General features: G+C 31.4%; 45 protein-coding genes and 2 other annotated features (1 of these 47 running past the window's edge). Of the genes, 40 read left to right on the plus strand and 5 right to left on the minus strand.

The annotated features are described in order from the left end of the window. The first annotated feature begins 278 nt into the window (after positions 1-278). The 18 genes from ortA to KQI38_RS02605 all read left to right on the plus strand — a co-directional run bounded on the left by ortA (position 279) and on the right by KQI38_RS02605 (position 24955). Positions 279-584 carry a 2-amino-4-oxopentanoate thiolase subunit OrtA gene (ortA, locus tag KQI38_RS02520; RefSeq protein ID WP_094900779.1) on the plus strand — a complete coding sequence of 102 codons (306 nt, stop codon included), beginning with the start codon at positions 279-281 and terminating at the stop codon, positions 582-584. 2 nt (positions 585-586) lie between these two features. Continuing rightward, positions 587-2005 carry a 2-amino-4-oxopentanoate thiolase subunit OrtB gene (gene ortB, locus KQI38_RS02525; RefSeq protein WP_216555237.1) on the plus strand — a complete coding sequence of 473 codons (1419 nt, stop codon included), beginning with the start codon at positions 587-589 and terminating at the stop codon, positions 2003-2005. A 14-nt stretch (positions 2006-2019) separates the two neighbouring features. After that, on the plus strand, positions 2020-2385 hold the full coding sequence (locus tag KQI38_RS02530) for an ornithine aminomutase subunit alpha (protein WP_216555239.1): 366 nt from the start codon (positions 2020-2022) through the stop codon (positions 2383-2385). Further along, entirely contained in the window at positions 2385-4601 is a 2217-nt protein-coding gene (gene oraE / locus KQI38_RS02535; protein WP_216555255.1) for a D-ornithine 4,5-aminomutase subunit OraE, read from the plus strand. Before KQI38_RS02530 ends, oraE begins: the two co-directional genes overlap by 1 nt. Beyond that, positions 4591-5955: a GlmL-related ornithine degradation protein gene (locus KQI38_RS02540; protein ID WP_216555257.1), complete on the plus strand. Its 1365-nt coding sequence runs from the start codon at positions 4591-4593 to the stop codon at positions 5953-5955. Before oraE ends, KQI38_RS02540 begins: the two co-directional genes overlap by 11 nt. 3 nt (positions 5956-5958) lie before the next feature. Further along, a complete protein-coding gene (orr, locus tag KQI38_RS02545) occupies positions 5959-7023 on the plus strand; it encodes an ornithine racemase Orr (RefSeq protein WP_216555268.1) in 1065 nt (354 codons plus the stop codon). Positions 7024-7228: 205 nt separating this feature from the next. Continuing rightward, positions 7229-7984: an IclR family transcriptional regulator gene (locus tag KQI38_RS02550; protein WP_216555270.1), complete on the plus strand. Its 756-nt coding sequence runs from the start codon at positions 7229-7231 to the stop codon at positions 7982-7984. A gap of 71 nt (positions 7985-8055) precedes the next feature. Next, positions 8056-9465 carry a YfcC family protein gene (locus KQI38_RS02555; RefSeq protein WP_216555280.1) on the plus strand — a complete coding sequence of 470 codons (1410 nt, stop codon included), beginning with the start codon at positions 8056-8058 and terminating at the stop codon, positions 9463-9465. A 23-nt stretch (positions 9466-9488) separates the two neighbouring features. After that, positions 9489-10679: a M20 family metallopeptidase gene (locus KQI38_RS02560; protein WP_216555284.1), complete on the plus strand. Its 1191-nt coding sequence runs from the start codon at positions 9489-9491 to the stop codon at positions 10677-10679. A gap of 59 nt (positions 10680-10738) precedes the next feature. Beyond that, positions 10739-12238, plus strand: coding sequence for a succinate CoA transferase (locus tag KQI38_RS02565; protein ID WP_216555294.1), 1500 nt, complete (start codon positions 10739-10741; stop codon positions 12236-12238). Between the two features lie 28 nt (positions 12239-12266). Then, complete coding sequence (locus KQI38_RS02570; RefSeq protein WP_216555297.1) at positions 12267-13634, plus strand: N-acyl-D-amino-acid deacylase family protein; 1368 nt, start codon at positions 12267-12269, stop codon at positions 13632-13634. Between the two features lie 17 nt (positions 13635-13651). Continuing rightward, a complete protein-coding gene (locus tag KQI38_RS02575) occupies positions 13652-14818 on the plus strand; it encodes a M20 family metallopeptidase (RefSeq protein ID WP_216555299.1) in 1167 nt (388 codons plus the stop codon). Between the two features lie 336 nt (positions 14819-15154). Beyond that, complete coding sequence (locus tag KQI38_RS02580; protein WP_094900801.1) at positions 15155-16558, plus strand: amino acid permease; 1404 nt, start codon at positions 15155-15157, stop codon at positions 16556-16558. 17 nt (positions 16559-16575) lie between these two features. Next, on the plus strand, positions 16576-18234 hold the full coding sequence (locus tag KQI38_RS02585) for a M20/M25/M40 family metallo-hydrolase (RefSeq protein WP_216555302.1): 1659 nt from the start codon (positions 16576-16578) through the stop codon (positions 18232-18234). Positions 18235-18783: 549 nt separating this feature from the next. Beyond that, positions 18784-20106, plus strand: coding sequence for a replication-associated recombination protein A (locus KQI38_RS02590; RefSeq protein WP_216555317.1), 1323 nt, complete (start codon positions 18784-18786; stop codon positions 20104-20106). A gap of 55 nt (positions 20107-20161) precedes the next feature. Continuing rightward, entirely contained in the window at positions 20162-21499 is a 1338-nt protein-coding gene (locus KQI38_RS02595; RefSeq protein ID WP_216555323.1) for a sigma-54 interaction domain-containing protein, read from the plus strand. Between the two features lie 366 nt (positions 21500-21865). Beyond that, positions 21866-23236, plus strand: a complete 1371-nt coding sequence (locus KQI38_RS02600; protein WP_216555327.1) for an alanine/glycine:cation symporter family protein — start codon at positions 21866-21868, stop codon at positions 23234-23236. 60 nt (positions 23237-23296) lie between these two features. Continuing rightward, positions 23297-24955 carry a M20/M25/M40 family metallo-hydrolase gene (locus tag KQI38_RS02605; protein WP_216555330.1) on the plus strand — a complete coding sequence of 553 codons (1659 nt, stop codon included), beginning with the start codon at positions 23297-23299 and terminating at the stop codon, positions 24953-24955. Positions 24956-25073: 118 nt separating this feature from the next. Here KQI38_RS02605 and KQI38_RS02610 read toward each other — a convergent pair whose 3' ends face one another. Then, positions 25074-26045 (minus strand): alpha/beta hydrolase, encoded by a 972-nt coding sequence (locus KQI38_RS02610; RefSeq protein ID WP_216555332.1) that lies wholly within the window; start codon positions 26043-26045, stop codon positions 25074-25076. 336 nt (positions 26046-26381) lie between these two features. After that, positions 26382-26614: a binding site (T-box leader), on the plus strand. Between the two features lie 150 nt (positions 26615-26764). On the opposite strand from KQI38_RS02610, the gene asnS reads away from it, so the two are divergent. The 6 genes from asnS to leuS all read left to right on the plus strand — a co-directional run bounded on the left by asnS (position 26765) and on the right by leuS (position 34476). After that, positions 26765-28153, plus strand: a complete 1389-nt coding sequence (asnS, locus tag KQI38_RS02615; RefSeq protein WP_216555334.1) for an asparagine--tRNA ligase — start codon at positions 26765-26767, stop codon at positions 28151-28153. A 399-nt stretch (positions 28154-28552) separates the two neighbouring features. Then, positions 28553-29050 carry a hypothetical protein gene (locus KQI38_RS02620; RefSeq protein WP_216555336.1) on the plus strand — a complete coding sequence of 166 codons (498 nt, stop codon included), beginning with the start codon at positions 28553-28555 and terminating at the stop codon, positions 29048-29050. Positions 29051-29078: 28 nt separating this feature from the next. Continuing rightward, positions 29079-30224, plus strand: coding sequence for a DUF3885 domain-containing protein (locus tag KQI38_RS02625; protein WP_216555339.1), 1146 nt, complete (start codon positions 29079-29081; stop codon positions 30222-30224). After that, positions 30214-30609, plus strand: a complete 396-nt coding sequence (locus tag KQI38_RS02630; RefSeq protein WP_216555349.1) for a hypothetical protein — start codon at positions 30214-30216, stop codon at positions 30607-30609. The genes KQI38_RS02625 and KQI38_RS02630 overlap by 11 nt, the downstream gene beginning before the upstream one ends. A gap of 139 nt (positions 30610-30748) precedes the next feature. Then, positions 30749-31294, plus strand: coding sequence for an SF0329 family protein (locus KQI38_RS02635; RefSeq protein WP_216555359.1), 546 nt, complete (start codon positions 30749-30751; stop codon positions 31292-31294). Between the two features lie 437 nt (positions 31295-31731). Further along, positions 31732-31937, plus strand: a binding site (T-box leader). A gap of 127 nt (positions 31938-32064) precedes the next feature. Then, on the plus strand, positions 32065-34476 hold the full coding sequence (gene leuS, locus KQI38_RS02640) for a leucine--tRNA ligase (RefSeq protein ID WP_216555368.1): 2412 nt from the start codon (positions 32065-32067) through the stop codon (positions 34474-34476). A gap of 112 nt (positions 34477-34588) precedes the next feature. Here the strand turns inward: leuS and KQI38_RS02645 are convergent, their stop codons facing one another. From KQI38_RS02645 to KQI38_RS02655, 3 genes are all read right to left on the minus strand, one after another. Next, positions 34589-35296 (minus strand): YetF domain-containing protein, encoded by a 708-nt coding sequence (locus KQI38_RS02645; protein ID WP_216555370.1) that lies wholly within the window; start codon positions 35294-35296, stop codon positions 34589-34591. 18 nt (positions 35297-35314) lie between these two features. Continuing rightward, positions 35315-36013, minus strand: coding sequence for a DUF421 domain-containing protein (locus tag KQI38_RS02650; protein ID WP_216555372.1), 699 nt, complete (start codon positions 36011-36013; stop codon positions 35315-35317). 117 nt (positions 36014-36130) lie between these two features. Beyond that, positions 36131-36340, minus strand: a complete 210-nt coding sequence (locus KQI38_RS02655; protein ID WP_094900179.1) for a DUF1657 domain-containing protein — start codon at positions 36338-36340, stop codon at positions 36131-36133. Positions 36341-36527: 187 nt separating this feature from the next. On the opposite strand from KQI38_RS02655, the gene splB reads away from it, so the two are divergent. From splB to KQI38_RS02735, 16 genes are all read left to right on the plus strand, one after another. Then, positions 36528-37538 carry a spore photoproduct lyase gene (splB, locus tag KQI38_RS02660; RefSeq protein WP_216555375.1) on the plus strand — a complete coding sequence of 337 codons (1011 nt, stop codon included), beginning with the start codon at positions 36528-36530 and terminating at the stop codon, positions 37536-37538. A gap of 236 nt (positions 37539-37774) precedes the next feature. Then, a complete protein-coding gene (locus KQI38_RS02665) occupies positions 37775-39025 on the plus strand; it encodes a DEAD/DEAH box helicase (RefSeq protein WP_216555378.1) in 1251 nt (416 codons plus the stop codon). A gap of 162 nt (positions 39026-39187) precedes the next feature. Then, a complete protein-coding gene (locus KQI38_RS02670; protein ID WP_216555381.1) occupies positions 39188-39421 on the plus strand; it encodes a hypothetical protein in 234 nt (77 codons plus the stop codon). A 156-nt stretch (positions 39422-39577) separates the two neighbouring features. Beyond that, positions 39578-40171 (plus strand): helix-turn-helix domain-containing protein, encoded by a 594-nt coding sequence (locus KQI38_RS02675; protein ID WP_216555392.1) that lies wholly within the window; start codon positions 39578-39580, stop codon positions 40169-40171. Positions 40172-40188: 17 nt separating this feature from the next. Next, a complete protein-coding gene (locus KQI38_RS02680) occupies positions 40189-41847 on the plus strand; it encodes a class I SAM-dependent DNA methyltransferase (protein ID WP_216555396.1) in 1659 nt (552 codons plus the stop codon). A 92-nt stretch (positions 41848-41939) separates the two neighbouring features. Beyond that, positions 41940-43184: a restriction endonuclease subunit S gene (locus tag KQI38_RS22555; RefSeq protein ID WP_216555399.1), complete on the plus strand. Its 1245-nt coding sequence runs from the start codon at positions 41940-41942 to the stop codon at positions 43182-43184. Next, the gene (locus KQI38_RS02690; RefSeq protein ID WP_216555413.1) at positions 43181-43384 is read left to right on the plus strand and encodes a hypothetical protein; all 204 of its coding nucleotides are present in this window, start codon (positions 43181-43183) and stop codon (positions 43382-43384) included. The genes KQI38_RS22555 and KQI38_RS02690 overlap by 4 nt, the downstream gene beginning before the upstream one ends. A gap of 76 nt (positions 43385-43460) precedes the next feature. Beyond that, a complete protein-coding gene (locus tag KQI38_RS02695) occupies positions 43461-46700 on the plus strand; it encodes a type I restriction endonuclease subunit R (protein ID WP_216555422.1) in 3240 nt (1079 codons plus the stop codon). 22 nt (positions 46701-46722) lie between these two features. Continuing rightward, entirely contained in the window at positions 46723-48753 is a 2031-nt protein-coding gene (locus KQI38_RS02700; protein ID WP_216555426.1) for a GmrSD restriction endonuclease domain-containing protein, read from the plus strand. 112 nt (positions 48754-48865) lie between these two features. Further along, complete coding sequence (locus tag KQI38_RS02705; RefSeq protein ID WP_216555428.1) at positions 48866-49246, plus strand: hypothetical protein; 381 nt, start codon at positions 48866-48868, stop codon at positions 49244-49246. Positions 49247-49623: 377 nt separating this feature from the next. After that, on the plus strand, positions 49624-50523 hold the full coding sequence (locus tag KQI38_RS02710) for a hypothetical protein (RefSeq protein ID WP_216555430.1): 900 nt from the start codon (positions 49624-49626) through the stop codon (positions 50521-50523). Next, on the plus strand, positions 50523-51086 hold the full coding sequence (locus tag KQI38_RS02715) for a hypothetical protein (RefSeq protein WP_216555432.1): 564 nt from the start codon (positions 50523-50525) through the stop codon (positions 51084-51086). Before KQI38_RS02710 ends, KQI38_RS02715 begins: the two co-directional genes overlap by 1 nt. 149 nt (positions 51087-51235) lie before the next feature. Further along, positions 51236-52474, plus strand: coding sequence for a MerR family transcriptional regulator (locus KQI38_RS02720; protein WP_216555440.1), 1239 nt, complete (start codon positions 51236-51238; stop codon positions 52472-52474). Between the two features lie 118 nt (positions 52475-52592). Beyond that, entirely contained in the window at positions 52593-54389 is a 1797-nt protein-coding gene (locus KQI38_RS02725) for an FAD-dependent oxidoreductase (RefSeq protein WP_094900191.1), read from the plus strand. A 205-nt stretch (positions 54390-54594) separates the two neighbouring features. Beyond that, the gene (locus tag KQI38_RS02730) at positions 54595-55422 is read left to right on the plus strand and encodes a DegV family protein (RefSeq protein ID WP_094900192.1); all 828 of its coding nucleotides are present in this window, start codon (positions 54595-54597) and stop codon (positions 55420-55422) included. A gap of 98 nt (positions 55423-55520) precedes the next feature. Further along, a complete protein-coding gene (locus KQI38_RS02735) occupies positions 55521-56477 on the plus strand; it encodes an L-threonine 3-dehydrogenase (protein ID WP_094900193.1) in 957 nt (318 codons plus the stop codon). Positions 56478-56526: 49 nt separating this feature from the next. Here the strand turns inward: KQI38_RS02735 and KQI38_RS02740 are convergent, their stop codons facing one another. Continuing rightward, positions 56527-57671, minus strand: the final stretch of a protein-coding gene (locus KQI38_RS02740; protein ID WP_216555443.1) for a DUF4183 domain-containing protein. Its footprint extends 1930 nt past the window's final position; 1145 of the gene's 3075 nt are visible here — the last part of the coding sequence; the start codon falls outside the window, past its right edge; its stop codon occupies positions 56527-56529.

A 57671-nucleotide genomic window follows, 5' to 3' on the forward strand; every position in this document is an offset into this window, starting at 1 on the left:
GCTCTTTGTCCTACTTCTAATACTATATTATGAATTCTTACCCAATCACCACGTTTTGCATCCATTTATATCCCTCCATTTAATCAATTCTCAATGCACAGTTCACAATTAACAATTAAAACATTACCTTAGATTACTCATTAACCTTGTAAAAAAGACAGGAGAAACACCCATACTCTTTTGGGGGAATATCTCCTTATCTTTTAATTGTTAATTGTTCTTCGTTAATTGTTAATTGTGAACTGTGCATTGAGAATTGATTAAATGGAGGGATATAAATGGATGCAAAACGTGGTGATTGGGTAAGAATTCATAATATAGTATTAGAAGTAGGACAAAGAGCAACAAGTATTCCAGAAGATACACAAAATGTACCATTAGAGATGTGGGTTAAAGGATTTTTATTAGACGAAAGTGCAAATATTGGTGATAAAGTAAAAGTAGAAACTTATATCGGAAGAACAGTAGAAGGAAATTTATTAGAAGTTAATCCATATTACAAACATGACTTTGGAAAATGTGTTCCTGAACTTTTATATATAGGTCGTCAAGCAAGAGAATTATTGGCAAAGGATGGTGAATAATAATGACTAGAGATATGAGTTATGATGCTGTTATGGCAAGAAGACCAGAGATAATGAAAAAAGCAGTTGGTATAGATTATGAAATATTTGAGTCAGGTAGTATAGCCTTTGACTATGAAAAGATGATGAGAGAAACAGGCTATAGTTTACAAGAGATTGAGGAAATTCAAGGGAGAACAGGAGTAGGTAATACTCCAGTATTTGAACTTAGAAATTTAACAGAATTAGCTAGAAAATTTGCACCAAAGGGAAAGGGAGCAAGAATATTTGTTAAAGACGAGGCAGGAAATCCTTCTGGCAGCTTTAAAGCAAGAAGAGCAGCTACAGCATGTTATCATGCAAAAAAATTAGGGTATAAAGGCGTTATAGCGGCTACATCAGGTAATTATGGTGCTGCAGTAGCATCTCAAGCTGCAATGCAAGGTTTAAAATGTATCATAGTTCAAGAATGTTATGATTCTAGAGGAGTAGGTCAGCCAGAGATAATCGAAAAAGCTAGGGCATGTGAAGCTTATGGTGCGGAAGTAGTTCAACTAACAGTAGGACCAGAGCTATTCTATACATTTCTGGTATTATTAGAAGAAACTGGTTATTTTAATGCTTCTTTATATTCTCCATTTGGTATAGCTGGAGTTGAAACTCTAGGATATGAACTATCTATGGAATTTAGAGAAAGAGAAGGAAAAGATCCAGATGTAGTAGTTATTACAAATGCTGGCGGAGGAAACCTAACTGGTACTGCTAGAGGATTGATCAAAGCAGGAGCAACAAATACTCAAATAGTAGGTGCAAGTGTTAGTTTACAAGGACTTCATATGGCTTCAGATACACAATTTAATAAAAAATCATTTACAACAGGACATACAGGATTTGGTATACCCTTTGCTACTTGGCCAGATAGATCTGATGTTCCAAGATCAGCAGCTAGACCTCTAAGATATATTGACAGATATGTTACTATGAACCAAGGTACAGTATTTTATATGACAGAACTATTAGCCCAATTAGAGGGACTTGAGAGAGGACCAGCAGGAAACACTGCATTATCAGCTGCTTTTAAACTAGCGCAAGAAATGGATGAAGACCAAATAATAGTAGTACAAGAAACAGAATATACAGGAGCAGGTAAACATATTAATCCTCAACTTACATTCGCTAAGGAAAATGGAATAGAAGTAATAATAGGTGATCCAGCTGATGAGATACCTGGAAAGAATATAATACTTCCAAAAGACCCATCCTATATTAAGTTACAAGAATTAGACTTGAATAAAACTAGAAGATCCTATATAAGAAATGCAGCAGATCATGTTAAAGCAACTAAAGCAACTAAAGAAGATATAGATTTCCTTGTTGAAGACACTAGATCAAATGCTGAATTTGTCAAATCTGTGTTAGATGAATTAGGAATAAGCTATTAATAGGAGGTTGAAAAATGAGTAGAGCAGATGATTTTCAAGATAGAAGAAAACATTTAGCTAATTTAACAGAAGAAGAATTGGAAGCTAGGTTTTGGGAATTAGCTGGAAAAATAGTTGATCCAATAGTTGAGTTAGCTAGAAAAAATACATCTCCATCTATTGAAAGATCCGTATTACTAAGAATGGGTTTTTCAAGTATAGAAGCCAAATCTATTGTTGATGGAGCAATTGATAGAGGGCTAATGGGTAAAGGTGTAGGACATATAGTTTACAAATTAGCTAAGGAAAAGAACATGGACATTAGAGAAGCAGGGCTTAAACTAGTTAATGGTGAAATGTGGGATGACGTAGTAGTTTTATTTAAAGGAGGTGCCAACTAATGGAATTAAAACCAAATAAAAAATTAGACATAGAATATATTTTAAAAGATATTGATAAATATAAACCTAGAAGAAGAGGCTGGCACTGGAGAGAAGGATCAGAAGAAAATAGACAAATAGGTAAATTTGAATATTATGATACATCTGAATCCTTAGAAAATAGTCAACCGTTACCAGCTGCAAAATATTTTGATAATATAGATCCACAGCCAAAGGCTGTAATCACAACAGAAATTGCATCAGGTAGATTTGAAGATGATATAAGACGTATGAGAATGGCTGCATGGCATGGAGCAGACCATATAATGGTTATTAGAACTGCAGGACAATCTCACTTTGAGAGTCTTATAGAAGGAACTCCTCAGGGAGTAGGTGGAATTCCTATTTCAAGAAAACAAGTTAGAGCTCAAAGAAAAGCTTTAGATTTTATAGAAGACGAAGTAGGAAGACCAATTAATTACCACTCCTATGTGTCTGGTGTAGCAGGTCCAGAAATTGCAGTAATGTTTGCTGAAGAAGGAGTAAATGGAGCTCATCAAGACCCTCAATATAATGTTCTTTATAGAAATATAAACATGATTAGATCCTTCGTTGATGCAGCAGAAGCGAAGAGGGTTATGGCTTGGGCAGATATAGCACAAATAGATGGTGCTCATAATGCAAATGCTACTGCAAGAGAAGCGTGGAAGGTAATGCCGGAGCTTATGGTACAACATGCTATAAACTCAATATTCTCTGTAAAAGTTGGAATGAAGAAAGAAAATATCTGTCTTTCAACAGTACCGCCAACAGCACCACCAGCACCATGTATGAGATTAGATTTACCTTATGCTGTAGCTTTAAGAGAATTTTTTAGAGAGTATAAGATGAGAGCACAAATGAATACAAAATATATGGAGTCTTCTCCTAGAGAAGCAACTGTAACCCATGTGCTTAACTTATTGATTTCTCAATTAACTAGAGCGGATATTCAATCTACAATCACTCCTGATGAGGGAAGAAATGTACCATGGCATATTTATAATATTGAAGCAGTAGACACGGCTAAACAAGCCTTTGCTGGTATGGATGGATTAGGAGCAATGGTTGAAATCAAGAGAGATAAAGGCGAGTTAGCAGATAAGGTTAGAGAGCTAAAAGAAAGAGCTATCCTATTCATGGAGGAAATCATTGAAGCTGGTGGATACTTTAACGCAGTAGAAGCTGGATTCTTCGTTGACTCCGGATATTATCCAGAAAGAAACAATGACGGTATAATTAGAAAAGCTGATGCAGGAGTAGGAGAAGGAACAGTATATGAAAGAGATGCTGATTATATGGCTCCAGTAACTGCACACTTTGGATATAATAACGTGGGCCAATATAATGAAAGTTTAGTAGATAATCCAGCTGCTCTAATCGGTGGAGGAACATTTGAAGATCCATCTAAGATTATATTTATAGACGAATTAGATGAAAACGATAATGTTAATGTAAGACTAGAAGAAGTTAAGGAACTTAGAACTACATCTAAGATTAAGCCTGAGATGGAATGGCTTGGAGATGGCATTGTCTTACAAACATTATTCTTACCTACTGACGAAAGAACAGCAGAATTTGCTGCTATTGAAATAGGCAAGAAAATGGGATTAGAAGATGTAGAGGTAATCCATAAAGAGATAATGCAAGAAGCTGAAGGAACTCGTATAGAGTTAAAAGGTAGAGTTGCATTTACTATAGATACTAAGGATTTAGTTATACCTCCAAAACCAAAGGTATTAACTGAAGAAGAAATCCGTGAAGATATTAAGGCTAAGCCAATGAAGATTGTAGCAGCAACCGTTGGCGAAGATGAACACTCCGTAGGTATTCGTGAAATCATCGATATTAAACATGGTGGAATAGAGAAATATGGTATTGAATGTCATATATTAGGTACGTCAATACCAGTTGAAAAATTAGTTGACGCAGCGATTGAATTAAATGCTGATGCAATTCTTTCATCAACTATTATTTCTCATGATGATATTCACTATAAGAATATGAAAAAGTTAAATGACTTATGTATAGAAAAAGGTATAAGAGATAAAATCATCCTTGCAGCTGGTGGAACTCAAGTATCTAATGAATTAGCTATTGAATCTGGTATGGACGCTGGATTTGGTAGAGGTACAAAAGGAGCTCATGTTGCTACATTCTTAGTTGAAAAGAGAAGAGCGATGAACAATGAAAATTGATCTATTAGTTGCAGAGATAGGTAGTACTACAACTGTAGTTAATGCATTTAATGATTTAGATACCTGCCCGAAATTTATCGGGCAGGGTCAATCTGCTACATCTGTATTAGAAGGTGATGTTAATATTGGACTAAAAGGGGCTATAGATGATTTAGCAAAAAATCTTGGTGAAGAATCTATAGACTATGATGAACTTATAGCGACCAGCTCTGCAGCTGGAGGTCTTAGAATGACAGTTCATGGATTGGTATATGATATGACTGTTAAAGCTGCTAAAGAGGCTGCATTAGGTGCAGGAGCTAATATTAAATTCATTACAGCTGGTAGGCTACGAAAGTCTGATCTAAGAAAGATAGAAGAAATAAAGCCTAATATCATCTTAATTGCAGGTGGAGTAGACTATGGTGAAAGAGATACAGCACTTTATAATTCAGAGCTTATTGCAGAATTGAATTTAAACATACCTGTTATATATGCAGGTAATATAGAAAATCATGAAGATGTAAAGGATGCTTTTGAAGGCAAACAAACAGAGCTTTATATAGTTGATAATGTTTATCCTAAGATTGATGAATTAAACGTAGAGCCTACGAGAAAGGTAATTCAAGAAGTCTTTGAAAAGCATATAATTCATGCACCAGGTATGGAGCGTGTAAGGGAAATGGTAACTGGTCCTATTATGCCAACACCAGGAGCAGTAATGGCTGCTTCTCAGCTTTTATACGATGACATTGGAGATTTAGTAACAATTGATGTAGGTGGAGCTACAACAGATGTTCATTCAGTTACAGAAGATAGTGATGAAATATCAAGAATTTTAATTAATCCAGAGCCTAAGGCTAAGAGAACCGTAGAGGGAGACCTTGGAGTTTATGTGAGCATGAAAAATGTAGTAGATATGGTAGGGAAAGAAGAATTAGTTAAGGAACTACAAATCACCATGGAAGAATTGGAAGATCTAATTGCTCATCATAAGCCAATTCCAGAGACAGATTTAGAAAAGCAGTTTGTAGAAAAGTTGACATTGCATGCAACTATTACAGCAGTGAGAAGGCATGCAGGAGGACTTAAGCATCTATATGGACCAAGTGGTAAGAAAACCATTGCAGAAGGTAAAGATTTAACCCAAGTAAAATATATAATTGGTACAGGTGGTGCACTAACACGGTTGCCTAATAGAAAAATGATACTTGGAGAAATTGCACTTTCCAATAAAGGAAATGATTTACTTCCAAATGCTGAGGCTGAAATATTAATAGATAATCATTATATAATGGCTTCACTTGGAGTAATGGCTAAGAAATATCCAGAAGAAGCATTAAGGCTATTAGAAAACAGTCTTAAGGGGGAATAAAATATGAGTTATCCCAAAATGACAGTTAATTTAGAAACTATAAAAAATAATGTAAGATCTGTAGTTGGATTATGTAACAGTCAAGGTATAAAAGTTGCAGGAGTAACAAAGGTTTTCTGTGGTAATCCTAGAATTGCTAAAGCATATATTGAAGGTGGAGTATCCTATCTAGCAGATTCTAGGATTGAAAATCTTATAAGATTAAAAGAATTAGACATACCAAAAATAATGTTAAGATTACCTATGAAATCCGAAGCAGAAAAAATAGTAGAGTATGCAGACATATCTCTTAACTCAGAATTAGATACTATTACTTCATTATCAGAAAAAGCTTTAGAGAAAGGGAAGATTCATAAAGTCATTTTAATGGTAGATTTAGGAGACTTAAGAGAAGGATATTACGATGAAAAATCTCTATTTAATTCTATAGAAAAGATGATAGAATTGAAAGGTGTTAAAATTATAGGTCTAGGTACTAATCTAACATGCTATGGTGGAGTAATACCAACTAAAGAGATTTTAAATAGATTAGCTAAATTAGAGAAACAAATAGAAGAAAAATATAATATAGAATTAGAAATCTTATCTGGAGGAAACTCAAGTACAGTTCATTTGCTACCAGATAATAAAATTGATAGATTAAATAATTTAAGACTAGGTGAATCTTTAGTACTTGGAACTGAATCAGCCTATGGAGAACAGATAGAAGGTACAAAAAATGATGCGTTTACCCTTCAAGTGGAGATTATTGAAGTAAAAGAAAAACCTTCATTGCCTACTGGAAAGATAGGAAGAGATGCCTTTGGAAATATACCAACTTTTATAGATAGGGGAGTTCGCAGAAGAATTCTTTGTGCTGTAGGAAAACAAGACGTTGACTTTGAAGCTCTTTATCCATTAGACGAAGGGATAATTATCCTTGGTGGTAGTTCGGATCATCTTATACTAGATGGATCAGATAGTGAGGTAGATTATAAAGTAGGAGATATTATAGAATTTAGAATGTCTTATGTTGGTATACTGAGAGGTATGACTTCCGAATATGTTGAAAAAGAGATAATTGAATAATTAAAAGAATAGAAATAAAAAGTCTTGAAAAAGTAATATTTTTTAAGACTTTTATTTTTATTTAAGTATTACTTAAATAAAAATAAAAAATATTGAAAAAATTCTAAAAAAAAGAAGGAATTTTAAAATTTTTGTCGAATATTATATATAATGTCAATAGAATAAACATATGTCAGCATAGCGGACAAAATTAAGGAGGAATAAAATGAAAGATAATTATTCATCAATTGATAAGGCTTTCCTAATTTTAGAAAATTTAGCCGTACCACCTTACGAAAAAACTGCTTTAGAAATAAGCGAGGAATTGAAAATACATAGAAGTACAGTACATAGGATACTTAATATTCTAATAGAAAATAAAATGGTTCATCAAAGTCCAAGCTCTAAAAAATATTCTATTGGACCGGGATCATATCATATAGGGGCTGCCTATTTATATAATCACACTAGTATGGAACAAATAAGGATAATATTGGAGGAGTTAGCTAAAGAAATAAAGCAATCAATAGGGTACGCAATCCTATTAGAAGATAGGATATTAAGTTTGTTCGAATTGGAAAGCTATCAACCTATTCAGATAGGATTTAAAGTGGGAACTTATTATCCAATACATTGTGGAGCTTATGGTAAATGTATTATGGCATATTATGAGCCCTATGATAGATTAGAGGAAATAGTTTATTCAAGCAATCTAGAAAAAAAAGGTCCAAATACTATTACTGATCCAAAACAATTATTACAAGAATATTCAAGTATAAGACAGCAAGGTTTCGCAATAAGTGATGAAGAAAATATGAAAGGCCTTGTAGGTATAGGAGTTCCAGTTAAGAATTTTAATGATAAAGTTACAGCATGCATAGCTGTAAAATATATTAAAGGTAATATTGTTGATGCGGAAAGAGATATGATTTTAGGAAAATTAATGCATTATGCAGACAGAATTAGCAAATTAAATTTATAAGGGAGGGAAAATTATACTATCTTGACTGCATCTTAGTAAAAAAATTGTGATAAAAAATAGGAGGGATTTTCATGGTAGAAAGTGTAAAAAAGAAAAAATTTAAAGTACCACATACCTATGTAATTCTTTTTTCAGTTATTATCATCATGTCAATATTGACTTATGTAATCCCAGCTGGAGAATTTGACAGAGTAAAGGAGGAGGCTACAGGAAGAACCTTGGTGAGTCCAGATTCATTTCATAATGTTGAACAAAATCCTATAAAACCTTTTGCATTAGTTCAGGCTGTGCCAAGAGGAATGGAGGATGCAGCACAAATAATTTTTTTCATATTCATTGTAGGTGGAGCATTTCAAATTATTACAGCAACTGGAACTATTGAGGCGGGTATAGGGAGATTAGCAAAAAAATTGGATGGTAAAGAGAATTTAATGATTCCAATATTTATGGTGATATTTGGCATTGGTGGGGCAACCTTTGGTATGGCCGAGGAAACTATAGTATTCGTACCTATAGGTATAGCTTTAGCTAGGGCCTTGGGATTTGATGCAATTACTGGAACAGCAATGATAACCTTAGGAGCCGCTTGTGGATTTAATTCAGGATTTATGAATCCTTTTAGTGTAGGTGTAGCTCAAGGTATTGCTGAATTACCTTTGTTTTCTGGAATCATTATGAGAATAATTATATTTGTGGTATTACTAATAATTACTGCTATTTATATAATTCGATATGCAGAAAAAGTTAAGAAGGATTCATCTAAAAGTGTAGTTGCAGAATTGGAGTTAGAAGAAAGAGGTAAAATAATAGATTTAAATAATGCCCCTACAATGAGAGTTCATCATAACATTATATTATTGACAGTTATTGCAGGATTTGCCGTAATAATTACTGGGGTATTTAAATTTGATTGGTATATCTTAGAAATTGGTTCTACATTTTTAGCAATAGGTGTTATAAGTGGACTAATTGGTGGATTAGGACCTAGTAAAATTGCTCAAGAATTCGTCGTAGGTGCAAAATCTATTGCATTTGGAGCACTAGTTGTAGGGGTAGCTCGTGGCATCTTAATAGTTATGAAAGATGGTTTAATAATAGATAGTATTGTATATGGTTTAGCTAAAGCAATTCAAATATTACCTAAGTCTATATCGGTTATTGGAATGTATATAGTTCAAGTAATAATTAACTTCTTCATTCCATCTGGTAGTGGTCAAGCTGCTGCAACTATGCCAATTATGGTTCCATTATCAGATTTATTAGGAATTACAAGACAGACAGCAGTTATGGCATTCCAATTTGGTGATGGATTTACCAATTCTATTATTCCTACTTCTGCAGCACTAATGGGATATTTATCTATGGGTAATATTCCTTATGAGAAATGGTTTAAGTTCATATGGCCTTTAATGTTAATCTGGATTGGAACTGGCATGGCGTTCTTAGTAATAGCTAATGGAATATCTTATGGGCCATTTTAACATAAAGATTGGAGGGGACTACATTGATAGATTATAAGAAATTTTTTTCTGAGGAAGAGTTAATAAAACTGACTCAGGAATTGGTAAGAATACCTAGCCATAAGGATGCGGAAAATCGTGAGAAGGAAGTTGCAGAATATATTTATAAATTTAGTAAAGAAAATGGCTTAGAAGTAGAATATCAAGAAGTAGACGGACTTAGGAAAAATGTTATAGTTAATCTAAAAGGCGAAGGAACTGGTAAAACGCTTATGTTCAATGGACATATGGATACTGTGCCCCCTTATAATATGATAATAGATCCCTATGGTGGAGAAGTTAAAGATGGCTTTATATGGGGAAGAGGAACTTCAGACATGAAGGGACCTATAGCTTCTATGTTAATAGCTATGCTTGCTATTAAGAGATCTCATAAATCTATGAAGGGCAATATTATTTTCACTGGTGTATTGGGTGAAGAAGAACAAAGCGAAGGTACTGAAGCTCTAGTAAAATCAAATATCAAGGCAGATGGTGCTATTGTAGGTGAACCATCTAATTATGAATATGCCATAGGACATAGAGGATTAGAATGGATAGAAATAAAAGTTAAAGGTAAGGCGGCACATGGTGGAGTTCCACATTTGGGAATTAATGCGATTTCTAAGACAGCAAAACTGATTCTAAGGATTGAAGAAAGGTTAATGCCTAAATTAGCAGAAAGAAATAATGAATATATGGGACCTTCAGTAATGAATTTTGGGAGAATTGAAGGAGGAAGTCAACCAAGTACAGTAGCAGATTGGTGTTCTATTAAGATTGATAGGCGATATATTCCAGGAGAAAGTGTAGATTCTGTATTTAAAGAGCTTGAAGATATAGTTTTAGAACTTAAAAAAGAGGATAAAGAATTTGATGCAGAGATAATAAGAATGGATAATAATTTCTTAACATTAGATCATCTCTATTTGATGACAGATCCTGAGGACCCTATAGTCGTTGCAACTAAAAATGCTTTGAGCCAAGTAATTGGCGAAAAACCCAATTTAACAAGAAGAAGAGGCTGGACAGATGCAGCACTACTATCAAACTTTGGAAATATTCCAACAGTAGTTACAGGACCTGGAGATATTTCTTATTCTCATACTAAGGATGAAAGAGTTCCTATAAAGCATTTAATAGACTATGTAGAGATTTATTGTAGAATAGCTGAAGATTTTTGTGAAATCCAATGATTTATAAATATTATAGGCAGAATAAAATTTCTGCCTATAATATATAGGAGGTTAATTCCATGATTAAAGATAGAATAAAAGGAAACTATCTAAGAAAAAAAATAATTAGTTCTGAAGAAGCTTCACTGCTTATTAAAGATGGGATGATCATAGGAACCAGTGGATTTACACCTTCAGGTTATCCGAAAGAAATTCCTTTAGCATTAGTTAAGAGGCTAGATGAAAGTAAGGAAAGAATTTCAATAACCTTAATTACAGGAGCTTCAGTGGGAGATGAGATAGATGGAGAATTTGCTAAAAGAGGTATTATTAGTAAGAGGATACCATATCAGACTAATGATTGCTGTAGAAATAGTATAAATAATGGAGAAATTAGTTTTGTTGATATTCATCTAAGTCATTTATCCCAATATATAAATTATGGCTTTTTAGGTAAAATTGATTTGGGGATTATTGAAGCTGTTGAAATTTCAGAAGAAGGATATATTATTCCATCTACTTCAGTTGGTATTACCCCAACAATAATTGAAAAAGCAGAAAAATTAATAATAGAAATAAATACTAGTCAGCCAAGAGAGTTGAGAGGAATTCATGATATATATCAAACAAAAAATCCACCATATAGAGAGCCAATACCTATAGTGAAAGCTTCTGATAGAATTGGAGAAAATTTTATACCTATAGATTTAAATAAGGTGGCAGCTATAGTCATAACTGATAAAAGAGATGATGTTAGGCCCTTTACATCTATTAATCAAAATAATATAAAAATGTCAGGATATCTAATAGATTTTTTAGAGGAGGAAATTAAAAGAGGAAGGATACCTAAAGAACTACTACCTTTTCAATCTGGAGTAGGATCCGTAGCTAATGCAGTTTTAGGAGGATTTAAGAATTCAAACTTAAAAAGTTTAAATTTCTATACAGAAGTAATACAAGACTCCATGTTGGAATTAATAGATTATGACAAGGTTAATATTGTTTCTGGCACTGCTATAACCCCATCTCCTGAGGGGTTAGAAAAATTCTATAAAAACTTAGATAAATATAGGAAAAAGATAGTTTTGAGACCACAGGAGATAAGCAATAATCCTGAAATAATTAGAAGATTGGGAGTTATTGCTTTAAATACAGCTATTGAGGCAGATATCTATGGTAATGTAAATTCTACACATATATTGGGGAGAAAGATGATGAATGGAATAGGTGGCTCTGGAGATTTTGCTAGAAATTCTTATATTTCTATTTTTTTCACTGAATCCACCGCAAAAAATGGTAATGTTTCTTCTATTGTACCCTGTGTTTCACATGTAGATCATACTGAACATGATGTAGATATAATAATAACAGAAGAAGGAGTGGCAGATTTAAGAGGATTATCGCCTAAAGAAAGGGCTTTAACAATAATAAAAAATTGTAGCAATAAACATTACAAGCCAATGCTTATGGATTATTATAAAACGATAACAAAGAACAATGCTTCTCATACCCCTAAAATACTAAAAGAAGTTTTTTCTTGGCATGAAAGATTTGAGAAAAACGGAACTATGAGAATTTAAAATCGCTAAGCCATGAGGAGGAAAGAATATGTATGATTTAATTATAAAAAATGGCACCTTAGTAGATTTTGACAAAAATGAGTTAACGGTTAAAGATATTGGAATTAAAGATAATAAAATTGCATCTATAGATAGTAGTGTCAATAGTGGAAGAAAAATAATAGATGCAAAGGATAAAATTGTATCTCCAGGGTTTATTGATATTCATATGCATGAGGAAAAAATTATAGATGGTGAAGATGGGGAAATTTACGATATAGCATATAAAATGCTTAAAATGGGTGTCACAACCTGTGTTGGAGGAAATTGTGGAAATAATAGACAAAGTATTGATGAATTTTTTAACTTTATAGATAGTAATGGAGCTCCCGTAAATTACATGATCTTTGCTGGTCACAATTATTATAGAAATAAACTTGGTATAGATAGATATAAGGAAGCAACTAGAGAACAAATAGAAAAAATGATAGATTTAATAAGAGAGGATATAGGAAAAAATGGTGCTGTAGGATTATCCTTTGGTATAGAATATTCTCCAGGAATATCCTTGGAAGAGATTCTAGAAATCTGTAATTCTACAAAAGAATATGATATTTTGATATCGGCACACTATAGAGCCGATGCTAAAAAAGGAATAGATTCTATAAAAGAGTTGATAATGATTTCTCAAGTCACGGGATTGCCTATGCAGATATCTCATCTCGGGAGCTGTACTGCTATGGGACAGATGAGAGAATCTTTAGATATCATAAAAGAAGCCGTAGATAGAGGAATAGATGTAAGGGCAGATTGTTATCCCTATGATGCCTTTAGTACTTTTATAGGGAGTTCAGTTTTTGATGATGGGTGTTTTGACAATTGGAACAAAAGCTATGACTCCATATTATTAACGGAAGAACCTTATAAAAATATCAGGTGTACAGAAGAAATATTTCATAAAGTGAGAAAAGAATATCCGAATATGTTGGCAGTAGCTTTTGTAATGAATGAAGATGAAGTTATTGAATCTTTGAAAGAATCTTTTGTCTATGTAGCTAGTGATGGTCTCTTGAATAAAGGACAAGGACATCCCAGAGCGGCTGGTACTTTTCCTAGAATAATTGGAAGATATGTTAGAGATGACAATAGGTTAGAGCTGATAGATCAATTGAAAAAGATGACTAAACTACCTGCTGAAAGACTAAAACTAGAACATAAAGGTGAGATAAAAGTAGGAATGGATGGAGATATTGTCATTTTTGACTATGATAAAATAATAGATTGTGCAACTTTTGACAATCCAACAGAATCTCCTTTAGGAATAGAGTATGTTATAATAAATGGCGAAATAGCTTTACAAAATAATGAGATATTACAAAATAGGCTAGGAAAAGTGATTAGGAGATTTCAAATATAAAATTAGGTGGGATTAATATGATAGAGAGAATTAATAGTATTACTTACGGTATATTAGATGATTTAAAGAAATTGAATGAGTATATTTACAATAACCCAGAATTAGGATATGGGGAGTTTAAATCTTCAAAGGCTCATATCAATCTTTTAAGAGAATATGGATTTCAGATAGAGGAAGAATATCTTGAAATAAAAACTGCATTTAAGGCTAGCTATGAAAGCAATAAAGAGGGGCCTACAATATGTTATTTATCTGAATATGATGCTTTGCCGGGAATCGGACATGGATGTGGTCATAATTTACTTGGAACTACTAATACAGGGGCAGCTGTAGTTTTAAGGCATTTATTAGATGAAATAGGAGGGAAGGTCATAGTTTTTGGAACTCCTGCAGAAGAAACCAGCGGAGCAAAGGTTACAATGGTAGAAAAAGGAGCATTTAAGGATATAGATATAGCTATGCTAGCTCATCCAGCACCTGTATATAATAAAAGTGGGACATCTTTAGCTTTGGAACCAATACAATTTAGCTTTAAAGGTAAAGCTTCACATGCTGCCTCAGACCCAGAAAAAGGTATTAATGCATTAGATGCCGTAATAATGACTTTTAATAGTATAAATGCTCTGAGGGAGCATATATTACCCTCTGCTAGAATTCATGGAGTGATAACTGAAGGTGGTAAAGCGGCAAATATAGTTCCAGACTTAGCTATTGCTCAATTCTATGTAAGAACTGAAACGAAAGCTTACTTACAAGAATTAGCGGAAAAAGTTAAGAACTGTGCTAGAGGTGCCGCATTAGCTACAGGAACTACTTTGGAAATATCTAATTATGAATTTATATATGATGATTTAGTAACTAATGAAAGTTTATCAAATGTATTTAGCGAAAATTTAAGGATTCAGGGGATAGAAAATCCTGATAATATGAAACTATCTTTTGGTTCTTTGGATATGGGAAATGTAAGCTATGTGTGTCCAGCTATTCATCCATACTTTGGCATATATGGTGATGAAAGTATTGCTGCCCATACTGAAGAATTTAGAGATGCCACTTTAACTGACAAAGCTTATGAGAATATGATTATTACAATTAATGCATTAGTAAAAACTGGAATCCAAGTTATTCAAGATAAAGATTTACTTGAAAGGATAAAAAAAGAATTTAGGAATTCTAAAAAATGAGAACTAGTAAATCTAGTTTTTATTTTTTTCTATAAATGAGAAACTTCATTGAAGATTAGCTTTCGATGTATACATAAAGGATAAAACATGCCTAATATAAGGAGTTGTGAGAAGTTATAGTATTAAATATTTATAATTATGGCTATTTTGAGCAAAATAATAAATGTATGAATAGTAAAGGATATTTTATAATAAAAAAAATTTTTTTATAAAATATCCCTTATTTTTTAAAACATGTACAAATGTTAGTATTTTAACACTTTAGAAGTTGGCATGAAATTTGCTATATATTATTATAGACTTTAATATAATACAAAATCTAAGGAGGCACAGTTAATGTCAAAAGAACCAAAAAAAGATGTAGAAGATATTTTAGAAAAGTCAGAAGGACTGCAACGCTCCATGAAAACACATCAAATAATGATGCTTGGTATTGGGGGAACCATTGGTACTGGATTGTTTCTAGGATCTGGTTATGTACTACAGCAAGCTGGACCAGGTGGTACATTAATAGCATACTTATTTGGCGCAATAATAATGTACCTGATGATGTTTTGTTTGGGCGAATTATTAGTTGAAATGCCCGTTGCAGGAACAGTACAGGCTTATGCAACAGAACTTATTAATCCAAGTATGGGATTTACTGTAGGATGGGTAAAATGGTTATCTTATGCTATTACTATACCATCACAACTAGTTGCATCATCAATAATTATGAAAAATATTTTTCCTAATGTTAATTCAATGATATGGATAATAGGTTTTACTATACTACTATTTATTATGAATGCAGTGCCTAGTGATAAATATGGAAAATCATCTTTTATATTTAGTAGTATAAAATTTATATTAATAGTTGTATTCTTAATATTAGGATTGGGAATGATTACTGGATTAGTAGGTAAAGAAGCAGTTGGATTTAGGAACTTCGTAAATGACGGAGGACTTTTCCCAAATGGTGCAAAAGCTGTAATTATGACAATGATGACAGCAGCATTTGCCTATGGCGGAGCTGATATTTTCGCTGCTGCTGCAAGTGAAAGTGAAAATCCAGAAAAAGACTTACCTCGTGCAATTCATGCTACAATCTGGGGTTTGATAATAGCTTATATTGCATCTTTAGTTGTTTTAATTGCAGTACTTCCTTGGAGAAGTGCAGACTTGGCTGGAAGTCCCTTTGCCTATGTTTTTAAATTAGCTGGTATCCAATCAGCAGAGCTGATAGTTAACGTTGTTGTATTAACATCAGCACTTTCATCGGCAAATGCGTTTATATATTCAAGTACAAGATCATTATGGTCAATGGGGAATTTTAATCAGGCACCGAAATTCGTCTCAAAAGTTAATGGTAAAAAGGTTCCTATGAATGCATTAATTGTTACAATGCTATTTGCTGTTGCTGCGGTTATATCAAGTATAGTAGCACCTGGAACTGTATATTTATTCTTAACTTCAATAATTGGAATCAGTAATATTTTCATTTATATATTATATGCAGTATGTTTATTCATATTTAGAAAGCAATACAAAGAAAAGGGCGGTAATATAGAGAATATAAAATTTAAAACACCATTCTATCCTGTAACGCCTGCACTACTGATAGCATTATGTATAATACTATTCATTGGTATGTTCTTTGATCCTACACAAAAATTAGCTTTAATTCTAGGCATTCCAACTTATGCAGCTTTTTATATAGGATCAACTTTATATAATAAATCCAAGAAACAAGGATTATAAAAATTAGGAGGTAAATTATGAATAAGGAAATTGCAGCAAGAATTGAGCAGATTGCAGTAGAATTAACAAATCAACTTAGTGTGGTTGAAACACCAGGGGAATTAGATTCAGTACAAAAAGTTTATGATATTTTTTCAGAAATGGACTATTATAAAGAAAATCCGGAGCATCTAAGATTTGTAGATGCGGTCAAGGATAAACTTGGCAGAAAATCTGTTTTAGCAATGCTAAAGGGAAAGAAAGGCAATAGTAAAAAAACTGTATTGATGATAGGTCATACAGATACAGTTGGTATCTCTGATTATGGCAGCTTAAAAGAATATGCAAATAAACCATATGAATTAACAGAGAAATTTAAAGAAATAGCATCTACGCTACCAGAGGAAGTTAGACGTGATCTTGAATCAGAAGATTATTTATTTGGTCGAGGACTTTTCGATATGAAAACTGGTGATGCTATTATAATGGCATTGATGGAAGAAATATCAAAGGATATAGAAAACTTTGAAGGTAATTTGATATATGCTGCTGTTTGCGATGAAGAAGGAAACTCAGGCGGTATGTTATCTGTAATACCTGAATTAGTAAAAATACAAGAACAAGAAGGTTTTGAATATCTAGCACTTTTAGATACAGACTATATGACATCTGAGTTTGAAGGTGATGAAAACAAATATGTATATATAGGAACAGTAGGAAAACTAATGCCATCATTCTATGTAGTAGGTAAAGAAACACATGTTGGTGAATCATTTAAGGGGATAGATCCAAACCAAATAGCTTCTTCTATTACAAATAGAATCAATCTGAATGCAGATTTTTGTGATGTGGCAGAAGGTGAAGTTTCACTTCCTCCAATTACTTTAAAACAAAGAGATTTAAAACCAGAATATTCAGTTCAAATAGCAAAAACAGCTACTTTGTTCTTCAACTATGCAACACATTGCAGCACACCAGATGAAGTACTAGTAAAAATGAAAGGTGCTGCTATAGAAGCTTTTCAATCAACTATTGATAATTTAAATATACAATATGAAAGATTTTGTAAATTAGCAGGAAGAGAATATAAAAAACTGCCATGGCAAGCAAGAGCATTAACTTATGAAGAACTATATACAAAAGTGAAATCAGAGATGGGAAATGAACTTGATGAAAGAATTGCAAAGCTTACAGAAGAAATGTTAAAAGATGAATCCATAGATCAAAGAGATTTTTCATTGAAATTAGTAGAAGAAGTTCATAGTCTATGGTCTGATAGAGAACCAGTTGTTATAGTATACTATACACCACCATACTATCCTCATATTTATGTAGAGGGAAGTGCACCAAAAGAAAAAGCATTGCTAGATGCAGTAGCAGATGCTGTGAGTACAACTGAATCAGATTATAAATTAGTTTATAAGAAATTCTTCCCATACATCTCAGATTTAAGTTATGGTGCAGCACCAAAAGATCCAAAAATCATAGCAGCATTGAAAGATAATATGCCTGGATTTGGAACTAAATATGATTTACCATTAGAAGATATGCAAAAATTAGACTTACCAGTATTAGACATAGGAGCTTTTGGTAAAGATGCTCATAAATTCACGGAAAGAATAGAGAAAAAATATTCTTTTGAAGTAGCACCAGTATTAGTATATAAAACTATTATGAATCTATTAAAAAATAATTAGATAAAGATAAATTGTAGTTGAAAAAAGTGAAGCCTCACTTAAGGTTGAGGGAAATGGAGAAGGGCACTATTAACACAGTGTCCTTCTAGCTGTTTAGGATTTATAATAGAAAAGTTCCATCTGACATGTAAACAAGAAGTTATAAAGATTGCTGTGAATTATAGTAAATTATAAATACTTACCTATATGAAAATTATAGTAATAGAAGACGATGAAGTAACTTTTGGGAATAGAAATATGATATAATAATAAGTAAAATAACTTTATGAAATAATCAAGTATTAAAAGTAAGATAAGAAAAGCTTTTGAAAGAATTGAAACATAAATTAAAGCTCATATGAAAACTTCAAAAAGATATAAGTTTTATATCTAACAAGAATATTGAGGAAGAATCAGTAAAATAATTTTTTATTTTTAGAATTAAAAATAAGTCATCTTAAATCGTATAGATATTGCTGAATCATTATATGCTAACTTTTACAAATTGACTAATTCAGTTAACTGCTATAGTATAATATTATATATAACTAAAATTAATTAGGTGATAATATGGATTTATTTACTTTAAGTATGGAAGAAAAATTGAAGAGAAATGCACCTTTAGCTGATAGAATGAGACCTGAGAAAATAGATGAATTTGTAGGACAAGAGCATATCTTAGGAGAGGGTAAATTTTTAAATAGAGCAATAAAGGCAGATAGAATTACTTCGATGATATTTTTCGGACCTCCTGGAACTGGTAAAACTACTCTAGCTATGATAATAGCTAATAGTACAAATATGATATTTGAAAAATTATCTGCTGTAACATCGGGAGTAAAGGATATTAGAGAAGTAATGGATAGAGCAGAAGAAAATTTAAAGCTATATAATAAAAGGACTATTCTTTTTGTAGATGAGATACATAGATTTAACAAATCTCAGCAAGATGCATTACTTCCCTTTGTAGAGAGAGGAATAATTATTTTAATAGGGGCTACTACAGAAAATCCTTATTTTGAGGTAAATAAAGCTTTATTATCTAGAGTCATGATTTTAAAGTTAGAATCATTGACTAGAGATAACTTAAAGAAACTTATAAATAATGCTTTATTTAATAATGACAAAGGATTAGGAGAATATAAGATAAATATAACGGAGGAAGCAATAGATTATTTAATTACCATAGCAGATGGGGATGGTAGAACTATACTTAACTCTCTTGAAATAGGAGTACTTTCAACACCGAGAGACGAGAGTGGAGTTATAAAAATAGATTTGGATACAATAAAAGAGTCTATTCAAATAAAGACAGCTAGATACGATAAAAATGGTGACGAGCATTATGATACTATTTCCGCATTTATTAAAAGTATGAGAGGTGGAGACGCCGATGCAACTTTGTATTGGCTAGCAAAGATGATTAATGCAGGAGAAGACCCTAAATTTATCGCAAGGCGTATAATCATATGTGCTTCAGAAGATGTAGGAAACGCTGATCCAAATGCATTGACTATTGCAGTATCAGCTTTCAATGCTGTAAATGTAATAGGTATGCCAGAAGGAAGAATACCACTAGCTCAAGCTGCAGTATATATAGCTACAGCTCCAAAGAGCAATGCAGCCTATGTTGGTATAGATAAGGCTTTAGAAGATATAAGAGCTAAAGAAATAGGTAAAGTTCCAATTCATTTAAGAGATGGTTCTTATCCAGGAGCTAAAAATTTAGGAAATGGTATAGGTTATAAATACCCTCATGATTATGAAGGAGCATTTATTTCGCAAGAATATTTACCTAAAGAACTTCTAGGTAAGAAATATTATGAGCCTACAGAAAATGGATATGAAAAAGAAATAAAGAACAGATTATTAGCTTATGGTAAAGAATTATAATAAATAGAATTATCAGTTATTTTTAAATTTATAAAAAATATTAGTGGGTGATAGTATGTTTGAACAATATGATTCTAAGAATGTAGTTATCGTAAATAACAAAGGCGAAATTATTTATTTTACTATGAATAATTTACCTGTTTATGATTTGATGTTGGAGAATACTATGGGAAGAAAGCTCACCTCTCTTTACAAGAATTTAGATAATAACAATAGTTCCATGATTGCTGCCATAAAAACTGGAAAATCCTTTATTAATTTAAAGCAAGGATTAAAAACTCAAAGAGATAATTTAATATATCAGGTTGGATCCACATATCCACTTATAGAGGATGGTAGGATAATAGGAGCAATTGAATTTGCAGATATTGTAAATGAGGATAATACTAGTATATGCAATAGACTTTATAAGCATGAAATATGCTATAAAGAAAATGGTACATGCTATACAATTGATGATATAATAACCCAAAACCCTAGAATGCTTGAAATTAAAGAAAAGATTCGTAGGGTATCAAAAACAGAGTCTACTGTTTTGATTCAAGGTAATACTGGTACAGGAAAGGAATTAGTAGCACACTCTATTCATAACTGTAGTAGCAGAAGATATGGTCCTTTTATCTCTCAGAATTGTGGGGCTATACCAGAAAATTTACTTGAGGGCATTTTATTTGGTACAGCAAAAGGAAGCTTTACATCTGCTGAAGATAAAGAAGGGCTTTTTGAACTAGCTAAAGGAGGAACTCTATTTTTAGATGAAATAAATTCATTAAGTCCCGTATCACAAGTGAAGCTTTTAAAAGCGATTGAAGAGAAAAGAATTAGGAGAATAGGAGGAACACAAGAAATACCTTTAGATATAAGGATTGTTGTAGCATTAAATGAAAGCCCAGAAAAACTTGTAAAAGAGGGTAGGATGAGGAACGACTTATATTATAGACTCTCAGTGGTTCAAATTATTTTACCTGATTTGATTGCTAGAAAAGATGATATTGAACTTTTATCTAATTATTATATAGAAAGATATAATCAAGAATTAGACTATAATGTAAAGCCAATTTCAGAAGAGTTACTTTCTGCATTTGAAGAATATCATTGGCCTGGAAATATTAGAGAACTTCGAAATATAATAGAGGGTAGTTTTAATACTATTATAAGAAATGAGATTACAATAAAAGATGTGCCAAGAAGAATTTTTGAAAGTAAAAATATTTCTGCTATAAAAGTTTTAGAGAGTTCTGGTTATGATTTAAAATCATATTTAGAAAATCACGAAAAAGATATTATTTTAGAAGCATATAAAACTCATCAGAATAATTTAAGCTTAACAGCTAAATCCCTAAAAATTTCAAAGCAATTATTAAAATACAAGATAGATAAATATATAAAATGATGTAATATGTCAGTATATGTGAATAATTCACATATAAAACGTAAAAGATATTTTACGGTAAAAGAAATTTTACCATAAAATATCTTTTTTATTTGATAAAAAAGTATCAAAATATACTGAAAATTATTCATATTCATAATTGACGTTATTGATATAAATTTTGCTCTAATAATAGATGTAGGAATTAAAATTATTTTAATGAGGAAACAAAAAAGGAAATCTTCCCATAAAAAACCTTTTTTATTTGATAAAAAAATATCAAAATATACTGAAAATTAACTATATTCATAATTGACTTTATTGGCATGAAATTTGCTATAATATATGGGTATAGAAATTAAATTTATTTTAAGGAGGAAGCAAAGAATGGATTCATTTGTAAACTTTATTGTCAACATCTCTAATTGGATTTGGGGAACGCCAATGCTTGTTATTTTATTTGGTGGCGGATTAATTCTTAGTTTTTCTTTAGGTTTTTTCCAATTTAAGTATTTTGGCTACATTTGTAAAGAAACATTCGGTAAGATGCTTAAAAAGCCTGAAAAAGGTGAAGGTACTGTATCACCTTTCCAAGCTGCTACTGCTGCTTTAGCTTCTACAATAGGTGCATCTAATATTGTTGGTGTACCTGTTGCTATAGCTTTTGGCGGACCCGGTGCAGTTTTTTGGATGTGGCTTACTGCTTTAATAGGTAGTGCCTCAAAATTTAGTGAGATTGTCTTAGGTATCAAGTATAGACAGAAAAATGAACTTGGAGAGTTTGTTGGTGGACCTCAATATTATTTAGATAAGGGGTTAAATATGCCATGGTTAGGTAAATTTTTTGCATTTTTCTTGATGCTTGAAATTGTTCCATCTGTAGCTACTCAAACTGTTTCAGTAGTACAAACAGCTGCGACTCTTAATATTCCAAACTGGGTTTCAGGAGCAGCAGTTGCTATTTTAGTAGGTATTGTTGTTTATGGTGGAATTCAAAGAATAGTTCAAGTTTCAGAAAAATTGGTTCCTTTTATGGCAGGACTTTATTTATTAGGTGCACTAGTGATTACTATTGTAAATATTGGTGAATTACCTTCTATTCTTGTTTTGATATTTAAACATGCATTTACTCCTATGGCTGCTGTTGGTGGATTCGGTGGTGCTGCTATATCACAAGCTATTAGTCGTGGAATTGCAAGAGGTACTTATTCTAACGAAGCTGGTATGGGTACTGCTCCTATAGCTCATGCTGCTGCAGTAACTGATCATCCAGTTCGTCAAGCATTCTGGGGTATATTTGAAATAATAGTTGATACTTTAATGGTTTGTTCTATGACAGCTATGGTTGTTTTAACATCTGGATTATGGAAGACTGTTCCTGCATCAGAAGCGGCTAGTATGCCTGCAAGAGCATTCCAAGCATTGCTGGGATATAATCTTGGTGGTGGAATTGTAACTTTAAGTATTACATTGTTTGTAATTTCAACGATTATAGTTATTGTATTTTATGGTGAAAAACAAGCTGAATATTTATTTGGAACAAAATTTGCCCAAGTAATGAAATTTGTTTACTTAGTAGCTATTTTCTTAGGTGCATATGGTGGTATTGAGTTCCTATATAGTTTCTTAGATATACTGCTAGCATCTATTATCATTCCTAATATGATAGGATTAGTATTGATGAGAAATCAAGTTAAGGAATTGAAGGATGATTTCTTTAACAATCCTGCTTTTTATCCAAAAGCTAAAGCAAAATAGATAGATTACAAGGATTGAATTATCTTCATGATTTTTAGTAAAATATTTTAGGAGGCACATATGAATAGTCAGATTGCAGCAAGAATTGAGCAGATAGCAGTAGAATTAACAAATCAACTTAGTGTGGTTGAAACACCAGGAGAATTAGATTCAGTACAAAAAGTTTATGATATTTTTTCAGAAATGGACTATTATAAAGAAAATCCGGAGCATCTAAGATTTGTAGATGCAGTCAAGGATAAACTTGGCAGAAAATCTGTTTTAGCAATGCTAAAGGGAAAGAAAGGCAATAGTAAAAAAACTGTATTGATGATAGGTCATACAGATACAGTTGGTATCTCTGATTATGGCAGCTTAAAAGAATATGCAAATAAACCATATGAATTAACAGAGAAATTTAAAGAAATAGCATCTACGCTACCAGAGGAAGTTAGACGTGATCTTGAATCAGGAGATTATTTATTTGGTCGAGGACTTTTCGATATGAAAACTGGTGATGCTATTATAATGGCATTGATGGAAGAAATATCAAAGGATATAGAAAACTTTGAAGGTAATTTGATATATGCTGCTGTTTGCGATGAAGAAGGAAACTCAGGCGGTATGTTATCTGTAATACCTGAATTAGTAAAAATACAAGAACAAGAAGGTTTTGAATATCTAGCACTTTTAGATACAGACTATATGACATCTGAGTTTGAAGGTGATGAAAACAAATATGTATATATAGGAACAGTAGGAAAACTAATGCCATCATTCTATGTAGTAGGTAAAGAAACACATGTTGGTGAATCATTTAAGGGGATAGATCCAAACCAAATAGCTTCTTCTATTACAAATAGAATCAATCTGAATGCAGATTTTTGTGATGTGGCAGAAGGTGAAGTTTCACTTCCTCCAATTACTTTAAAACAAAGAGATTTAAAACCAGAATATTCAGTTCAAATAGCAAAAACAGCTACTTTGTTCTTCAACTATGCAACACATTGCAGCACACCAGATGAAGTACTAGTAAAAATGAAAGGTGCTGCTATAGAAGCTTTTCAATCAACTATTGATAATTTAAATATACAATATGAAAGATTTTGTAAATTAGCAGGAAGAGAATATAAAAAACTGCCATGGCAAGCAAGAGCATTAACTTATGAAGAACTATATACAAAAGTGAAATCAGAGATGGGAAATGAACTTGATGAAAGAATTGCAAAGCTTACAGAAGAAATGTTAAAAGATGAATCCATAGATCAAAGAGATTTTTCATTGAAATTAGTAGAAGAAGTTCATAGTCTATGGTCTGATAGAGAACCAGTTGTTATAGTATACTATACACCACCATACTATCCTCATATTTATGTAGAGGGAAGTGCACCAAAAGAAAAAGCATTGCTAGATGCAGTAGCAGATGCTGTGAGTACAACTGAATCAGATTATAAATTAGTTTATAAGAAATTCTTCCCATACATCTCAGATTTAAGTTATGGTGCAGCACCAAAAGATCCAAAAATCATAGCAGCATTGAAAGATAATATGCCTGGATTTGGAACTAAATATGATTTACCATTAGAAGATATGCAAAAATTAGACTTACCAGTATTAGACATAGGAGCTTTTGGTAAAGATGCTCATAAATTCACAGAGAGAATAGAGAAGAAATATTCTTTTGAAGTAGCACCTGTATTAGTATATAAAACTATTATGAATCTATTAAAGAACGATTAAGTAATTGAGATTAGATGAAAAGTATATGAAATTGTCTGAAATAGACATATATAATAGGGAGTGTAGTTGCCGATTATGGTGACTACACTCCCTATTATATATGTCTATTTTTTTAATGTTAAGGAAAATTAGCGGAAAGAAAACTAAGGATAGTTTGACTAAATTCAATGTCTTGATTTGGCTTATCAAAGTATTGTTCGTAGCAAACGAAATGTTCATCGCCTTCGCGAATAAAGGTTGTAACATTAATGTTGTTCTTATTAGCTTTATTCAACAACTTTTCAAATTCTGAATATGGAACCTGAGTATCACCTGTTGAGTGCATCATGAGAATAGGGCGATTGCCTAATTTTTCAATACCATTTATGGGTGAGTATTTCAAAGCATCAAATCCAAAATGAAATCCCATATACATATTTATAAATGGAATATCTAAGATACCAATTGCTTTTGGCATGCCAAACATAGTCATATTATCTACAAACATATCAGGCCAAGAAGAAAATGCAGAAATTGAGATTACAGCATCAATTTCTGGAAGTTCGCCTGCTGCAATTATTACTGTGCCACCACCCATAGAAGTTCCCATTGTTACAATAGGTAAGTCTTTAGCATTGGTATCACTGGTGAGATAGTCCACACCAGCTTTTACGTCAAGCCATTCTGTCATGCCCAAACCTATTTCGTCACCTTCGCTTTCGCTTCGGGCACGCATTTCTATTAATAGAGAATCCCAATTATTATCGGATAGCATCTTGGAATATCCAAAGAAAGCTGTAACAGATGGATTCTGTATGCCAGATAAAATTATAACTGTGCCTTTTGAATTCTCCGAACGAGTATGCCATGCTGCAATAGATAGGGAATCATCGGTTGTAAGCGTAATCCTTTCAGATTGAATTCCAAAATCTATAGAAGAAAATTGTTCTTGTTTAAATCGCTGACCAAGAAACATTGGCATAACCATAAAAGGAATTGCTGCTAGAATTGCAGTAGATAGAAGAACAAAAACAATTGCAATTATGATAATGATTTTCTTTGTCTTAGATTTTTTTTGTCTTTTAGAGGTAATATTTAAATATATAGTCATCTCCTCCTTTTGAGTGTTAAACATCATTGTTTAACAATTTTTTAACAATTATATAATACATATATATAATAGTCAATAATTATTTTGTGAATAGTTTTAATTTAGTTCTATGATTGACTCCATGTATTGATTACATGAGAACTTGTGTGAAAAAGTATATTAGCTTATTCCCTGTAGTGCAAAAGATTTGAAAGCAGAAATTATAGGAAGTGGTATATATCTTCCGTATAAAACAAATAAATTTGGAAATTAATTTATAATAAAAAGGATATAATAAAAATGTTAGTTAAATTCATTGACAACACTAGGTAAAATAACTATAATTATATAAAAGTAAAGAAAACTTTGATAGGAAGAGTAGATATAAGAAGTAGTCAAAGGGAGCCTATGATAGTGAGACATAGGTACGAAGCTTATATTGAAGAACATCCTTGAGTTTCTAACCGAAATCTTAGGAGAGTAGGCTTAGACGGATTCACACCGTTACAGGTGAAACACATTATAATGTGTGTTAAAGTGGCTATTAGCAATTAGGGTGGTACCGCGGAAGATAAACTTTCGTCCTTTTGGATGAAGGTTTTTTTTATGTCCTAACTTAGCGAATGATAGTGAGCTTTAGTAGGTCAAACGCAACGAACGCCAAATTCATGCGAATGATAATGAGCAAATGAATTTGTGCAGTGAGACTGAGGGAAAGGATAAAAGAAAGGAGAAGAAAAATGAAAACTACAATTAAGAGTATTTACAATGATACGGATAAGCATTTAAATCAAGAAATTCAACTTGAAGGATGGATAAGAACTTCAAGAACATCAAAAACTTTTGGATTTATTGAATTAAATGATGGAACATTTTTTAAAAATATTCAAATAGTTTTTGAGGAAGGATTAGAGAATTTTAAAGAAATAGAAAAATTGCCTCTTAGTTCATCAATAATGGTGAAAGGTAAATTAGTACCAACGCCAGAGGCAAAACAACCGTTTGAGCTAAAGGCAAGTAGCATTGAAATTGAAGGATATTCGGCTTCTGATTATCCATTACAAAAGAAAAGACATACTTTTGAATATATGAGAACAATTGCACATTTGAGACCTAGATCTAATACTTTTAATGCTGTATTTAGAGTGAGATCAATACTTGCATATGCAATACACAAATTCTTCCAAGAAAGAGGATTTGTATATGTTCATACTCCAATTATTACAGCATCTGATGCCGAAGGTGCTGGTGAAATGTTTAGAGTATCAACCTTAAATTTCCAGAATATACCTATGACTGAAGATGAAAAAATTGATTTTTCTAAGGATTTCTTTGGCAAGGAAACTAATTTAACAGTATCCGGCCAATTAGCGGCAGAGGCTTTTGCACTTGCATATAAAGATGTTTATACATTTGGACCTACATTTAGGGCTGAAAACTCAAATACTGCAAGACATGCGGCAGAGTTTTGGATGATAGAGCCAGAGATTGCCTTTGCAGATATAAATGACAATATGCAATTAGCAGAAGATATGATGAAATATATAATCAAATATGTAATGGAAAATGCAAAAGAAGAAATGGAATTTTTCAATAGCTTTGTAGATAAAGGTTTAATTGAAAGACTTGAAAATGTAGCTAATTCAGATTTTGGTAGAATAACTTATACTGAGGCTATCGAACTACTAAAAAAATCAGGAGAAAAATTCCAATATCCAGTAGAGTGGGGTATGGATTTACAAACTGAACACGAAAGATATATATCAGAGCAAGTATTTAAAAAACCAGTATTTGTAGTAGATTATCCAAAGGAAATAAAAGCATTTTATATGAGGTTAAATGAAGATGGAAAAACGGTAGCTGCAATGGATCTTTTAGTACCAGGAGTAGGAGAGATAATAGGTGGATCTCAAAGAGAAGAAAGACTTGAAGTATTAGAACAAAAGGTAATAGACAATGGCATGGACCCGGCAGATTATTGGTGGTATCTAGAGTTAAGAAAATTTGGTGGAACTAAACATGCAGGATATGGTCTTGGATTTGAAAGAGCTGTTATGTATATAACGGGTATGTCAAATATAAGAGATGTTATACCATTCCCTAGAACAGTAAAATCTGCAGAATTTTAAAAAACAAGATCCTAGGAAAGAGTTAAATTCCTAGGGTCTTGTTTTTTAATACTTTAGGAAATTAATATAAGATATAGATAAATATACTTTAATTCACAAATTTACTCTTATTTAATATATTTTAAATTGGATTTACGTCTATCTATTATGTATTATATAATCCTCTTTTTATTATTTTATCACTAACTATTTTGGAGAATTATTTCCCAGATAAGAAAAATCATAATTTCCTTTAGAACTCTCTTGAAGGGAATATGATATAATAATGACAAGTATAGAAACCATTGATAATCTAATAGTTTGAAGCCTTATTATAAATATGGTTTTAATGTTTTTAGGTAAAATCATGTTAAACAAATTTTAATTATGAGTAATAAATAGAAAATGAGGTGATATGATTTGAGTTTAATACATTTATTAGCTTATGATTTTCCACTGCCAGAGGTGGAGATAAGACAGTTCAAAGAAGTTTTTGTTTCTGAAACTACAAAGGGCTTTTTACAAGGTTTTTCAGTAATAAATTGCTATTATTCAAAGGATGATGTGGAAATACCTAATTTAATTACTAGAAAGTATTGTCATGATATTGAGCTGACGGAAGAAGATTCCTGTATAGAAAATTTTAAGAATTATCTATTTAAATATATGAAACCTCATACTGAGATAGAGATATGGAGTATTTATCTTGGAGGTGATTATTCAAAGCATTATACCATAATGCCCAAATTAAGTAATATACCATTAGAGCATTTATTAACAGTTAATGATGAAATAGATTATTTTACAGAATATTATTTTAAACCTGTGAAAAAGGAGATAAAATTATCTATGATGAGCAAAGAAGATGTTTTATTCATTTTAGAAAATACAGGTGTTTGCCTTGTTGTTAAAAATTGAGGAACAATAAAAAGTAGGTGAATAGACATTGAACATTCAAGAAGAAGCAAAAGATATTTTGGAAAACATTTTAGAACAATATGGGGCAGAAGACAAGACTTTAAATAGACTAACTCACAAATATATGCTTCATATTGATAAGTTAAGTGAAAAATATCAGTATCTGGAAGATGGGAGCTTAAATAAAACATGTGTAGAAGAGTGTCTTCAGAAAGCTACAGAAATATATAGATTTATAAATTATAGTGATAATCTTTTAGTTGTTTATGATAATTTATTTGGACAAGAGAATGAAAGAGAGAAGGAGTTTTTAGAAAGTACTCTAACTCATATATCTAAATATGGTACATATAAGTTAAAATGGCAGTACCCCATATATAAGAATGATTTACCAATACATCAGGATAATGAAATCTATACCTGTATAAGGCATTTATATCGTGTGAAAGAAATAAATATACAGAAATTATTTAGAGAGATAATTTTATCAGATATAGGTGGAGAAATGGATTTTTGTTCTTCTATTTTTATTATAGATATTAACAGTGGATGTATTTTTCATCTGTATGATGATAGAGGAATTTATATTCTTGCCCTAAAAGAAGAATATCTTATTAATGTATGGAAGGAATTTCATGATAGTATTTTTACACTTGATTATCGAAATTTCAAAATAAAAGTAAACACACTTTATTGGATAGATGGAATCAAGGATGATCCTAATGACTTATGCCTTCATGGAGATATAATAGTTAATATAGGAGAAGAAGAAATATCTTATTCATGTGCTGTTAGTGTGGCAGCTTTTAGAATGTTAGAGACCTTGTTTAAAGACCATTTGCCAACTAAAGGGCAGCAGATGTTACCTTGTTGTGGCCATTTTATGATTCCTAATGAAACTCTAGATGAAGTAGAAATCTTAGGATGCGACAATGGAATTGATTGGACTGTTCTACATGAGGATGGAATGGTTAAGATTGTTACAGATAAAGGAAATACTGTATTTGTTTATTATTTCCAATACAAAGAGGAAATTTTGCGCTTTGCTGATATTGTGGAAAACTTTTATGAGAAGTCCTTACCTAAAAATATTCCAGAAGATGAGTTTGAAAGAAATGGATATATAGCATTTTGGAATGAATGGCATAGGAGAAGGGGCAAAAGTGAAAAATAATGTTATTAAACAATATGGGTTAGTACATGATAATAGGATTATTTCTTATATGATTGATTTTGAAAGACAGATTTTACAAATAAATACAAAGGGTTATGACGAAGAAGTAATTATTAGATTTCAAGGATTACTTGCTCATGCCTTTGAAAATGTTCTTTTGAATAATATTATTTTAGAAATTTCTCAAGTCACAATAGAATGTTTTTTATTAGAGGAAGCTAATAAGCTTTCAGAAGCCTTAAAATATGGGTTTCCAACAATTGAAGTAAGTAATATTAAGGAATTAGAGAGTTTCCTAAAAGAGAAGGAGTATAGGGTGTTTTATTTAACAGCATCCTTAGGGATGTGTGGATATATTATTGCGAAAGAGATTATTTTACTGTAAGTATCATGTACTTTATAATTAGAAGATAAGGACACTTTTAGCAGAAGAAATTCGATACTGAAGCTGTTATAGAGGAGATAATATTATAGGGACGATTAGATGTAGAATATTAAGAGAATTGATACGGGAGGATTATTGAATGGGTAATTCATGGAGTGGATTAAGACGAGAATTGGAGAATGATTATATATGTGAATCATTAAAGGGAAGAGTACAATATTTTATAACTCATTATCGTAAAGCACATGATGATTATGGAAGAATTGCCATAAGAGTTGATGGGAAGGAGGTTTTAAGAGGAAATCCCTTTAATTATTATGTAAAGGGTTATGTTTATAAAGAGAGGAAATTAAAAGAGGAGAAGGGAGTTCCAGTCAGAAAATGGACAGGAAAAGAAACTTTATATAATGAAGAAAATGAAGAGATTGAAGATATGGTAAATGAAATGATGAATAATGATGGTTTTTTTGAAATTTACCATATTACGGATGCTATTGGGAAATATAAAAATTTAGATATAAAGGAAAGTATTAATTCTCCTAATCCTATGGTACGAATGTTTGCAATTATGGACAGAAGAATAGGGAAGCGTACCCTAATAAATATAATATCAGAAGTTGATAATCAGCCCGAATGGTTACAATTCTTTTATAAACTAAGGCTTGAATCAGAGAATTTGTTATAGATAGATTATAGGAAATATAAGAATAAGCTTTTAAGTTTTATAAATATGGGAATTGTTGATTGAAAATTTGCTGATAAGGATTAAATGTCAAATTTATGTAACCAACAATCCTCCTGTATTTAAGAAAAAATCTTCGTGTCAAGTTGATGACAGAATTATATATCAACAATTTAATTCTCTCTAAAATATATTTGAAAACATAAAAACAACTTGATAATACAATAAGACCATAAATTCCCCCAGACTATGCTTGTGGAATTAAAGGATTATTAATTTAATACATTTATTTATTTTGACGTTGAGGGATTATATGTCTAAGTAAAAGAAAATAGTAGAATTATTAAATAGGATTAAATAAAATATAATAGGGTAAAACTATAAATTATAAAAATATCTTGATTTAAAATGATTTATTGGTTATAATAGGTCTTAAATTAATAAACACTATGATAGGAAGTAGTAAGTCTGATTGCAATTATAGAGAGCTGTCGGTTGGTGAAAGACAGTATTGACGAAGACTGAACTCGTCCTTGAGTTATTAGGGTGAATAAAGTAATCCTAATCGGTTAAATGCCGTTATATTTTGAGTGGATATTTATTATCAATAAGAGTGGTACCGCGGAATTTACCTTTCGTCTCTATAAGAGACGGAAGGTTTTTTTATGACCTAACCCATTGAACGTAGCGAGTAATGGGAACGATTCTTCTTGTTTCACAATTGTGAATTGTGAACTGTGCATTGTGAATTGTATGAAAGAGGAGGAAAGATAATGAGAGAGTATAAACCAAATGAAATTGAAAAAAAATGGCATGAAATTTGGGAAGAAAGAGAGCCTTTTAAGGCATCAAATAAATCCGATAAACCAAAGTTTTATGCACTAGTAGAATTTCCTTATCCATCAGCAAATGGACTACATGTAGGTCATCCGAGACCTTATACTGCATTAGATATTGTCTCTAGAAAGAGAAGACTTGAAGGATATAATGTTTTATTTCCAATGGGTTGGGATGCCTTTGGATTACCGACAGAGAACTTTGCTATAAAAAATAAAATTCATCCAGCTATAGTTACAGAGCAAAATGTTGCAAGATTTAAAGCTCAATTACAATCAATAGGATTTTCCTTTGATTGGTCAAGAGAAATAAATACTACTGATTCACATTATTATAAATGGACTCAATGGATATTTTTAAAGCTATTTGAAAAAGGTTTGGCATATAAGCAGGAAATGCCCATTAACTGGTGTCCTTCTTGTAAAATTGGATTGGCAAATGAAGAGGTTATTCAAGGCAATTGTGAGAGATGTGGTGGTGAAGTAGTAAGAAGAGTAAAAAATCAGTGGATGCTAAAGATAACAGAATATGCTGATAGACTAATTAAAGATTTAGATACTGTTGATTATATTGAAAGAGTAAAAACCCAACAGACAAATTGGATTGGCAAGTCTGAAGGGGCAGAAGTAGATTTTCAAATTTCAGGAAAAGAAGATAAGCTAAGAGTGTTTACTACTAGACCTGATACACTATTTGGATCAACTTATATGGTTATAGCTGCAGAGCACCCTTTAATAGAAAAATATAGAGACGAAATAGAAAATTTAGAAGAAATTAAAGAATATCAGCATGAAATAAGTAAGAAATCAGATTTTGAAAGGACTGAGTTATCGAAAGATAAAACAGGTGTGGAAATAAAAGGTTTAAGAGCTATAAACCCTGCCACAGGTAATGAGATTCCTATTTGGATTTCTGACTATGTGCTTATGAGCTATGGTACGGGAGCAATTATGGCAGTACCAGGACATGATACTCGTGACTGGGAGTTTGCTAAGAAGTTTAATCTTCCTATAGTAGAAGTAATAAAGGGTGGAGATATAGAAAAAGAAGCTTATACAGATACAGAAGAAGGAATTGTTATAAATTCTGATTTTATCAATGGAATGGAAGTAAAAGAAGCAAAAAAATATATGATTAAGTGGTTAGAAGAAAAAGGACTTGGTACTGGAAAAGTAAACTTTAAACTTAGAGACTGGGTATTTTCTAGACAAAGATATTGGGGAGAGCCAATACCTCTAGTATATTGTGATGAATGTGGTTGGGTTCCAGTGCCAGAAAATCAATTGCCAGTTATGCTACCAGATGTAGAGAACTATGAGCCAACAGATACTGGTGAGTCACCATTGGCTAATATTAAAGATTGGGTAGAAACTACATGTCCAAAATGTGGAGGAAAAGCTCATAGAGAAACTGATACAATGCCACAATGGGCAGGTTCCTCTTGGTATTTCCTAAGATATATTGATCCTCTAAATGAAGAGGAGTTTGCTTCTCAAGAAGCATTAGAATATTGGCTACCAGTAGATTGGTATAATGGTGGAATGGAGCATACTACACTTCATCTGCTATATTCAAGATTCTGGCATAAATTCCTATATGATATTGGAGTAGTGCCTGGACCAGAACCTTATGCAAAGAGAACCTCTCATGGTATGATATTAGGAGATAACAATGAGAAAATGTCAAAGTCCCGTGGAAATGTAGTAAATCCTGATGACATAGTAAGAGATTATGGTGCAGATACACTAAGAACCTACGAAATGTTTATTGGAGACTTTGAAAAGAGTGTACCTTGGTCAGAAAATGGGGTTAAAGGATGTAGAAGATTCCTTGAAAGAGTATGGAAACTCCAAGATATTTTAGCTGATAGTGAAGGATATACTAAGGAACTAGAATCAAGTATTCATAAGACCATTAAGAAAGTATCTGAAGACTTTGAAACACTAAAATTCAATACTGGAGTAGCAGCTTTAATGAGTTTGTTAAATGAATTTAACGATCATGGTAGTATAACAAAAGAAGATTTAAAAACATTTATAATACTACTAAATCCAGTAGCTCCTCATATTACTGAAGAATTGTGGGAGATTTTAGAACTAGAAGGTTATCTACATGATACAACATGGCCAGTATATGATGAAGAAAAAACAAAGGATAAAGTAATTGCACTTCCAGTCCAAGTTAATGGTAAAGTAAGAGGTGCAATAGAAATCAGTATTGATGATTCTCAAGATGTAGCTAGAGAAAAAGCAAAAGCTGATGATAACATTAGTAGATTCCTAGAAGGAAAACAAATAGTTAAAGAGATATTTGTTGCAGGAAAGATATATAATATAGTTGTTAAGTAATGTTTGTATAAACCCCATCTTTTAGGTGGGGTTTTGTATTTGAAATGACAATCATAAAAAATATACTCATAAATGATAAATATAATTTTTAATATTGATGCCAATTTACTAATTATATATCTTTTTTAGCTATATATAATTTTTTAGAATTATCTATAGTAGCTAGATAGACCTTAGAGACATCATCTATATCATACATGCTAAGGTTATTCATAAGCCATTCCTTATTTAATTTCAAATTTTTTAAGTTTTCCTCAAATAATTTTCCATCATTGATGACTACTACAGGTAAACTTATAGGTTTAGCAGTTAGATTAAGATCTGCAGGAGTAATATATCTATTTGGCTCTTTTTTTATAACACTTAAATGTCCATCGGGTTCTAAAATCGCATATTTTACTTCTGAAATATCAAAAATATTCTTAAGTCTTAATTGACTCAAAAACAAGTCAATATTTATAAATTGTTTTTTTAGATTTTTTCTAATAATTTTGCCATCTTCAATTAAAATCATAGGTTTGCCATTAAAAAACAATCCTAAATTTCTATTTTTAAAAGATAAGAGACCTACTATATAGTGCCAAAAGAATAAAGTCAATAACGGAATTATTATATATGTAAAAGAAATTTCTCCGTCTATCAAAGGAGCTGCTATAATAGCTCCCAGTATCCAGACTACTGTAAAATCATAAGCAGAAAATTGATTTATGGCTCTTTTCATTATAAATCGTCCTACTAAAAATGATATTATGCCCACAGTCAAAGTTCTGATTAAATACTCTGATAAGGAAATATTCTTTATAACTCCAAAAACATTCATATAAAATATCCTCCTAATTTATAAATTCACATATAATTTTTTAGCTGGAGTCAAAATCCCAAGATAAATATTATCTATATTATCTATATTCATCAATTTAAGTTGATCTTCCATCCACTTATAGCCTAATTTATTTTTACTAAGAACTTTTTCATCAACTCTCCCTTTATATATAATAACTTCTGATAAAATGTCCTTTGAAGTTTCTATACCTATATCTAATTTTTTTGGTGGAAGATTATTGTTATTTATAGCTATACTAAAACTTCCTATAGCTTCAGCAAGTAAATATTCTACGCTTTCAATATCATAGACATTTTTTTCTCTTAATATTGAGAATAAATTATCTATTGTTAAGTTTGATTTAAAAAGATTCTCTTTTATAATCTTACCATTTTTAATTAAGATTATTGGTTTTTGTGTGACTATAGAGGGTGCTTTTAAATATAGATAAGAAATGCTTAAATGTATTAATGAATATAATACTATTATTAAAATTGCATCAATTGGTCTGGATTTTGGATTAACTATACGTGATGCGGCAATATTGCTAGTTACGGCTGCCATTAAAAAATTATACGGAGTAACTATGCTAAACTGGCAAAACTTCATTAACTTAGTTGATGCAAATAATGTGAAATACAATATTGAAGTTCTAATAAATAATTCTAATACTCTTAATTTTTCTCCTTCGAAGAAAATCTTTTTTATATCCATAATATCATCCTTTCTCAATATAGGTTATCCATAATAGAATATTTATATAATTGATAATAAATAAAAGTAAAAAACTTCTATATATTTCTTATAGAAGTTTTTTTAGAATAGTTTTTATTATTGTTGTTGGTCGTATTGAGGCTCTTGATTTTTTAGATAATTTACTCTGTTTTCTAACATTTGAGCCATATTTTCAGCATTTGAAGCTAGACTATTAAACATTTGTTTTGCAGTTTGATCATCAGTATCCAAAGAAAATGTTTTTAAGTCTGCTGCTAATCCTTTAGCGCCTGCTAAAGCAGTTTCTAATTTAGTCATTACAGTCATGAACTCATCTCTCCTTATATATATTTTCACAATTAGTATCTGCAAAAATAATATAAATATTAGGAAATGTTTGGGAGATTAACTTCAAAGCCAATATAATAAATATGCCAATTCCATTATAGATTTCCCATTTTTACCTTTTATACATATTAGATATAAGGAGACAATATTTATTGAGGTGAATAAAGTGAAATTATTTATGCCAGACAGAGCTTATATTAATCCTAAAAGCTTAGAGTATGATGTTGGGAAATTTGCTAAAGAGCAATTAGAAAAATTAAATATTCCTATAATTGAGAGCAAAAAAGTTTCAATAGAGGGTAAGTCACCTTCTGAAAATTATGCTAAAGCAAAGAAAACAATTTATTTAACTGTAAATAAAGAAAAAAAATTAAGACCTTGTAGTCCCTCAGCAGATTATCAATTTTCTCTATCGAGTTCATGTCCAGGACATTGTGAATATTGTTATCTACAAACTACACAAGGGGAGAAACCCTTTATGAAAGTATTTGTAAATATATATGAGATAATCAATGTTATTCAAGAACATATAGATAAGAATTTACCTAATATAACTACTTTTGAGTGCGGAAGTATTACTGACCCTGTTGCTCTTGAACATTTAACTGGGAATCTTAAAAGATGTATAGAATTTTTTGGGAATAGTGAAAAGGGAAGACTTCGAGTAATTACTAAATTTGATAATGTAGATTCTTTTTTAGATATAAATCATAATGAGCATACTAAATTTAGATTTAGTATCAATACTAAATATATAATAAATAAATTTGAGCATAATACTGCCAGCTTTGAAGAAAGGATGAGAGCAGCATGTAAAATTGCAAGTTCAGGATATCCTATAGGTTTTATTATTGCTCCCATTATGATATATAATAATTGGAAAGATGATTATAGGGAATTATTTAATGAGTTAAAATCTCAATTAGGAGATTATAAAGAAGAGATCACCTTTGAATTGATACAACATAGATTTACAGCTACTGCTAAAGAACTCATACTTACAAGATTTCCTAAGACTGAACTTGATCTTAATGAAGAAACTAGGCAATTGAAATGGGGGCCTTATGGAAAGTTTAAATATGTTTATCCAAAAGAACAAAGCAGTGAGATTAAAGATTATATTTCTGATATTATTCAAAAAAACTTTAGCAATTCTAGGATTGAATATTTTACGTAAAAAGCTAGCTAATATTTTCTTTAAAGCACCTTAGAATGAAATTTTAGGGTGTTTGTTTTTTACAATAAATTATAGTAGAAAGAATAATTATATTAATGGATCATTTTACAATCTATAAATTAAGTTTAGCTTTACAAAGCTATTAGTTAGGGTTTACTATTGAAAGATAGAGATTTTAGTAGGATAAACTTACTTGGAAATATCAATGACAATATAAAAAGGATGGTAATAATATAATGACAAATAATTTTAAGATACTTGGAATAAGTAAGGAACTGGAGAAAGTGCTAGAAAAGGATGGAATTACTAAGCCAACACCTATTCAAGAACAAGCTATTCCCCAGTTGTTAAAGGGAAAAGATGTAATAGCACAAGCACATACCGGAACTGGTAAAACTTTTGCTTTTATGCTACCAATTATGGAAACAATTGATATCACAAAACCATGTATACAGGCTTTAATTATAGCTCCTACAAGAGAATTAGCAATTCAAATAACTAATGAGGCTAAGAAACTGGCACAAGCTAAGAATATAAGTATATTAGCAGTCTATGGCGGTCAAGATGTTGAGAGACAATTAAGGAAATTGAATAAGGGTGTTAATATAGTTATTGGAACACCAGGTAGATTGTTAGATCATATGGGAAGAAAAAGTATTGATTTAGGTCAAGTAAAAATGATTGTCTTAGATGAAGCCGATGAAATGCTAAATATGGGATTTTTAAAAGATGTAGAGGAAATAATATATAAAACTTCAAAAACACGTCAAACCATGTTGTTCTCGGCTACAATGCCAAAGCAACTTCGTAGCTTAGCTGTTAGGTACATGAAGGAACCTGTCCAAATACAGATACAGAGTGAAAAGGTAACATTAGATGAAATAAAGCAGGTAGTAATAGAAACTACAGATAGGGGAAAGCAAGACGCACTTTGTAGTGTTATAGATGAAGAAAGGCCATTTATGGCAATGATCTTTTGTAGAACAAAGCGACGTGTAAAGGCTCTTAACAGTGATTTACGAAATCGTGGATATAATTCGGATGAAATACACGGAGATCTCAGTCAAGCTAAGCGTGAAAAGGTAATTAATTCCTTTAGAGATATGAAACTGCAACTTCTTGTTGCTACAGATGTTGCCGCCCGTGGTTTAGACATTGAAGGTATAACTCATATTTTTAACTATGATATACCAGAAGATGCAGAATCCTATATTCACCGCATAGGACGGACAGGTAGAGCTGGTGAAACTGGAAAGGCTTTTACATTTGTTACGCCTAGGGATCAACAGGACTTAATTTCAATAGAAAACAAAATAAGAATGAATCTAAAGAAAAGAAAAATTGTAAAAGATAATGTAAAGGGCAAGACTAACAGGAATAACAGTAATGAGCAAATCAATAAAAAACAGGATTTTAGATGGAATAAAGATTCAGGTAAAAAGAAGACCATTAGAAGTATTGAGAAAAGAAAAGGTAAGAAAAAGTAGAAATAATAATCTTTAACTTGAAAATATTGTGCTCTTTTTTAACAATATCCTAAGTAAGGCTAGCTAGAAAAGAGCATTTTTTATTTAATAAAGTATGATTAATTTAGATTTTAAATAAGGACTACTATTTTGGAAAGTTACTTTTATTTATAAAGGAAAAGTATGTCTTTAGACAATGTACTTTTAGATACAGGTTCAGGTGGTACTGTTTTTAAAGTGGGCAAGGTAGATGAACTAGATATAACAATAGAAAAAGATAATACTATAGAAATTATTTTAGGGATTGGTGGGGCAATATTTGTATACAAGAAAAGTATTTATGGAATAATTCTTGAATTTATCAAAAAGGTATCTTTAGCTGATGTAGTAGAGAATTTTGGGGTAATATTGATATAAATAATAAAAAAAGAAGGAAATTAGGAATTTGTGTCGAATGCAATAGATAATACCATAGTTAAAAATGTTTTCTTTATAATATTGACTAAGACAATTAATAGAAGTATAATATAATTATATTGACAGAGACAATAAAACAAAAATGGAGGTGGATGTTTGATAGGATTAGAATATATTTTAAGTCTGTATAATATGCAGCATATAGAACTGGCAGAAAAACTTGGTATAAGAAAACAAAATATAAATATGTGGATTAAAGGAAAACAAAATATTCCTAAAAAATATCTACCTATACTGGAAGAACTATTTGGATTAAAAGGAGAGTATTTTACTAGGGAATTAGATGAAATAGATCAATTAGAAATTCAAAAAGAAAAGTTAAAAAGTGATCTAAAACCAGTTATAAAAAAACATGAGCAACAATTTATGATAGGAAAAGTCAACGATATTGTAGAAGTTCCAGTTTATGATAAAGAAGAAATCAATACAATAGAAAGAGATATTGAAAAGGCAAAGCTAGTATCTAGATTTAAAGAGACACTAGATATAGTAGATAATAATCCCTATATGGATACCTATAAATTAATTGTAGAGTTGTTGGAAAAAGTTCAGCATGAGGTTATTCTTCATAAGACTATAGAAGCCTTAGCACATTATTATGAAGTGTTACCAGATTGGGTAGCCACTGGACCAGAGCAGGATGAATTTGAAGAAGATATATTTGAAGTATTTGATGATTATAATTATTAGAATTAGGAGGAGATTTAATGTCAACAGGAAATATTGGATTTGAAGAAACACTGTGGAAAACAGCAGATAAACTTAGGGGTAGTATGGATGCTAGTGAGTATAAGCATGTAGTATTAGGGCTTATATTCTTAAAATATATCTCAGATAAGTTTGAAACTAAATATAATGAGCTTGTAGAAGAAGGAGAAGGCTTTGAAGAGGATAGAGATGAATATACATATGAAAATATATTTTGGGTACCAAAAGAAGCAAGATGGGACTATATCAAAGACAATGCAAAAGACCCAAAAATAGGACAATATATAGATGATGCAATGATTTTAATAGAAAAAGAAAATCCAACATTAAAAGGTGTACTAGATAAAAGATATGCAAGACCTGAGCTAGATAAAAGAAGATTAGGGGAATTAATAGACCTTATATCAACTATCAAACTCCACAAAAATGGAGAAAAAGATTTATTAGGAAGAGTCTATGAATACTTCTTAGGTCAATTTGCCAGTGTAGAAGGTAAAAGCGGTGGAGAATTCTATACTCCTACATCTGTAGTTAAAACTCTAGTAGAAATGATAGAACCTTATGAAGGAAGGATTTATGACCCGTGCTGTGGTAGTGGTGGTATGTTTGTCCAATCTGAAAAATTCGTTGAAGAACATCAAGGAAAGGTTGAGAACTTGTCAATTTATGGACAAGAGTTAAATTCTACTACTTGGAAACTTTGTAAAATGAACCTTGCCATTAGAGGATTAGATGCCAATCTAGGGCCACATCATGATGATACATTCCACAATGATTTGCATAAAGCACTAAAGGCAGATTATATTTTAGCAAACCCACCTTTTAATATAAGTGATTGGGGAGGAGCAAGATTAGTAGATGATGTAAGATGGAAATATGGAACACCACCAGAAGGAAATGCCAACTATGCATGGCTTCAACATATGATTTACCATCTATCACCAAATGGAGTAGCTGGAATAGTACTTGCCAATGGTTCTCTTAGTTCTAATACTTCAAATGAAGGGGAAATCAGAAAGAATTTACTTGAATCAGATTTGGTAGATGTTATCGTAGCGTTACCTGATAAATTGTTCTATTCAACAGGAATACCAGTGAGTCTTTGGATATTAAATAGAAACAAGAAAAACAATCCTAATTATAGAAGTAGAGAAAGAGAAGTATTATTTATAGATGCTAGAAATCTTGGTGAAATGATAGATAGAAGACATAGGGAGTTGAAGGAAGAGGATATAAGAAAGATTGCAGATACTTATCATGGATGGAGAAATGTAGGCAATGCACAATTCACAGTTCACAATTCACAATTGAAAAACAAGGATAGTCATCCCGAAGTTATTGAAGGATCTAGCACCTGTCATTCTGAACGCAGTGAAGAATCCTTATTGCCTTTGGTTGCTGAAGAAGGTGCAATATATGGCGGATATGAGGATATAAAGGGATTTTGTTATAGTGCTACAATTGATGAGATAAGGGAGCATGAATATGTATTGACTCCTGGAAGATATGTAGGTATCGAAGAAGTGGAAGATGATGGAGTACCCTTTGAGGAAAAGATTGAGAATTTGACTTCTGAACTATCTGAACTATTTGCTAAGTCTAGACGCCTAGAGGAAGAGATAAGGAAGAATCTAGGAGGAATTGGGTATGAGGTTTAAACAATGTACAATGCACAGTTCACAATTCACAATTGGAAAAGATCTTGTCATTCTGAGCTTAGCGAAGAATCTTGATGTTTTGGTGGAAGTAGGTGGGAGTTGTGAGTAGGGAGTGGGAAGAAGTTAGATTAGGGGATGTTATAGACTTTAATCCAACAGAAACTATTAAAAAGGGTACTATTTCTAAAAAAATAGGAATGGAAATGTTGAATTCCTTTCAAAGGAAAATTGAAGGATTTGAGGTAACGGAATATAAAAGTGGAACTAAATTTAGAAATGGAGATACGTTATTAGCTAGAATTACACCATGTTTAGAGAACGGAAAAACTGCACAAGTAACTATTTTAGACGGTAATGAAATAGGCTTCGGGTCAACTGAGTTTATAGTATTGAGACAGAAACCTAAACATACCGTAAATGATTTCATTTATTATTTAGCTATATCTCCTATGATTAGAGAAACAGCTATAAAGTCTATGACAGGAACATCAGGAAGACAGAGAGCCCAAAAAGATGTAATTGAAAATACATTATTTAAATTACCAACTCTCAAAGAACAAAAAGCCATAGCCCATGTCCTCTCAACTCTAGATGAAAAAATTGAAGTTAATAAACAAATTAATAAAAAACTAGAGGAGATGGCTCAGACTATTTTTAAGCATTGGTTTGTGGATTTTGAATTTCCAAATGAAAATGGAGAGCCTTATAAATCTAGTGGTGGTGAAATGGTTGAAAGTGAACTTGGTATGATTCCTAAGGGGTGGGAAGTAAGAGAATTAGAAGATATTGCAATTATTACAATGGGGCAATCGCCTAAAGGGAGTAGTTACAATGAACATGGAGATGGAACTGTTTTCTATCAGGGGCGTACCGATTTTACTAATAGGTTTCCTGTAAGAAGATTGTATACTACTGAACCTAAGCGAATAGCTAAAACTGGGGATATCTTAATGAGTGTTAGGGCACCTGTTGGAGATATAAATATTGCAAATGAAGAATGTTGTATAGGTAGAGGATTATGTTCATTTAGATCTAAAAATAGTATGAATTCTTATTTGCTTTATATATTACTAAACTTAAAAGAAAAATTTGATGTTTTCAATGGAGAGGGAACTGTTTTTGGCTCTATAAATCAAAAGGACTTAAAAGGTATAAAAATTATTATGCCAAATGATTCTATAGTTAAATACTTTAATGATATTGCTACAAGTCTAGATAAGAAATATTTATATCTCGAAATGGAATCAAGAAAACTTACCAACCTCCGAGACACCCTCCTCCCAAAACTAATGTCAGGAGAACTCCGTGTACCCTTAGAGGATGATGATATCTCATGAAATTCGGACCAAGAAAGCCTAGCCTAAATAAACGAATAGCAGCAAGAACAAGTATTAAAAGGCAAATAGTCCATCGTGGAGGATTTAATATGCCTAGAGGATATGGATGGGTTAGAAATCCTAAGAAATATGTATATAACAAGGTTTATAATAGAACCACCTTTGATATTTTTAAATTGCTTAAGAAATTATTCAAATAATTAATCACTAAATCCAATAAAAATCAGTTGTTCGGAATTTCCGACTAATTGAAAATAGGGAAAGGGGGAAATCATATTGAATTTCACTGAAGAATCTTTAGAACAAGCTGCCATAGAGATTTTACAAGAATTAGGTTATGACTATAAATTTGCTCCAGATATATCTTGTGATGAGGATGAGCCTGAGAGAAAGGATTATCGTGAAGTTATATTAGAGCAAAGGGTAAAGGATGCATTATTTAGGATAAATAGAGATTTACCAAATGAAGCATTAGAAGAGGCCTATAGACAAATAATTACCTTCAACAGCCCAATGTTAGAAGAAAATAATAGATATTTTCATAAACTTTTAGTTGAAGGGATGGAAGTATCTTATCAAGAGAAAGGACATATTAGAACTAAACGAGCCTATATAGTTGATTTCAACAATCCTGAAAATAATGATTTCTTAGTAGCCAATCAATTTACTATCGTTGAAAATGAAGAGAGAAGACCAGATCTTATTATATTTGTAAATGGTATTCCTTTAGTTGTAGTGGAATTAAAATCAGCTAGTGACGAAAATGTAGGTATTGAAGAGGCATTTAATCAGATCCAGACATATAAAAAGGATATTCCATCACTATTTAACTATAATGCCTTCTGTATCTTATCTGATGGTATCAATGCTAAGGTAGGGACTATTACTTCAAATGAAGCAAGATTTATGAATTGGAGAAGTATTGATGGAAAAACTGTGGAGCCATTTTCTAGTCCTCAGTACGAAGTTTTATTTAAGGGTATGCTTGCTAAGGAGAGGTTACTGGATATTATTGAAAACTATATCTTATTCCAAGAATCTAAGGAAGAAGAGAAAGATTTTTATGGAAATAAAATAGGGGATAAGAAGACTATTATCAAGATAATGGCAGCTTATCATCAATATTTTGCTGTAAAGAAAGCCATTGAAAAAACTAAAGAAGCTACTAGTGAAGACGGAGATAGAAAAATAGGAGTTATATGGCATACTCAAGGCTCAGGAAAAAGTTTTTCCATGGTGTTTTATACTGCAAGATTAGTGAAAGAACTAAACAATCCGACTATTGTTGTCATTACTGATAGAAATGATTTAGACGACCAACTATTTGAAACCTTTGCAAAATCAGAGGATATATTGAGGCAAACACCAAAGCAAGCAGATGTAAGGAAACTTACTGAAGCTCAAAAATCTCAACAATTAGGAAACAACTCAAAGGAAATAAACGGACTTTATGATTTATTAAACGATAGAGAATCTGGTGGAATTATATTTACTACTATTCAAAAGTTTACACCAGAAGATGGAGATATGCCAGTTTTAACGGACAGAAAAAATGTAATTATCATTGCTGATGAGGCACATAGGTCACAATATGGATTAGAACCTAAAACTGATATTAAAACGGGAGAAGTGAAATATGGTTATGCTAAATACTTAAGGGATGCGCTGCCTAATGCTTCATTTATAGGTTTTACTGGAACTCCTATAGATTTAGAGGATCGCTCTACAACAGCTGTATTTGGAAATTGTATAGATACATACGACATGACAAGAGCTGTAGAAGATGAAGCAACTGTAAAGATTTATTATGAAAATAGGATTATAAAACTGGAAACTGATGATGAGGAATTAACAAAAATAGATGATGAATTTGAAGAAGTAACTGAGGGACAAGAGGATTTTGAAAGAGAAAAGAACAAAGCTAAATGGTCAAGGCTTGAGGCGGTAGTTGGCTCACCTAATAGAATAAAGAAATTAGCTGAAGATATAGTGGAGCATTATGAAGAAAATTCTAAGACCATAGATGGTAAAGCTATGATTGTTTGTATGAGTAGAAGAATATGTGTTGATTTATATGATGAGATTGTAAAATTAAGACCAGATTGGCATAGTGATGATTTAGATAAGGGGAAAATTAAGGTTGTAATGACTGGCTCTGCAGCTGATAATGAAAAATTACAAAAGCATGTAGGTGGGAAACAAAGAAGAGATACATTAGCTAAAAGAATGAAGGATAATGATGATGAATTAAAAATTGTAATAGTTAGAGATATGTGGCTTACAGGTTTTGACGTACCTTCTATGCATACCATGTATGTAGACAAACCTATGAAAGGTCACAATCTAATGCAAGCAATTGCAAGGGTCAATAGGGTATTTAAAGATAAATCAGGTGGAGTTATAGTTGATTATCTTGGAATTCTCGAGAGTCTAAAAAGAGCATTAAAACAATATACGGATTCAGATAAGAAAAACACAGGTATTGATACTTCTGTAGCCATATCTATAATGCTTGAGAAACTTGAAATACTTCAAGATATGATGCATGGCTACGATTATTCAAAATATATGGGTACATCACAAGCGGACAGAATCAGAGCTATTACTGGCGGTATGGATTTTATCCTTGGAAAACCAGAAAAAGAGCAGAAAGAGTTTAAAAATATTGCTATAGAACTGGCAAAGGCTCATTCCTTATGTGCTGCCACAGATGAAGGAAAGGAAAAGGCCTTGGAAGTAAGCTATTTCAAAGCTGTGAAGGCTAGTTTATCTAAGCTTCAAGAAAAAAGTACTCAAAGAAAGTCAAAAAAAGAAATCGAAGCTAGGTTAGCTCAAATGCTAGAGCGTTCTATCATTTCTGAAGATGTAATAGATGTATTTGATGTTATGGGACTTAAAAGACCAGAGGTTTCTATCTTATCTGAGGAGTTCTTAGAAGAAGTTAGAGGGATGAAACAAAAAAATCTAGCAGTAGAAATGCTTAAGAAACTCTTAGAAGGTAATATAAAATCCATGGAAAGAACTAATTTAGTTAAATCTGAAAAGTTTTCAGAGAAACTAAAAAAAGCTTTAAATAAATATCGTAACCAAGCTATTACCAATGCTGAGGTTATAGAGGAACTAATTAGAATGGCTCACGAGATAAAGAAAGCAAATGAAGAAGAAAAGGAACTAGGCCTTAGTGAAGATGAAATAGCATTTTACTATGCCTTAACAGCTGATGATGCAGTAAGAAAATCCATGGATGATGAGATTTTAAAGAAAATTGCTCAAGAATTGACTCAAGCTATTAGAAATAATATTACCATCGATTGGAGCATAAGAAGAAGTGCTCAAGCTGGTATGAGAAGAATAATAAAAAGACTTCTTGCAAAATACGATTACCCACCAGAAGAAGCAAAAAATGCCCTTAAGGTTGTTATGAGGCAGGCTGAGAAGATGTGTGGGAATGTGTATATGACCGGAATGGATTATGATATGGTGGCTGAGGATGATCAGGATTATTTGATGAGGTAGATAAGAACAGGGGGAAAAAAACATGATGGATCCACAAAGAACAGAATCAATAAAGTCTTTGATAAATGATATAGATAAAGGAAATATCGTTTTGCCAGAGTTCCAAAGAGATTTTGTCTGGGATATAGGGAAAACATATGATTTATTTGATTCTTTAGTAAGAGATATTTTCATTGGTGCAATTATTTATGGAAAACCTTCTTTTGAAATTACGGTTAGAGAAATTGATAAAAGGCCAAGGAAGGGTATTGGAAGCAGAGCTAAATTAAAGATTAAATCATATAGTAAAGAAGAAATTAAAAGTGAAACTCAAATAAATAATTTTAGACTTGTACTTGATGGGCAACAAAGAATTACATCTTTGTATAGAGCATTAAAAGGTATTGATGAAGTGTGGTTAATTATAAGAAATGATGAAGAATTAGATGATGATGTTCAAAGTACTGATTTTAAAGATAGAAGTCTTGAGGAACTAATATACGAATTTAGAGGACAAGAGGATGATGAAAGATTATCTATTAACATATCTCATGCATACAAAATAGCAATAGATAATCTTTTTGAGGATGATATTAGAAAGACTTACTTTGATAATTTAACATTTACTGCTGGGATGGATGATGATGAATTGATATCTAATTTCAGAAGGTATTTAATAGTATGTAAGAAAATTGATTCACTATTATCCAGTGAGAAACTACTTTCTTATTACCTTTTAAATATGAATACTGATAAATTTTCATTATTCTTTGAGAGAAGTAATAGTAAAGGTATTCAGTTGAACTTTATTGATATACTTGCAGCCAAACTATATAAAGGATTTAATTTAAGAGAGAAGGTTGAAGAGTTACAGGTTGCCTTTGCTGATACAGGCTATGTATTTAATCGGGAAATCATAGTAAGAGCTATAGCATATATTGTGAGTAATGGGAAGGAGGTTAATAGGTCATATATATTAGGTAGTTTAAATTATGTGCATTTCGTAGAATATTGGAATGAAGTTTGCAATTATTATAAAAAAGCTTTAGATTTTCTGTATAAAGGTAATTTTATCTTATCTCAATCTTGGATGCCATATGAAAATATGATAATACCTTTGATTATGTTTTTACGTGAATTAAAAGGCAATGACTTTTCTCAAATGAATGAGAAACAACTGGATTTTATTAAATATTGGTATTGGGCTTCAATTTTGTCTCAAAGATATTCTTCAGGTTCAAATGAAGTAATTATCCAAGATTCCATAGCTTTAAGCAATATTGCAAGAAATAAAAAAATAAGCGATAGATCTTATTTTACTAGATTAAAGATTCAAATGATGGCTGACGATATTCTAACATTTAATAAAAAGGGTAGTGTAGTTTATAAGGGTATCTTAAATATGATTAATTTTGATGCTGGTGGGCTTATTGATTGGCCGAATAGTAATAAATTGACGATTTATGATAAAATTGAAGATCACCATATATTCCCAGTTGAGTATTTAAAAACTTCTTTTAAGGATGATGAAAATGCTATTTCCTTAATAGATAGTGTAGCAAATAGAACATTAATTCCTAAGATAACAAATATCAAGATTGGTAAAAAAGCTCCTTCAATTTATTTAAAAGAGCTAAAACTGAACAATCCTGCACTTGATAAGAGCTTAAAATATCATTTGATACCAGAAGATATACTAAGTGGCTTATATGATGATTTTTATACTGATTTTTTAGAAGTTAGAGCAAATCTAATTATGGATTTAATTGATAAGTATGTAATGTCTAAAGAAAAAGCAATATTTGATGACTTTTATAAACAGCCTATTATAAAAAATACTGGTACTATAAAGATTCATGCAAATTACTATAGAAATAAGGTTGAAGCAACCTTTAATATTGATACACAGAATATCTTTTATGCGGGAAATAATTATTCAGTATCTCTGGCTGCAGATAAGGCTAAGGAAGATTTAAGTGGTAAAACAAATACATCCACTAATGGATGGAAGTTTTGGAAGTATATAGATGATGATGGTAATTCTAGATTTATTGATGATTTTAGAAAAAATTAAAGTCATTTGATAAACAATTGTGAATTCTTGAATTAAGATATCAGTGCCAGTCAACTAACTTACTTTATTAGTATGCTATAAAATAGGATAATAAGGAAAGAATTAAATACTATTGGATTATACTCTAGCACACAACCCAAGGGGAAGACGTTCATCAACACCAAGACCAGATTTTGCTCTTATGAAAAATGGTAATGTGGTAAAGTTGCTAGATGCTAAATATAGGGATTTATGGGATAGAAATTTACCTAGAGATATGTTATATCAATTAGCAGTTTATGCTAGGAGTGGAGTTGGAGATAAAGCAGGAACTATACCATATGCAGTGCTTTCAGATGTAACAGTTGTTCAAAAGATAGATATTAATAACCCAGTATCTATTGGCAAAATAGCAAGTGTTATCTTACAGCCTGTTAATCTTGAAAAAATAACAATGTTAATTGACGGAGATATAAGGGATCAGAAGAAATATGTTTGTAGTATTATAAGCTAACCTAAGCCAAGATAGGACATATCAATATTTAGAATTATAGATAGATTGAAAAAATAGGTGGAATCTAATGGAAGTTTCACCAAAACAAATGGGAAGTAGAGGAAAATAAAAAGTAAATATAATAATCATACTTATAAAAAGACATTAGTATAATCACTTAATATATTAATGTTTTTTAATTGGAAACAAGATACAATTAAATAAGAAGGGGTATTGTTTATGACTGAAGAACAATTTGAAACAGCTTTTTATCGAGTACAGAAATATAACAGAAAGAATGACAAAACCAGAGATAAATGCTGCAGAAAAATCTATAAGAGGAAATTTAGCATCATAATATATGATATATGATAAGATATATGGAGGAGGGTGATTCTATGGAGTTAAATAGAAAAATCTTTAAAATAGGAATAATCATTATCAGCTTATCTATAATAATTTCTCTAGGACTTGCTATGTTTATGAAATTAGATAAACCAGTATTTTTTAAGAATTATATAGAAACAATGCTTGAGGTTTCTAGTAATTCATATAGAGAAGATGAGTTTGTTTTAAAATACATAACCAATATTTCAGATAAGAGAAGAATTACTGATATTTATTTTGAGGAATATCCTAACCTTGTGTTATATGCAGGGAACTATAGTAGTAGGAGAGATATATTTCCTATATTTCTATGGGGTAGCAATTTTAGAGAAGAAGTCTATGGTAGATATGTTATTCGAAACCTTTACGTTACAATGGATATAAGAAGTTTAGGAGAATTTGATGAAATTGAATTAAATAATGCAAGGATTACTTTTGATGATGGCGATGTAATAGATGTAAACCTTGGTAGAATAATATTTTATAATTACTATGATGAAGATAACAATTATAAAAATGAACATTTGAAATCTTACAGTAGCACTAGTTCTTCTGATGGAACCTCATCAGCGATAATGGAAGTCAAAGAAGATATAACTATAACAAATGTGAAGTCTTCCTTATTAAAGGATGTAGATGATTTAGTAGAAATAAAAATAGGAGATATTGGTTATGGTGATATCTCAGAAATCCAATATAAAAATAATGATGTTCTAAGAATAAATTCAGTATTTAAGCATCCAAAGGATATCTTAAGAAAATTTAATCTATATAATATAGAGCCGAAGATTTACTATAAGGATTCAAATGAAGACCTCTTCTATAGACGAGTGCATGGTATTAAATATACAAATTACGATATTAGTACTTGGGAAATAATCAAGTATTTAAAGGCAAGGGGTGAGATCTAATGTATGAAGGATATAATAAAATCTTTTGGGGAATCTTTATTGCAACGTTTAACATAAAATTTGGAACAATGAAAATTTTTCCAGCCTTTGTAGGACTGCTGGTAATCTCTAGGGGATTAGGAATACTATATGAAGAAACTAAGCTAAAATTATTTCATAAGGCGCACAATATGGGGATATTAGCTACGAGTATATCATTTATAGGTGGAGTAATAGATTATTTTTCTAATGGCTCTTTAAATAGTTCCATAGCTATGTCAATTTGGGCCATAATGTATAATGTTATTGAGTTAATTTTGTTTTTCAAAACACTAGAATCCTCTATTGAATATTTAGATACTAATGATTATTCTGAGGTGGCTAATGAAAATATAGGAAAACTAAGAACCTACACAATTTGTTCAATTATTAATATTTCCTTAATGAGCTTTGCATTATTATTTAATTTTAGGATATTGATGTCTGTTGTAGCTTTCATTGCAATTATTTTAAGAATATTTATGATGGTATTAATTGGCAGATTAAAGAAATTATTTATTGAAGTTGAACTTTCAGATGAATAGGTTAAAACTATTGCAAAATGCCCTAATAATATGACTAAGTACGTATTTATTCAAAGTCGTTAAACAATTGTTTAACGACTTTGAAAGTTATGATAAAATAATAAGTGTAATCATTTTACTAATACAATTAAATGAAGGGAGATGGTAAAATGAGAATAGGTGAATTTGCACAGAAACATAATACAACACATGATACAATAAGACATTATTTAGATATGGGACTTTTGATAACTGAGAAAAAAGGTGGACATTATAGATTCGATGAGAGTGATAGCTGGGACTTAGAAAATATTATTGAACTAAAGGCAATGGGTTTTTCCTTATCCGAGATCCAAGAGCTATTATGTTATCATCGTCTTGCTGGAGATATGACCATCGAATATAGAAAATATTACTTGTCTCTATTAGAAGATAAAAAGAAAGATTTTGAAGAGAAAATAGAAAAATATAAAACTATGGGTACTTTTATTAGTGATAAAATAATGAAGCTTCAATTAGATGAAGATAAATTATCAAAATTAGGGTTGCCCCTATCTTCAATTGAAATTATAAAGTGTCCATACTGTGGCTCTATAATGGAAATTTTTAATGGAATTATAGAAAAGAGCATGATTATGGCAGGAAAAATCAAGTGCAAATGTGGATTCATAGCTTCTATTGAAAATGGAATATATGTAGATGAGAAGGCAGTAAAAGAGAAAAAATTAAATAGCAAAACTATGCCGACTAAAAAGGAATTTTTAAATGCAGCATCTCCTAAATTTATTAATTTCTATTATAATGGTATGGCTAAATCAATTGATTATATATTAAGATATACAAAAGAGCCTAAGTATATATTAGAATTAGATCATTGCGTAGGTTCTTTCCTAATGCAATACATAAAGAACTTACCTAAAGATTCTACATATATTCTTGTCTGTTATGATAAAGACAGATTGACCAATATAAAGACTAATATAGAATTCCATTATAGTCATAGTAACTTTATTTTCTTATGTTGTGATGTAGACAGATTACCTATTGGAAATTCAAGTGTTGATCTTATTATCGATCATGGTATGACTAAGATTTATGCTGAGACAGAAGATAAATCACTTCCAATTATATGCTCTTCATTAATGAAGGAAAATGGAATTTTAGTTGGGACATATCATTATTTCGATAAAAAATCAAAGGATTTTGAGTCGTTGTTACCTAAGAAAAAGGAAGTTTATAATAGAGAAAAGAATTTAGAAAGATTAGAGGATGCCAGTTTTGAGAAACTAGAAATAACCGATATTGGACCTATAATAGAGAATAATCCTTTTAATTTAGATATAAGAAATAGAGAGTTATATATGACAGTATATGCAGGAAGAAAGAAAGGCAATGAAACATTGGGTTAGCCCAAGTTTTATTGCCTTTCTTATATTAATTTTATGAAAATATTATATTGACGTAGCTTTAACCCAAGAATATAAAATTTAATTAGTTAAATATAAATCAAACAAGGAGGTATTTTATATGAAATTTAAAAAGTCATTAAGTATGTTACTGTGCATAATACTTATGCTTGGCATTGTAGGTTGTACAAAAGATACACCTACTGATGCTCCAAAGGATAATATAAACAGTGAAACTACTTTTAAACCAGGTACATATACAGCGACATCAAAGGGTAACAATGGTGATGTAACGGTGGAAGTAGTATTTGATGAAAAGTCTATTGTGTCAGTAACTGTTAAAGAACATAGTGAAACCCCTGGATTAAGTGATACACCAATCCAACGTATACCAAGTAGTATAGTTGAAGGTCAAACTTTGTCAGTAGATACTGTGGCAGGAGCTACTATGACTTCTAATGCTATATTAGCAGCTGTTGAGGATTGTGTAAAACAAGCAGGTGGAGATGTAGATGTTCTTAAGGCTGCAGCAGGTAACAATGATGCGTCTGTATCTGAGACAGAATTGACAACTGATATAGTAGTTGTTGGTGGTGGAGGTACTGGTCTTGCAGCAGCAGCTTCAGCCTATGAAAATGGTGCAGATGTGATTCTTTTAGAAAAACTTGCTGCTGTAGGAGGTTCTACTGCATTATCAGGCGGAGGAATTTCTGCTACTGGTTCTCGATTTCAAGAGGAGCTTGGCATAAAAGATACTAAAGAGTCGTGGATGACTTTATGGAAGGAGCGTCAAAACACTAGTAATCCAGATGGTAAGTATCCTGATTATAATAGAGTGGATAAATTTATGGATGAAGCAATTAAGACCACTCACTGGCTAGTTGATACTATTAAGCATAAATATGGAAAAATAGAAGGTTTCGGTTTTGATCCAGTTCCAAGACTACATTTTCCAGATGGTGGTAATGGAAGCGCTTTAACTGGAAATATTGAAAAGTATATAACTGAGAAAGGTGTTAAAATACTTACTGAAACAAAAGTAACAGAATTAGTTACTAACAGTAATGGTGATGTAATAGGTGTTATTGCGGAAGGGAAAGATGGAAAAATCAAAGTAAATGCCAAGAAGGTAATTTTAGCAGCTGGTGGTTTTGCTAAGAATGAGGAATTATTAAATCGTTTTATTCCTGAGATGGCAGGAACTGCAGAGTTAAGTGCTGCTACCGTAGGTAGTACAGGTGATGGAATCCTGATGGCTGAGAAAATTGGAGCAGCTTTATATGAAGATCCATGGGTAATAGGTTTAGGTATTACATCTCGTGTTCCGGAGCTAAGAATATTAGATTGGGATAGCTCTAAGATTTTAGTAAATGAAAAAGGAGAAAGGTTTTTTAATGAAGCAAGCCATTATTCAATTGTAACTAATGAGGTTGCTGGTGAGAAAAGTGTTTGGATGATTCTAGATTCAAAGGAATCTAATATTAAGGCCACTGAACTATTTAAATCAGCTTTACCAAATGAAGAAATAGCTACAGGAAATACCATAGAAGAACTGGCAAATGCAATGGGAGTGCCAACTGATTCATTGACAAATACTATAAAGACCTTTAATGAGGGATGTGAAACAGGAAATGATCAGTTTGGTAAGATGAAAGAAATGCTAGTACCTATTAATGCAGGACCATATTATGCATTAAGATTTTATCCTAAGACAATGGGCACATTCGGTGGTGTAAAAACTGACGAATATTACAGAGTACTAAGGGAAGATGGCTCTATAATTAATAACCTATATGCAGGTGGAGAGTGTTCAAATAGAAATATGTATAATCAAGTTTATATGTCAGGAAGTGCTGTTCAATTAGCAGTTACTAGTGGACGTATAAGTGGGGAACATGCAGCTAAATCAATTAAATAATGGGGTTGAGCCTAGGAGCTTTTAATCCTAGGCTTTCTCATGTAGTGATAATATAATGGAGGGTTTTATAATATTTCTAATATATCTTATAAAATGGGTAATAAGAAAGAAGAAATAGTTGTAAAATAAATAAAAGTATGAAATAATATAATAATTCTGCTATTAATTAATAGCAGAATTATTATAAATAAAGGGAGGTAATGAAATGCCAAAAATAAAGGTAATAACCGATAGTACGGGGTATATTACTAGAGAGTATGCAGAAAAAGAAAATATAGCCATAGTTCCACTAAATTACGTATTTGGAGAGGAAACTGGTAAGGAACCATTTCCAGGAGAATTTGATGAGTTTTATAATAAGTTAAGTACTACAAAACTATTTCCTTCTACATCCCAGCCTGCGGCAGGTGAGTTTTTAGATGCTTTTAATAAGGCTTTCGAAGAAGGATATGATGAGATAATAGCCATTGTTTTATCCTCTAAATTAAGTGGCACTTATAACAGTGCAGTGCTTGCAAAAAATATGTTAGAGAATAAAATGATTACTATTGTTGATTCGCAGATGGCAGCTTCAAATCTAAGATTTCTAGTTGAGGATGCTGTGAAGATGGCTAAGGAAGAAAAAACATCTAGAGAAATTGAAAACCATTTAAATTATAAAAAGATGAAAATGCATGTGTATTTGACTACTGAGACCTTAGAATATTTAAGTAGAGGTGGTAGACTCTCAGCAGTTCAAGCAACAGTAGGTAATCTATTAAATATTAAACCTATAATTGAGCTAAATAATGGAGAACTTAAGCTTTTAGAAAAATTAAGAGGGAAAAATAAGGCATTATCGGCTATAATAGACAAGGTTCCATCTAATGTTGAAAAAATAGGGGTATGCCATGTTTTAGATGTAGAAGATGCTAGGAAATTAAAAAATAAATTAGAAGAAATGTTTCCTAATGCTGTAATAACAATTGATGAATTAGGCCCGGTTGTTGGAGCACATTTAGGGCCTAAGGGAATAGGAATTTGTTTTTATTAAATATTATATATTTAATTATAAATAGATACTCAAATTGTGCGAAATATGATATAATTATGACGAACTAAAAGTTATTAATTATAGTGGGGGTGCATTTAATGAGAAAAATATTAGTGACAGGAGCATTAGGACAAATTGGTTCAGAACTTACTACGGAACTAAGAAGAATTTATGGGGCAAGCAATGTAGTTGCTAGTGGTAGAAGAGTAAAAGAAGGCCATGAAAAGTTAATTGAATCCGGACCGTTTGAAATAGTAGATATAACTAAAGGCAAAGAAGTATCAGAAATAGTTAGAAAACATAATATAAATACAATCATCAATCTTGCTGCGATTCTTTCAGCTGTTGGTGAAAAATATCCAGAGCAATGCTGGGATATTAATATGAATGGACTATACAATATTCTTGAAGTAGCGAGGGAAGAAAACTGCATGGTATATACACCATCTTCTATTGCAGCTTTTGGACCTACAACTCCACCAGATAATACACCACAAGACACTATTCAAAGACCAACAACTATGTATGGTGTCACAAAGGTAGCTGGAGAATTATTATGTGACTATTATTTCAAGAGATTTGGAGTAGATACTAGAGGAGTTCGTTTCCCAGGTCTTATTTCCTATGAAACATTACCAGGTGGAGGAACTACAGACTATGCAGTTCATATCTATTATGATGCATTAAAGAACAAGAAATACACCAGCTTCATAGGTAAAGGAACCAAGATGGATATGATGTATATGCCAGATGCATTAGATGCTATAGTAAATCTTATGGAAGCAGATTCATCTAAACTAATCCATAGAAATGCATTTAATGTAACTGCAATGAGCTTTGATCCAGAAATGCTAGCTGCATCAATTAAAAAAGTTATACCAGAATTTGAACTAGATTATGATGTGGATCCGATAAGACAAGGTATTGCTGATACTTGGCCAAATTCATTAGATGATTCAGCTGCTAGAGAAGAGTGGGGATGGAATCCAAAATATGATTTAGATGCAATGACTAGGGATATGCTTGAAAAACTGACAATTAAATTAGGATTATAGAATACTTTTAATAGGGTTATAGGCTAATTAGCCTATAACCCTATATTAATTAATTTTCTAAAAACATGGTTATAAATTGTATATAAATAGGTGACCTTTCTATGGGAATATATTCTGCTTTTAATACTAAGAGACCTGCTTCAACTATATAATTGATACCTGGTTGAATTACTCCATTCACAAAGAGACTTTGAAAAGAGGTTTGATGAGGAGCTAGTATTCCCTTGTTACCGTATATAGTTAGTTCATCACTGTTTGTGTATATTTTTGTTCCATTTGCAAGAGTATTATACTGATAAGTTTCTGCTTTTAAAAGTTGGTTACTTGAATTCTTTATTATTAAATACTCAAGAATAATTGGTGCACCTTTTTGAGGAATATCTACTGTTGTTAAAGTCAAAAGTCCAGGTTTTATTGTATAATTAACTTTGGGTTGTAATACCCCATTAATAAATAAATTAAAATATGAGACTAAATCTGGATTAGGAATCCCTTTATCACCGTATATCTTTATCTCATCATCATTTGTAAATTTCTTTTTGACTCCATCTGAAACTGTGTTATATTGATAATTTTCTGCATATATGACTTTGCTATTCTGACTATGAAAATAACCAGTGATTTCTGCAACTAGTACAACAATAGTAGAAGAATTTAAATCTCCTATATTCCAGATAATCCGGCCATTTGATTGAGAGGCAGTGCCTTGGCTTAGGCTAATGATATTAAAACTAACCAAATCAGTTAAAAATAAGTCATCGGTCATAATAATATTATTGACAGGGCCATGCCCATTGTTTGATATTTGAATTTCTATTATCCATGTATTAGTGACCTTAGGTTTAACATTTAAGGGACCTGCTATAATATATTTTTTAATAGTTAAATTACCAAATATAGGAGAACATAGGTTACAGGTGTTAGATTTTAGTGATTCTTTTTGCAAAAATGGCTTTTCTTTTGTTGGAAAAAAATTGGGAAGTTTTCTAAGTTTAAAGGTGTCAAGGACTGAAATATTATTAGAGTTTTCATAATGAGAAGGTTTAGGATTCAATTCAAAACTAGGTATAAATAATTGAACTTTTTCTACTGCTTTAATAATTATAAACACCCCTACAGAAAAATTTAATAGATTGTTTAATTCAATAGACTGTGTTAAAATCTTTGAATTAGTATCTAATAGAATATCAAAAG

The sequence above is a fragment of the Tissierella carlieri genome (genome assembly GCF_018917285.1).
Lineage (GTDB): Bacteria > Bacillota > Clostridia > Tissierellales > Tissierellaceae > Tissierella > Tissierella carlieri.

Bases quoted from the DNA above. Each gene is read 5' to 3' on its own strand.
- leuS (WP_216555368.1), top strand. From the start codon at position 32,065: ATGAGAGAGTATAAACCAAATGAAATTGAAAAAAAATGGCATGAAATT.
- KQI38_RS02595 (WP_216555323.1), top strand. From the start codon at position 20,162: ATGTTTGAACAATATGATTCTAAGAATGTAGTTATCGTAAATAACAAA.
- ortB (WP_216555237.1), top strand. From the start codon at position 587: ATGACTAGAGATATGAGTTATGATGCTGTTATGGCAAGAAGACCAGAG.
- KQI38_RS02720 (WP_216555440.1), top strand. From the start codon at position 51,236: ATGAGAATAGGTGAATTTGCACAGAAACATAATACAACACATGATACA.
- KQI38_RS02690 (WP_216555413.1), top strand. From the start codon at position 43,181: ATGAAATTCGGACCAAGAAAGCCTAGCCTAAATAAACGAATAGCAGCA.
- KQI38_RS02680 (WP_216555396.1), top strand. From the start codon at position 40,189: ATGTCAACAGGAAATATTGGATTTGAAGAAACACTGTGGAAAACAGCA.
- KQI38_RS02735 (WP_094900193.1), top strand. From the start codon at position 55,521: ATGAGAAAAATATTAGTGACAGGAGCATTAGGACAAATTGGTTCAGAA.
- oraE (WP_216555255.1), top strand. From the start codon at position 2,385: ATGGAATTAAAACCAAATAAAAAATTAGACATAGAATATATTTTAAAA.
- KQI38_RS02550 (WP_216555270.1), top strand. From the start codon at position 7,229: ATGAAAGATAATTATTCATCAATTGATAAGGCTTTCCTAATTTTAGAA.
- KQI38_RS02610 (WP_216555332.1), bottom strand. From the start codon at position 26,045: ATGACTATATATTTAAATATTACCTCTAAAAGACAAAAAAAATCTAAG.
- KQI38_RS02665 (WP_216555378.1), top strand. From the start codon at position 37,775: ATGACAAATAATTTTAAGATACTTGGAATAAGTAAGGAACTGGAGAAA.
- KQI38_RS02700 (WP_216555426.1), top strand. From the start codon at position 46,723: ATGATGGATCCACAAAGAACAGAATCAATAAAGTCTTTGATAAATGAT.
- asnS (WP_216555334.1), top strand. From the start codon at position 26,765: ATGAAAACTACAATTAAGAGTATTTACAATGATACGGATAAGCATTTA.
- KQI38_RS02585 (WP_216555302.1), top strand. From the start codon at position 16,576: ATGAATAAGGAAATTGCAGCAAGAATTGAGCAGATTGCAGTAGAATTA.
- KQI38_RS02730 (WP_094900192.1), top strand. From the start codon at position 54,595: ATGCCAAAAATAAAGGTAATAACCGATAGTACGGGGTATATTACTAGA.
- KQI38_RS02590 (WP_216555317.1), top strand. From the start codon at position 18,784: ATGGATTTATTTACTTTAAGTATGGAAGAAAAATTGAAGAGAAATGCA.
- orr (WP_216555268.1), top strand. From the start codon at position 5,959: ATGAGTTATCCCAAAATGACAGTTAATTTAGAAACTATAAAAAATAAT.
- KQI38_RS02600 (WP_216555327.1), top strand. From the start codon at position 21,866: ATGGATTCATTTGTAAACTTTATTGTCAACATCTCTAATTGGATTTGG.
- KQI38_RS02530 (WP_216555239.1), top strand. From the start codon at position 2,020: ATGAGTAGAGCAGATGATTTTCAAGATAGAAGAAAACATTTAGCTAAT.
- KQI38_RS02725 (WP_094900191.1), top strand. From the start codon at position 52,593: ATGAAATTTAAAAAGTCATTAAGTATGTTACTGTGCATAATACTTATG.
- KQI38_RS02605 (WP_216555330.1), top strand. From the start codon at position 23,297: ATGAATAGTCAGATTGCAGCAAGAATTGAGCAGATAGCAGTAGAATTA.
- KQI38_RS02710 (WP_216555430.1), top strand. From the start codon at position 49,624: ATGGAGTTAAATAGAAAAATCTTTAAAATAGGAATAATCATTATCAGC.
- KQI38_RS02645 (WP_216555370.1), bottom strand. From the start codon at position 35,296: ATGAATGTTTTTGGAGTTATAAAGAATATTTCCTTATCAGAGTATTTA.
- KQI38_RS02650 (WP_216555372.1), bottom strand. From the start codon at position 36,013: ATGGATATAAAAAAGATTTTCTTCGAAGGAGAAAAATTAAGAGTATTA.
- ortA (WP_094900779.1), top strand. From the start codon at position 279: ATGGATGCAAAACGTGGTGATTGGGTAAGAATTCATAATATAGTATTA.
- KQI38_RS02540 (WP_216555257.1), top strand. From the start codon at position 4,591: ATGAAAATTGATCTATTAGTTGCAGAGATAGGTAGTACTACAACTGTA.
- KQI38_RS02555 (WP_216555280.1), top strand. From the start codon at position 8,056: ATGGTAGAAAGTGTAAAAAAGAAAAAATTTAAAGTACCACATACCTAT.
- KQI38_RS02670 (WP_216555381.1), top strand. From the start codon at position 39,188: ATGTCTTTAGACAATGTACTTTTAGATACAGGTTCAGGTGGTACTGTT.
- KQI38_RS02580 (WP_094900801.1), top strand. From the start codon at position 15,155: ATGTCAAAAGAACCAAAAAAAGATGTAGAAGATATTTTAGAAAAGTCA.
- KQI38_RS02655 (WP_094900179.1), bottom strand. From the start codon at position 36,340: ATGACTGTAATGACTAAATTAGAAACTGCTTTAGCAGGCGCTAAAGGA.
- KQI38_RS02575 (WP_216555299.1), top strand. From the start codon at position 13,652: ATGATAGAGAGAATTAATAGTATTACTTACGGTATATTAGATGATTTA.
- KQI38_RS02715 (WP_216555432.1), top strand. From the start codon at position 50,523: ATGTATGAAGGATATAATAAAATCTTTTGGGGAATCTTTATTGCAACG.
- KQI38_RS02565 (WP_216555294.1), top strand. From the start codon at position 10,739: ATGATTAAAGATAGAATAAAAGGAAACTATCTAAGAAAAAAAATAATT.
- KQI38_RS02570 (WP_216555297.1), top strand. From the start codon at position 12,267: ATGTATGATTTAATTATAAAAAATGGCACCTTAGTAGATTTTGACAAA.
- KQI38_RS02635 (WP_216555359.1), top strand. From the start codon at position 30,749: ATGGGTAATTCATGGAGTGGATTAAGACGAGAATTGGAGAATGATTAT.